General features: G+C 35.5%; 47 protein-coding genes and 1 tRNA gene (1 of these 48 running past the window's edge). 12 read left to right on the top strand and 36 right to left on the bottom strand.

The genetic code is table 11. The features are described 5' to 3' along the window. The 5 genes in view from rfbB to Q0972_RS05875 are tightly spaced (at most 27 nt apart) and all read right to left on the bottom strand, a layout consistent with a single transcriptional unit that may run on beyond the window. Positions 1–336, bottom strand: the start of a protein-coding gene (gene rfbB / locus Q0972_RS05895; RefSeq protein WP_299363727.1) for a dTDP-glucose 4,6-dehydratase. 687 nt of this gene lie to the left of the window's left edge; only the first 336 of its 1023 coding nucleotides appear in the window; the start codon lies at positions 334–336; its stop codon lies off the left edge, out of view. Next, positions 329–1381, bottom strand: a complete 1053-nt coding sequence (locus Q0972_RS05890) for a hypothetical protein (protein ID WP_299363725.1) — start codon at positions 1379–1381, stop codon at positions 329–331. Before Q0972_RS05890 ends, rfbB begins: the two co-directional genes overlap by 8 nt. Before the next feature lie 3 nt (positions 1382–1384). After that, positions 1385–3076 (bottom strand): hypothetical protein, encoded by a 1692-nt coding sequence (locus Q0972_RS05885; protein WP_299363722.1) that lies wholly within the window; start codon positions 3074–3076, stop codon positions 1385–1387. Between the two features lie 27 nt (positions 3077–3103). Then, complete coding sequence (locus Q0972_RS05880; RefSeq protein WP_299363720.1) at positions 3104–4606, bottom strand: GH3 auxin-responsive promoter family protein; 1503 nt, start codon at positions 4604–4606, stop codon at positions 3104–3106. Then, a complete protein-coding gene (locus Q0972_RS05875; protein WP_299363718.1) occupies positions 4606–5475 on the bottom strand; it encodes a M23 family metallopeptidase in 870 nt (289 codons plus the stop codon). Before Q0972_RS05875 ends, Q0972_RS05880 begins: the two co-directional genes overlap by 1 nt. Before the next feature lie 113 nt (positions 5476–5588). Here Q0972_RS05875 and Q0972_RS05870 point away from each other — a divergent pair, with 113 nt between their 5' ends. Then, the gene (locus Q0972_RS05870) at positions 5589–5771 is read left to right on the top strand and encodes a twin-arginine translocase TatA/TatE family subunit (RefSeq protein ID WP_299363716.1); all 183 of its coding nucleotides are present in this window, start codon (positions 5589–5591) and stop codon (positions 5769–5771) included. A 48-nt stretch (positions 5772–5819) separates the two neighbouring features. On the opposite strand, the gene Q0972_RS05865 is transcribed toward Q0972_RS05870, so the two are convergent. From Q0972_RS05865 to pgk, 3 genes are all read right to left on the bottom strand, one after another. Beyond that, complete coding sequence (locus Q0972_RS05865) at positions 5820–6800, bottom strand: DUF4837 family protein (RefSeq protein WP_299363713.1); 981 nt, start codon at positions 6798–6800, stop codon at positions 5820–5822. Between the two features lie 22 nt (positions 6801–6822). After that, positions 6823–8370, bottom strand: coding sequence for a LysM peptidoglycan-binding domain-containing protein (locus tag Q0972_RS05860; protein WP_299363710.1), 1548 nt, complete (start codon positions 8368–8370; stop codon positions 6823–6825). A gap of 66 nt (positions 8371–8436) precedes the next feature. Beyond that, on the bottom strand, positions 8437–9624 hold the full coding sequence (gene pgk, locus Q0972_RS05855) for a phosphoglycerate kinase (protein WP_299363707.1): 1188 nt from the start codon (positions 9622–9624) through the stop codon (positions 8437–8439). 142 nt (positions 9625–9766) lie between these two features. On the opposite strand from pgk, the gene Q0972_RS05850 reads away from it, so the two are divergent. Further along, positions 9767–10924, top strand: coding sequence for a DNA polymerase III subunit delta' (locus Q0972_RS05850; RefSeq protein WP_299363704.1), 1158 nt, complete (start codon positions 9767–9769; stop codon positions 10922–10924). A gap of 31 nt (positions 10925–10955) precedes the next feature. Here Q0972_RS05850 and Q0972_RS05845 read toward each other — a convergent pair whose 3' ends face one another. From Q0972_RS05845 to Q0972_RS05815, 7 genes are all read right to left on the bottom strand, one after another. Further along, complete coding sequence (locus Q0972_RS05845) at positions 10956–11531, bottom strand: OmpH family outer membrane protein (protein ID WP_299363701.1); 576 nt, start codon at positions 11529–11531, stop codon at positions 10956–10958. A gap of 211 nt (positions 11532–11742) precedes the next feature. After that, positions 11743–12603 carry a class I SAM-dependent methyltransferase gene (locus Q0972_RS05840; RefSeq protein ID WP_299363699.1) on the bottom strand — a complete coding sequence of 287 codons (861 nt, stop codon included), beginning with the start codon at positions 12601–12603 and terminating at the stop codon, positions 11743–11745. Positions 12604–12622: 19 nt separating this feature from the next. After that, the gene (locus Q0972_RS05835; RefSeq protein WP_299363697.1) at positions 12623–12802 is read right to left on the bottom strand and encodes a hypothetical protein; all 180 of its coding nucleotides are present in this window, start codon (positions 12800–12802) and stop codon (positions 12623–12625) included. A 48-nt stretch (positions 12803–12850) separates the two neighbouring features. Then, complete coding sequence (gene mnmG, locus Q0972_RS05830; RefSeq protein ID WP_299363694.1) at positions 12851–14722, bottom strand: tRNA uridine-5-carboxymethylaminomethyl(34) synthesis enzyme MnmG; 1872 nt, start codon at positions 14720–14722, stop codon at positions 12851–12853. Positions 14723–14805: 83 nt separating this feature from the next. Then, complete coding sequence (gene ybeY, locus Q0972_RS05825; protein WP_299363692.1) at positions 14806–15213, bottom strand: rRNA maturation RNase YbeY; 408 nt, start codon at positions 15211–15213, stop codon at positions 14806–14808. A gap of 93 nt (positions 15214–15306) precedes the next feature. Continuing rightward, complete coding sequence (locus Q0972_RS05820) at positions 15307–16608, bottom strand: hypothetical protein (RefSeq protein WP_299363690.1); 1302 nt, start codon at positions 16606–16608, stop codon at positions 15307–15309. 57 nt (positions 16609–16665) lie between these two features. Further along, on the bottom strand, positions 16666–20214 hold the full coding sequence (locus Q0972_RS05815) for a DUF4175 family protein (RefSeq protein ID WP_299363688.1): 3549 nt from the start codon (positions 20212–20214) through the stop codon (positions 16666–16668). Between the two features lie 110 nt (positions 20215–20324). Here Q0972_RS05815 and Q0972_RS05810 point away from each other — a divergent pair, with 110 nt between their 5' ends. Both Q0972_RS05810 and gltX read left to right on the top strand, forming a co-directional pair. Further along, positions 20325–21368: an alkane 1-monooxygenase gene (locus Q0972_RS05810; protein ID WP_299363684.1), complete on the top strand. Its 1044-nt coding sequence runs from the start codon at positions 20325–20327 to the stop codon at positions 21366–21368. Positions 21369–21525: 157 nt separating this feature from the next. Next, positions 21526–23094: a glutamate--tRNA ligase gene (gene gltX, locus Q0972_RS05805; RefSeq protein WP_299363683.1), complete on the top strand. Its 1569-nt coding sequence runs from the start codon at positions 21526–21528 to the stop codon at positions 23092–23094. Here the strand turns inward: gltX and Q0972_RS05800 are convergent. After that, positions 23091–23771, bottom strand: a complete 681-nt coding sequence (locus Q0972_RS05800; RefSeq protein WP_299363681.1) for a hypothetical protein — start codon at positions 23769–23771, stop codon at positions 23091–23093. The genes gltX and Q0972_RS05800 overlap by 4 nt on opposite strands. A 96-nt stretch (positions 23772–23867) precedes the next feature. Here Q0972_RS05800 and Q0972_RS05795 point away from each other — a divergent pair, with 96 nt between their 5' ends. Further along, a complete protein-coding gene (locus Q0972_RS05795; protein WP_299363680.1) occupies positions 23868–24797 on the top strand; it encodes an SPFH domain-containing protein in 930 nt (309 codons plus the stop codon). Positions 24798–24837: 40 nt separating this feature from the next. Here Q0972_RS05795 and Q0972_RS05790 read toward each other — a convergent pair whose 3' ends face one another. The 3 genes from Q0972_RS05790 to Q0972_RS05780 form a co-directional block, all read right to left on the bottom strand. Beyond that, entirely contained in the window at positions 24838–25314 is a 477-nt protein-coding gene (locus Q0972_RS05790; RefSeq protein WP_299363679.1) for a DUF1761 domain-containing protein, read from the bottom strand. Between the two features lie 102 nt (positions 25315–25416). Further along, positions 25417–25923: a hypothetical protein gene (locus Q0972_RS05785; RefSeq protein ID WP_299363678.1), complete on the bottom strand. Its 507-nt coding sequence runs from the start codon at positions 25921–25923 to the stop codon at positions 25417–25419. A 272-nt stretch (positions 25924–26195) separates the two neighbouring features. Next, on the bottom strand, positions 26196–28232 hold the full coding sequence (locus Q0972_RS05780) for a glutamine--tRNA ligase/YqeY domain fusion protein (RefSeq protein ID WP_299363677.1): 2037 nt from the start codon (positions 28230–28232) through the stop codon (positions 26196–26198). 148 nt (positions 28233–28380) lie between these two features. Between Q0972_RS05780 and folB the strand changes: the two genes are divergently transcribed. Both folB and Q0972_RS05770 read left to right on the top strand, forming a co-directional pair. After that, positions 28381–28743 (top strand): dihydroneopterin aldolase, encoded by a 363-nt coding sequence (gene folB, locus Q0972_RS05775; protein ID WP_299363675.1) that lies wholly within the window; start codon positions 28381–28383, stop codon positions 28741–28743. A 50-nt stretch (positions 28744–28793) separates the two neighbouring features. Continuing rightward, positions 28794–28864: transfer RNA gene (locus Q0972_RS05770), tRNA-Cys, on the top strand. 244 nt (positions 28865–29108) lie between these two features. Here Q0972_RS05770 and Q0972_RS05765 read toward each other — a convergent pair. The 9 genes from Q0972_RS05765 to Q0972_RS05725 all read right to left on the bottom strand — a co-directional run bounded on the left by Q0972_RS05765 (position 29109) and on the right by Q0972_RS05725 (position 42344). Beyond that, positions 29109–29801 carry a LysE family transporter gene (locus Q0972_RS05765; RefSeq protein WP_299363674.1) on the bottom strand — a complete coding sequence of 231 codons (693 nt, stop codon included), beginning with the start codon at positions 29799–29801 and terminating at the stop codon, positions 29109–29111. 42 nt (positions 29802–29843) lie between these two features. Continuing rightward, on the bottom strand, positions 29844–30515 hold the full coding sequence (locus Q0972_RS05760; RefSeq protein ID WP_299363673.1) for a head GIN domain-containing protein: 672 nt from the start codon (positions 30513–30515) through the stop codon (positions 29844–29846). A 20-nt stretch (positions 30516–30535) separates the two neighbouring features. Beyond that, positions 30536–30835 (bottom strand): heavy metal-binding domain-containing protein, encoded by a 300-nt coding sequence (locus Q0972_RS05755; protein WP_299363672.1) that lies wholly within the window; start codon positions 30833–30835, stop codon positions 30536–30538. 23 nt (positions 30836–30858) lie between these two features. Beyond that, the gene (locus Q0972_RS05750; protein ID WP_299363671.1) at positions 30859–33123 is read right to left on the bottom strand and encodes an RNB domain-containing ribonuclease; all 2265 of its coding nucleotides are present in this window, start codon (positions 33121–33123) and stop codon (positions 30859–30861) included. A gap of 337 nt (positions 33124–33460) precedes the next feature. Next, entirely contained in the window at positions 33461–34897 is a 1437-nt protein-coding gene (locus Q0972_RS05745) for a T9SS type A sorting domain-containing protein (RefSeq protein ID WP_299363670.1), read from the bottom strand. A 12-nt stretch (positions 34898–34909) separates the two neighbouring features. Further along, entirely contained in the window at positions 34910–37537 is a 2628-nt protein-coding gene (locus Q0972_RS05740) for a T9SS type A sorting domain-containing protein (RefSeq protein WP_299363668.1), read from the bottom strand. Positions 37538–37661: 124 nt separating this feature from the next. Beyond that, entirely contained in the window at positions 37662–39134 is a 1473-nt protein-coding gene (locus Q0972_RS05735; protein ID WP_299363667.1) for a T9SS type A sorting domain-containing protein, read from the bottom strand. Between the two features lie 169 nt (positions 39135–39303). Beyond that, the gene (locus Q0972_RS05730; protein WP_299363666.1) at positions 39304–40773 is read right to left on the bottom strand and encodes a T9SS type A sorting domain-containing protein; all 1470 of its coding nucleotides are present in this window, start codon (positions 40771–40773) and stop codon (positions 39304–39306) included. A 65-nt stretch (positions 40774–40838) separates the two neighbouring features. Beyond that, entirely contained in the window at positions 40839–42344 is a 1506-nt protein-coding gene (locus tag Q0972_RS05725; protein ID WP_299363663.1) for a T9SS type A sorting domain-containing protein, read from the bottom strand. Positions 42345–42880: 536 nt separating this feature from the next. Here Q0972_RS05725 and rpiB point away from each other — a divergent pair. Continuing rightward, positions 42881–43315 carry a ribose 5-phosphate isomerase B gene (gene rpiB, locus Q0972_RS05720; protein ID WP_299363662.1) on the top strand — a complete coding sequence of 145 codons (435 nt, stop codon included), beginning with the start codon at positions 42881–42883 and terminating at the stop codon, positions 43313–43315. Beyond that, complete coding sequence (locus tag Q0972_RS05715) at positions 43309–43752, top strand: GNAT family N-acetyltransferase (protein ID WP_299363660.1); 444 nt, start codon at positions 43309–43311, stop codon at positions 43750–43752. The genes rpiB and Q0972_RS05715 overlap by 7 nt, the downstream gene beginning before the upstream one ends. Here the strand turns inward: Q0972_RS05715 and Q0972_RS05710 are convergent. The 4 genes from Q0972_RS05710 to Q0972_RS05695 form a co-directional block, all read right to left on the bottom strand. Continuing rightward, positions 43749–44594, bottom strand: coding sequence for an OmpA family protein (locus tag Q0972_RS05710; protein ID WP_299363659.1), 846 nt, complete (start codon positions 44592–44594; stop codon positions 43749–43751). The two genes, Q0972_RS05715 and Q0972_RS05710, sit on opposite strands and share 4 nt — an antisense overlap. 65 nt (positions 44595–44659) lie before the next feature. Next, complete coding sequence (locus Q0972_RS05705) at positions 44660–46294, bottom strand: S41 family peptidase (protein WP_299363658.1); 1635 nt, start codon at positions 46292–46294, stop codon at positions 44660–44662. After that, positions 46275–46667, bottom strand: a complete 393-nt coding sequence (locus Q0972_RS05700) for a ribonuclease P protein component (protein ID WP_299363657.1) — start codon at positions 46665–46667, stop codon at positions 46275–46277. The genes Q0972_RS05705 and Q0972_RS05700 overlap by 20 nt, the downstream gene beginning before the upstream one ends. Positions 46668–46688: 21 nt before the next feature. Further along, on the bottom strand, positions 46689–47498 hold the full coding sequence (locus tag Q0972_RS05695) for a S24 family peptidase (protein WP_299363655.1): 810 nt from the start codon (positions 47496–47498) through the stop codon (positions 46689–46691). A 370-nt stretch (positions 47499–47868) separates the two neighbouring features. On the opposite strand from Q0972_RS05695, the gene Q0972_RS05690 reads away from it, so the two are divergent. After that, the gene (locus Q0972_RS05690; protein WP_299363653.1) at positions 47869–49713 is read left to right on the top strand and encodes a CBS domain-containing protein; all 1845 of its coding nucleotides are present in this window, start codon (positions 47869–47871) and stop codon (positions 49711–49713) included. 36 nt (positions 49714–49749) lie between these two features. Beyond that, the gene (locus Q0972_RS05685; RefSeq protein ID WP_299363652.1) at positions 49750–50907 is read left to right on the top strand and encodes a succinylglutamate desuccinylase/aspartoacylase family protein; all 1158 of its coding nucleotides are present in this window, start codon (positions 49750–49752) and stop codon (positions 50905–50907) included. A 32-nt stretch (positions 50908–50939) separates the two neighbouring features. On the opposite strand, the gene Q0972_RS05680 is transcribed toward Q0972_RS05685, so the two are convergent. From Q0972_RS05680 to Q0972_RS05670, 3 genes are read right to left on the bottom strand one after another with little or no spacing between them, the layout of a single operon-like run. Next, positions 50940–52742 (bottom strand): M1 family metallopeptidase, encoded by a 1803-nt coding sequence (locus tag Q0972_RS05680; protein WP_299363651.1) that lies wholly within the window; start codon positions 52740–52742, stop codon positions 50940–50942. 53 nt (positions 52743–52795) lie between these two features. Continuing rightward, a complete protein-coding gene (locus Q0972_RS05675; protein WP_299363649.1) occupies positions 52796–54406 on the bottom strand; it encodes a S8 family peptidase in 1611 nt (536 codons plus the stop codon). A gap of 18 nt (positions 54407–54424) precedes the next feature. Then, positions 54425–55285, bottom strand: a complete 861-nt coding sequence (locus Q0972_RS05670; RefSeq protein WP_299363648.1) for an MBL fold metallo-hydrolase — start codon at positions 55283–55285, stop codon at positions 54425–54427. A 113-nt stretch (positions 55286–55398) separates the two neighbouring features. On the opposite strand from Q0972_RS05670, the gene Q0972_RS05665 reads away from it, so the two are divergent. Continuing rightward, positions 55399–57228, top strand: a complete 1830-nt coding sequence (locus tag Q0972_RS05665) for a sodium:proton antiporter (protein WP_299363646.1) — start codon at positions 55399–55401, stop codon at positions 57226–57228. A gap of 37 nt (positions 57229–57265) precedes the next feature. On the opposite strand, the gene Q0972_RS05660 is transcribed toward Q0972_RS05665, so the two are convergent. Further along, on the bottom strand, positions 57266–57671 hold a 406-nt coding region (locus Q0972_RS05660), incomplete at its 5' end, for a DUF6705 family protein (protein ID WP_299363644.1).

Raw genomic sequence — 57671 nt, 5'->3', positions numbered from 1 at the left:
TAAGTTAAATGTTCCATAAACGTTAGTTTTTATAAACGTGTCTGGATGTTTTATTGAATTGTCTACATGAGATTCAGCAGCAAAATGAAAAACACCCGAAAATTTGTACTTTTCAAAGAGGTCATTTACCAATTGAACATCGCATATATCGCCTTTTACAAAATGATAAGCATCATTGGTCTTTAAGTGTTCTAAATTAGACAGGTCACCTGCATAGGTAAGGTTATCTAAATTTACAATTTTTATACCTGGATGATTTTCTAAAAAATAAAAAATAAAGTTTGAACCTATAAAACCTGCACCACCCGTTATTAGTATGGATTGGCTATTATTCATATTCTTTGATAAACTTAAATGCTTTAATAAATAAAAATACTGATACCATTATAATGAATATAATGGTAGGAAAAACAATAGAATACCTAATAAAAATATCTTTTTTTACCCTCCCAACTTCTTCAAAACCTGAAAGAATGTCGTAATATTGGCTTTCTAAAATAAGTTCTTCATCCAAAACTCTGAGAGAGTCTCTAATTCTTAATTCTTCTTTAAACAAATCATACTCCCTTGTTACAGATTTTTCTTTTACCAATGGTACCATGCTTTCCCCAGAAAAACTTAAATTACCTTCTCTTGAATCAGTCTTAAGGACATCTATATACATTTTCTGTAGGCTATCTATCCTCACCAGTTCTTCTTGGTAAGTTTTCTGCCTCATATTAATTGATTTGTCTCTAAAAACCTTTAATCTTTCCGAATATCGGTTTTTGAACGTTTTTTCAAATCCTTTTTCTAAGCTCGTAAAAATATCGCTCTTATAAGATTTAGCAGAAACAGAAAATATGCTACCAGAGAGAATGTCTCTGTTTCCAATATAAGATTCATAGGTTACATCGCCTGCAAGAGAACTATCTATCTTTTTTAAATAAGTGTCATATTCAACTAAAAGGTCATTAGGGGTTTCTGGGCCTATTTCTATTTCAAAAGAAATTAATTCCTTAGCGTCTAGACTATCGATTTCAAAAATTCTCGATAATTCTTGGGTGTTTTTTGAGCCTATTAAGGCATTAAAATAATCCACATTATTTGCCAGTTGATACTTAGAGTCAAAATAGGGTTTAACAAGCATGTCAGAAAAGTAAACTGGCTTGGAACTTTTCTCCACAATGTAACCTATAACCGCTGCAAGCATAAGAGCAGTTGCAACTATCTTAAAATTATTAACTAATGGTTTAAGTGCATATATTACAATTTCAAAAGCACCTACTAGAAGTTGCTTTGTAAAAGCAAATAGTTTTTCAAAAAGTCTACCTATAGCATTGAATAATTGCCCTAAATCTACCTCTTCATTTTCTTCTTTCCCAGATGGTTTGTCACTCATGTCTTAAGAATTAAATATTTGTTCTAGTATTTTTTTTGTAATTACGTACGTTGGTCTAACTCCAGAAGTCCCTAAGCCACCTGAAGCCAATGTACTTCCTGTTTCTAAAGGGTTGTCACTAGCGTAATAAGCATATCTCACTTTTACATCCTCGTTTATGCTTCCTCTTACTTTAGATGCAGCTTGTATTGCTTTTTGATAATGCGCGCCCTCCATTTCCAAACCAATGACATCCCATGTGGAGTTTTTAAAGAACTTTAAAATCTCCTTATTTTGTAGAGAAGTGCCTAAAACTGTTATCATTGTTCCTTCATATACATCTACGCCGCAATCTACTAAATCGTTTTTACTTAGCTCGTTTTTAAATGGATAATTATCTGCCGTGCCCTCAAAAATATGGGCAGAAGGAATCATAACATCCCCTTTACCGCCTTCAAGAATACCCGCTTTACCCATTATTGATATTGACCTTACATTTAAGTGAATCTTTTTGCCATTGGCTTTAATGGGTTTTAAAAATTCGTCTAAAGTCTCATAAGCTTGTTCACCAAAGGCATAGTCCATTACAAAGATAACGGCTTTTTGATCCTTATTTGAAGGGATGTATTCAAAATCTGTTTTAGAAAAATCTATCTTATCCGTATCAAAAATTTGTACATCGATGTTGGTTCCCGAAGTATCCTTTACATAGATCATTCCGCTTTGCAATGCAGATTTTTCGACTTTATTGCGAATAGCCTTATTCTCTGGATTACTTAATGTTTCGAAAACTTCGAAAATATCTTTTTTTGCATCATTACCTTTTAATGTTCCTTTTGTAAAAATGGAATTCATCACACTATGCATATTGGCGCTTATAATATGAATTGGTCGTTCTAATAATCCATGCTTATACATTACGGACTTAATATTATCTGCCCAAATCTCACCATGAATATGATGCCCAATCCTTTCTCTTAAAACAGGGCTAAATGTGATCGTTCTCTTAATATTATTAACAACCTCTTCAATGGCCAATTTACCCAACCAATACACAATATGTAAAAGGCGTTCGGGTTGGTTTGATGTTGCAAATTTTGGATAAGCCTCCGTGAGCTCGTTAAATGTTCTTCCTAAAATATTTGCTGTATGTGTAATTGCAATTTCGCGTTCTTTTTGTGTTAATTTTTTAGTTGAGTTAACAGCATTTTCTAACTTCTGCCAATCTCTTATCGTTGAACCTTCTTCATCGATAAGAACACGCTTACTGATCTTATGCGATTCTACAAATAAAAACGTCAGATGGGTTAAAATATCATAAATCTCAGAACGGCCTCTAGTGATTTCAATATTCATCTGCTCGTCATCAATACGATAGCAATTACGTCTACGCTTTGGTGGAATAATAGGCTTAAAATGTGAATTGGTGTAACCTTCATCACTAGTTAAGTTAATAAAAGTACACTCTTCTATGCCCTGAGGTAATCGATCAACGACATATAATAAACCTTCTAATTCCGCTTTTTCCTCGGCGATAGAGCCATATATTTCTGGACGTAGCAATAACAGTGCCTCTCGCAAAGTTTCTCCAGAAACTCCCATTGGTTTGTAAAACCCACGAATAAACAGGTGTCGCATAGTAATATACATGCGCTCTATAGCACTAGAGCTTTCTTGGGCTCTTGTTCTTTCGTGTTTTTTGTTAGTTTTACTCATACATTATTTTAACCTGCAAATATAGCCTTATTTAGTCAATTGAAGCTCGTACATTTTATCTGCTATTTTTCTGTCATTAGACAATCTTGGGATTTTATTTTGTCCTCCAAGTTTTCCAATAGACTTCATGTAAGCTTGAAAACCTTCTTTTTTAATTCTTGTAATTATTAAAGGTCTTAATACTTTTCCTTCAATTAAATCAAAGTAATAACTGTTTTGTTGTTGAAGGGATTGCTCTAAATCAAGAATAAACTTTGATTCGTCTTCTGGTCCATTTTCAAACTCTATAAGCCATTCATGGTAAGGCAAGCCTTCTTTCGGATTTATTTGAGGAGCAACTGTAAACTCATTAACCGATATGTCAGTGTTTTCAACAGCTTCTTTCAATGCTTGTTCAACTTCTTTTCCTATAACATGTTCTCCGAAAGCCGAAATAAAATGCTTTATACGTCCACTAACAATAAGCCTATATGGTTTAAGTGATGTAAACTCTACGGTATCTCCTATATTATAACCCCAAAGACCAGCTGTAGTAGAAATGATCATAACATAATTAACACCAAGCTTTACATCCTTTATGGAAATGCGCTCTGGATTGTTTTCAAAAAAATGCTCTGCTTCTACAAACTCGTAAAAAATACCTGAATTCAATTGAAGTAACATTCCTTTTTCGTTCTGTTTGTCTTGAAATGCGAAAAATCCTTCGCTTGCCGGATACAATTCTATACTATCCACTCGTCGTCCTATCAAATTTTCAAATTTAGCACGATACGGCTCATAATTAACACCACCAAAAATGAATAGATTAAAATTTTTAAAAATCTCGCCTACTTTCTTTTGTTTCTTTTCAATTAGCTTCTCAAAGTACATTTGTACCCAAGATGGAATGCCAGATATAATGGTCATGTTTTCGTCTACCGTTTCCTCAACAATAGCATTAACCTTTGTTTCCCAATCTTCTATGCAGTTAGTCTCTAAACTAGGCATTCTGTTTTTTTGAAGATATTTAGGTACATAGTGTGCTACGATACCCGATAATCGCCCTAGTTTTATACCGTTCTTTTCCTCTAGAATTGGACTTCCTTGAAGAAAGATCATTTTACCATCAACAAACTTTGAGTTCCCCGTTTCATAAATGTAAAGCAAAATAGCATTTCTTGCCGCTTCGACATGTGTTGGCATACTTTCTTTAGTAATAGGAATATACTTTGCACCAGAAGTAGTACCCGAAGTTTTGGCAAAATAAATGGGCTTGCCTTTCCAGAGTATATCTTCTTCGCCTGCAACAACACGTTCAACATAAGTTCTTAGCGCTTCGTAATCTCTAATTGGCACATACTTTTTAAAGTCTTCATAAGTCTTTATCTGGCTGAAATTATGATCCTTTCCAAAAACTGTGTTTTGAGCTCTTTTTATAAGATTTAGAAAGACACGTTCTTGCGTTTCAATAGGTTTGGATGCCCATTTTTTTACACGTCTAGCTATATATTTAGCGAAAGGTCTTGAAAGTGCTGCTTTAATCGATGGCATTACTGAAAATCGATAAAATTATTCGGATTTACGGGATAGCCTTTGCTCCACAATTCGAAGTGAAGATGTGGCCCTGTACTAAACTCGCCAGTGTTTCCAGACATGGCAATGACTTCTCCAGCCTTGACTAAATCGCCTTGAGACTTGGTAATAGCAGAGTTGTGCTTATATACCGAAATCAATTCTTGGCTATGTTCAATAATAACTACATAACCTGTTTCTATAGTCCATTCGGCAAAAATTACGGTTCCATCTGCAGTAGCTTTAACGGGAGTGTTAGTTGCTACAACCACATCAACAGCAAAGTGCTTGTCTTCAATATTGTAATCTTCGGAAATAGAACCATTGACAGGAGGAAAGAGGACGAAATTGTTTCGGTCTACTGATTCTTCAAACAAATTATACTTATCTTCTTTTTCTACTTTTTCCCTCAATAGCGAATCTTCTCTATTGGTAGAAACCTGTAGAATATTTGGGTCGTTTTTTGCAGCCTCAATAACTGAGTCCCTATTAAAATTAACAGTAGCAACATCGCCAGTTAATACCTTTCTGATTGAAGCGTAATAGCGTTTATTAAATTCTAACTCTTGCACCAGCGAATCTGTTTTATAGTTAAGTAGGGTTGCCTCTTTCTTAAGCTTGGCAGACGAATAGCCAGGAATGTACTCGCGTAAAGGTGTAAATGCAATAATTAATGTGGTTAAAAACACTAAAAAAATTGCAGACAGCGATGTTAATACAAAAACGTTAAGACGTGTCAGTTTAATCGCAAAACGCTCTTCAAACGTATCTTCATTTAATATCACAAGGCGATACTTGTGGAGTAACTTTTTGGTGAATTTCTTTTCCTTTTTTATCTCTTCTGCCATCAAAACAAAATTAGTTAAAATAGTGAAATACCACTATCAATACCTACTAAAGTTAGGTTTACAACGTTATAATTAAAGTATAATTACTAACTTTGTCATCTAAATTAAAAATTATGATTTCTAGTAGTATAGTTTTGGCATTGGGTCCATGGCAAATCGTCTTAATAGTTGTTGCTATTTTGCTACTATTTGGTGGTAAAAAAATTCCTGAATTAATGAGAGGTTTAGGAAGCGGTATCAAAGAATTTAAAGACGCCAGTAAAGAAGACCCTTCGGAAAGTAAGGATAAAGAATAAGAAATTATTAATAATAAAAAAGCCAACTATTTTAAGTTGGCTTTTTTATTATTTAATGGTTATAGATTTAATAATCGATTCGAGCTCAAAAACGTATTCACTTTTTCTAAGGGATGGCGCATACACATAGCCATCTGCTATTAGGTAACGCTTGTTTATTTTATCCTCTATGGCATACATAATAAAAGGACCTCCCATTTTAAACCCTACGGTTTCCCAAAGTCCCCTAACTTCGTAAGTGGGTTTATTATCAATAATTGTATTAAACATTGAGGGTGCATAAGCATCTTCAATCACCATATATATCCCGTCTTCACCTGGGATTTGTGTTTTAGTGATCCTATTACGTATTTTCATTATATCAACAATTGTACTATCTCCTTTTGAAATACTATCAAGTGGAACTTCATAGACCATAAGCTCTATGGTCTTGGAATTACTCAAGTTTTTTCTAATCCAGAAAAAATCATCAGTAGACCTACTGATTCTATATGCAGAAGGGATATTAACGGTAAAACCTAATTGGTTTTCCATTTGCTCGTCCTTGAGCAATGATAAGTTGATACGTCTTTGCTTTTCTTTTACTTCTTCTTTCTTGAAAGCATCAATAATCTTGTCCTTGTTTTCCTTTAATTGGGCAATAATATCTTGATTGGTCTTTCCGCCAACTACAGCTACCGTTTGAGGCTTTGCAAAAGCATTATTTTTAATTTGAGTCGTTGGTTCTAGATTTCCTTTCTCTATTTTCAGAATTATTCTACTTCGTGTTGCAAAACCATCAAAAACTTGGGGAGGAATTTGACGCAGCTTAAACATGGGTTCATCAACAGGAAGTCCATTTAGTGGTGCTGCAAAAATATTTCTAATGCTTTCACCTACACCGCCATCCCAAATTGAATTATCCACAACCACCGAAATACTATTTAAATTACCATTTGACGCTGGAAGATAAGTAGTTTTATCGCCATCTTTTTTATTATTACATGCCATTAATAGCACACAGAACAATATTGTATATAACGTTCTCATAAGTTTAAATTTTGTTGGTTTATTACTCAGACACGATAAGTGTCATTCCTATTTTGAGTTTGTTACCACTAATATCGTTCCAATCTTTAAGATTTTGAACAGAAACTCCAGAAAATTTTTGTGCAATACTCCATAGGGAATCGCCAGATTTTACTTTATAGGTCTTTTTTTCCTTTGTACTCACAGGTTTTTTAGCAGTTTTGGATGGTGATGGCATTACGGGGTTTCTAGGGTAAATGGTTAAGCGTTGCCCTATTCTTAAGTTATTACTTCTAAGACCATTCCAGCGTTTTATTTGGCTTACTCTAACGCCATATCGTCTCGCAATTTTACCCAAATAGTCACCACTTCTAACCCTGTATCTTACCTGTGTGTCTGTATTAAAAAGTTGGGGCAGTGGTTTTTCGCGCTTATCGAATTCAGCCTTCGCAAAGGCATAAATCTTATCTTCATTAGTTGTAAAAATGCCTACAGCTTCTCTTGGTAGTCGTAATGCGTAAGTTTTGCCTTCAATTTTTGGGATGATATCTAATTTATAAGACGGGTTTAGAAACTGCAGTTCTTCAATATTAATACCAGTGGTTTCGGCAACCTGATCTAAAGTAATCATCTGCTTTACATGTACCGTATCCGTTTGAATGTACTGAAAAGGTGGTCGTTCTGGTTTAAAGCCATGTTCTTTTGCATATTCAAAAATATACATCGTGGCTAAAAATGCCGGAACATACCCAGCCGTTTCTCTAGGTAAAAATGGACGTATGTTCCAGTAGTTCTGATAACCTCCTGAGCGTCTAATGGCTTTGTTGACATTTCCTGGTCCCGAGTTATAGGCGGCCAAAGCTAAATCCCAATCTCCGAATATCTTATATAATTTAGACAGGTATTGAGCTGCTGCAGTGGTAGATCTTATTGGGTCGCTTCGCTCATCTACATAACTACTTACATCTAAATTGTGCTCCTTCCCAGTGATAAACATAAATTGCCATAAACCTGTGGCTCCAACTCTAGATCTAGCTTTTGGTTTAAGTGCAGACTCCACAATTGATAAATACTTCATCTCTAAGGGAATATTGTAATTATCAAACTCTTGCTCAAACATAGGGAAGTAAAAATGGCTAAGTCCCATTAAACGCTCTAAGGATTTACGTCTGTGTTTTAAGTAACGTTTTATTACGCTTTCTAGAGACGGATTATATTCAACGTTAAATGGAGTTTTGGCATTTAAGCGTTGTAATCTTGCTTTCAGTGTATCTGTAGAAAGCTCAGGATAGTCAATAGGCTCATACGTTAACTCGGTAACCGACTTATAAATTGTATCAAACAATGAATTGCTATACAGTTCCTCTAGCCACTTTTGTTCCAGTTCGGCAGCTTCAGGTAAGTCCTGTAGATTTTTAATCCCAAGCGAATCTATTTCTGCTGGAATCGTTTTTCCGTTATGCATTGACTTACCATCAATTAGGGAATCGCCAAGCTTATTCGATGTAATGACTGAGTCTGTTTTGATTTGTGAAAAACCAATACTTGTAATCACTATGCAACAGATCGATATAATAAATTTAATACGCATCAATGATTCATTAGGTCCTATAATGCCTAACGTTTCTAAATCTAAAAATAGTATTTTTATTAGGTTTTACTCTAAAATAGCTGCAATACCAGGCAAGGTCTTTCCTTCTAAGCTTTCTAGCATGGCACCACCACCTGTACTTACGTAGCTAACTTTAGTTTCAAACCCAAATTGTTTTACCGCTGCTACAGAATCGCCACCGCCAACAAGAGAAAATGCTCCGTTTTTTGTCGAATTAGCTATAGAGTGACCAAGCGCAATTGTACCTTCTGCAAAACTTTCCATTTCAAAGACCCCTAGTGGTCCATTCCAAAGGATGGTTTTAGAGTTATTGACTACCGTATCAAAATGTTCTAATGATTTAGGTCCCGCATCTAATCCTTGCCAACCATCAGGAATATGATTTACATCCACAACTTGTGTATTGGCGTCATTGCTAAAAGCATCGGCAGCAACCACATCAACAGGTAAATGAATTTTTACGCCTTTGGCTTCGGCTTGTTTTAAAATGTCTAAAGCTAACTCCATTTTATCATCTTCACAGATCGAATCTCCTATACTGCCACCTTGTGCTTTAATAAAGGTAAAAGTCATTCCACCCCCAATAATTAAATGGTCAACCTTACCTAAGATATTTTCTATAACTGTAATTTTTGAGGATACCTTGGCACCTCCTAGTACCGCTAAAACTGGTTTTTCACTATTGTTCAATACCTTATCAATACTCTCGATCTCTTTAGCTAATAAATGACCAAAACACTTAGCTTCAGGGAAAAATTGTGCTACAATTGTTGTAGAAGCGTGTGCCCTGTGTGCTGTACCAAAGGCATCGTTGACATAAATATCGCCTAATCTTGATAATTGTTCAGCAAAATCCTTATCGCCTTTTTTCTCTTCCTCATGAAAACGCAAATTCTCTAACAATAAGATTTCGCCAGATTGCAATGCGTTGGCTTTTTCTTCAGCTTCTGTGCCAACACAATCATTTGCAAATTTTACTTCAACACCTAGTACATCTTCAATCTTTGAGATAATATGTCTTAATGAAAATTCGTCCTGAACGCCTTTTGGACGTCCCAGGTGCGACATTAAAACGCAGCTACCACCATCTTCTAATACCTTAATAATGGTTGGTTTTGCCGATACTATTCTTGTGGCATCAGTAACTTCGAAATTGTCATTTAATGGTACATTAAAATCTACTCGGATTAATGCTCTTTTATCTTTAAAATTAAAATCGTTTAGTGTTTTCATTTTTTGAAATTTGAGTCACAAATATAAGCCCATAATGGGCATCTAGCAAATAGAAACTTTATGTGAATATTAAATTCTTAACTTAGTTTTAATCTGTAGTAATAAAGTTTTGTAGCGGTAAAATATTGCATAGTTTTGTGTTATGCTATTCTCAGAGATTTTAGGTCAGAAACATATAAAAAATCACCTTACCAAAAGTGTTGATTCTGGAAGAATTGCACACGCGCAACTTTTTGTTGGCCCAGAAGGATCAGGAACTTTACCCATGGCCTTGGCTTATGCCCAATATATTCTTTGTGGTAATAGTAATGGTGAAAATACTGGTGGCAATGACACCTGCAACATAAAATTTAAGAATTTCTCTCATCCAGATTTACATTTTGCTTTTCCTGTAACTACCAGTGACAAAGTTAAAAGCAAACCTGTTTCCAATTTCTATTTAGAAGAATGGCGGCAACTTTTAGAACAGCAGCCTTATGGCAACCTGTTTGATTGGTACAAGCTTCTCGGAGTTGATAACAAACAAGGTCAAATCGGTGTGGATGAAGCATTGGAAATTGTAAAGTCTTTATCTCTTAAATCCTATGAAGGTGGTTATAAGGTAATGCTTATATGGATGGCTGAGAAATTGAATACAGCTGCTGCCAATAAGCTCTTAAAGCTCATTGAAGAACCTCCCGAAAAAACAATTTTTATTTTAATAGCCGAAGACGAAGAGCAAATAATTAGTACCATTCGCTCCCGTTGCCAGATTTTGCATTTTCCGCCTTTGGCCGAAGAGGCCATTTCTAAAGCCTTGGTTAAGAATTACCATATTGAAAAGGCGGTGGCTACAAAAATTGCCCACCAATCTAACGGAAACTATAATAAGGCTTGTGATCTTATATTTCAGGATAGTGAGGATATTCAATTTGAAAAATGGTTCATTCTTTGGGTAAGGTCTGCATTTAAAGCTAAAGGCAATAAAAGTGCTATACACGATTTAATCTCTTGGTCCGAAGAAATTGCTAAAACTGGTCGTGAAACCCAAAAGAAATTTTTAAGCTTTTGCCTCAACTATTTTAGGCAAGCTTTGCTTCTTAATTATAAAGCTAATGGTTTGGTTTACCTAGAGCCTAAATCAGAGGATTTTAAGCTCGAAAAATTTGCACCCTTTGTTCATGGTTCTAATATTTTAGATATTTCCAATGAGCTTCAAGATGCTATTTACCATATTGAACGCAATGGGAATTCTAAGATTATTCTTACAGATCTATCGATTAAGTTAACAAGGCTATTACACAAAAAAAGCCAAGCATAAGCTTGGCTTTATTCAATATTTTAATTAAAATTTATTCTGCTGAGGTTTCTTCTTTTTCAGAACTTTTATCTTCTTTTGAGCTTTCTTCATTTCCCTTTTTACCGTATGCTGCATTTATGGCTTTGGTTACGGCTTCGGTAATATCCTTTGTTTCTTCACCATACAACACACTCCCCGCCTGATTCTTACCAAGGATGAACGTATAACCATTCTTTTTTCCATAGTCAGCAACAAAGTCGTTAACTTTTGAAATCACGGAATCCATTTCTGTGTTAAACTCCTGCTGCATGATCTGCTGTTCATATTGAAACTGTTGCTGTAGAACTTGCTGTTTTTGACCCAGCTCTTGGTACTTTTCTTGCTGCTTTTTTTGCGATAAATTTTGAGCGGCCATCTGAAATGCCTGAGCTTCTATCTGAAACGCTTTACCAATACTATCTATCCTTTTCTTAAAATCATCATCCTTGATTTTAAACTGTTCTTCAATATCAATTTTCATTTGATAGTCGTTGATAACTTTACCATTATCAATAAACGCAATTTTTTGTTGCTCTTGGCAAGCTGTAAATACAATTAAAACAAGTAATGCAACTATTAATTTTTTCATGATTGTTTTCTAATTAAATTTTTGCAAATGTATAAAAGTTCGATTGTGATTTTCATAAAATCTTATCTATTTAAAAAATCTATGAAATAATTTTTGATTATAATAAAAATTTATAGAAAATGAGATGAAATAAAGCTGTTTAAGCGTCTTTCTTTTTTTCTGCTTGTAATTGATTGCACCATAGTAAAAAGAACTAATAGACGTTTTAATATTAGGAATTGTAGTGTTTTAGTATATAAATAAGAGACGAATACTCTTTAGATCGCTTAGCTTTAAGATTTGAGTGCATGCCAATCCAAAATGCTTTAATAGGGTTCATAAAACCAGATTTATATTTTTCTGAAAGCAAGCTCACATAGTAAGCATCAAAACTCAACGGTAATACTTTTTTCAGCTGTATACCTTCTTTAATTAACATTTTTGAAATGGATGTTTTAGAGAAGTGCCATAGATGTCTTGGTACATCATAGGCTGCCCAAAAGTTTTTGTAATGCTTGGCATCATGACTCTTAAAATTTGGAACTGCAATTACTAATGTACCATTGGGTTTTAACAAATGCTTTATTAACTTAATATGCATTTCTAAATTTGGCAAATGTTCAAGCACATGCCAAAGTGTAATGACGTCAAAACTATTTTCTTCAAATGTTTTTAAGCGCTCTATCTCAAAAACAGCATTATTTGTTTTTGAGTTTGCAATTTGTCGTGCATTTTCATTGGGTTCAATTCCGGTAATTTCCCAACTGTCTTTTAAAGCGGTCTCTAAAAAATCACCGGTTCCACAACCAATATCTAAAAGAGCTTTCTCTTCTGTTTTAAAAGAGTTAATTAACTTTAGCTTCCGCTTTAAAGATATTTTTCTAACGATATGATAAACCTTTTCTAACAGATTTCTTCTACTATCGGTATGTGAAATATAGTCGTCGCTTTTATAATATGCTGATAGATTTTCAGCATTTGGTTGTGGAAACGTTTCTAACATGTCCAATTCCTCATTATATAACAAGTGGAAGTTTTCACCAGAAACGGAATAGTCTTTAACGGTTAGATATATTGCTCTGTTATTTTTCAAAAACTAAGATTAATAAAAGTCATATTTCGGGGTGAAGATACTTGACCATTGATTCATCTAATGCAAATTTCAAACATTCTTTATGGCCAAAAAAACCTTGTTCTTCTTTAGAGATATGATTGGGCTTTATAGATAAAGCAACTGCTGTCTCAATTGTAACAGAATCTCCACAAAAACAACAAATCGCCTTTTCTTTCATTGTATAATTAATTCTTTCTTAAAGACGTTCCACGTGGAACATTTTGTTTTATCTTCCTAAATACACTAACAAAACCGAAATATCGTTAGGTGATACTCCGCTAATTCTAGATGCTTGTGAAATCGTTACAGGTTGAATTTCGGTTAACTTTTGCCTCGCTTCCATGCTCATAGATTTTAGCTTGGAGTAATCAAAATTAGAAGGGATCTTTACATTTTCGAGACGGTTTAGTTTATCGGCATTGTTCTTTTCCTTCTCAATATAGCCAGCATATTTAACCTGTATTTCGGTTTGCTCAATGACTTCTGTGTCCAAATCATTGTCTAGAATATAGCTATCTACAGAAGCCACTTTTCGCATATCTTCAATAGTGATGTTTGGCCTTGCGTAAAGCTTAAACATTTTATCTTGCTGCTTTACTATTGCTGAATTCTTAGATTCCAATATCGGATTAATCTCTTCTGGCTTTACACTAGTGTCTTTAAAAAATTGAACAAAGGCATTAGATTTTGATTGCTTTTCTTCCATACGCCTTAGGCGTTTTTCAGAAGCTAATCCCAATTTGTGCCCTTTTGGCGTCAACCTAAAATCAGCATTATCTTGACGCAATAATGTTCTATACTCAGCTCTTGACGTAAACATGCGATAAGGCTCTTCGGTGCCCTTAGTGATAAGATCATCAATTAAAACACCTATATAGGCTTCGTCTCTTTTTAATGTAAACGGATCTTGTTCCTGCACTTTTAAGCTAGCATTAATCCCTGCCATTAAACCTTGCGATGCCGCTTCTTCATAACCAGTGGTACCATTGATCTGACCAGCAAAGAAGAGACCATCGACCAACTTTGTTTCGAGTGTATGCTTTAATTGTGTAGGTGGAAAATAGTCGTATTCTATAGCATAACCTGGGCGGAAGAATTTAACATTTTCAAACCCTTTAACCGAGCGGAGTGCCTTGTACTGAACATCTTCTGGCAAGGATGTAGAAAATCCATTGACATATACCTCAACCGTATTCCACCCTTCAGGCTCAACAAACAATTGATGCCTGTCCTTATCTGCGAAACGATTAATTTTATCTTCTATAGATGGGCAATACCTTGGACCAACACTTTTAATTCTTCCATTAAACATAGGTGAACGGTCAAAACCTTCACGAAGTAAATCATGAACCTCAGGGCTGGTATATGTCATATGGCAAGACCGTTGTTCTTTTAAAGGTTGCGTAATATCTAAATAGGAGAATTTCTCAGGATTTTCATCTCCTGGCTGTTCTATCATAACCGAATAATCCAAAGATCTGCCATCGACTCTAGGTGGTGTTCCTGTTTTCATACGCCCTGAATCAAAACCAATGGCAATGAGTTCTTCAGTAATTCCGGTAGCGGCACGTTCTCCAGCTCTACCTCCACCAAAATTTTTATCACCTATATGGATTAGACCATTCAAAAAAGTACCATTGGTTAATACCACAGTTTTTGCCCTTACTTCTATTCCAAGGGATGTTTTAACACCTACGATTTTATCGTTTTCAATCAATAGGCCCGAAACCATTTCCTGGTAAAAATCCAGATTGGGTGTATTCTCTAAAAGTAATCTCCAATCCTCGGCAAAACGCATTCTGTCGGATTGTACCCTGGGACTCCACATGGCTGGCCCTTTAGACTTATTCAACATCTTAAATTGAATAGACGATGTGTCTGACACAATACCACTATATCCTCCCAACGCATCAATCTCTCTTACAATTTGTCCTTTTGCAATTCCACCCATGGCAGGATTGCAAGACATCTGGGCTATGTTCTGAAGGTTCATTGTAATTAACAATGTCTTGCTTCCCATGTTGGCAGCAGCAGCAGCAGCCTCACTTCCTGCATGGCCAGCACCAACGACAATAACATCATAAACATCGTTAAACATAAGTCAACTATTTTGTTCCACGTGGAACATTCATACAATCTAAATTTTCGGTTTGCAAATATACGCTGAATTAGCGTTATTAGCTAACGCTGATGCAAGTAGAAATCTTCCTTATTTCGCATTAGCATAGCGTCATCATCAGACTTATCCTTGTAACCACAAAAGTGTAAAATACCATGAACAATAACTCTGGCCAATTCATCTTCAAATTCTACTTGGTACTCAGAGGCATTTTCCCTCACACGATCTACAGAAATGAATATATCACCATGTAGCTCTTTTCCTACCGAATAATCAAAGCTAATGATATCCGTATATGTATCATGGTTAAGAAATTCAACGTTAATTCTATGAAGATATTCATCAGAACAGAAGATATAATTGATGTCTCCTTCCACACTGTTTTCTTCAACAATTACATCTGAAATCCATGAAGAGATGTTTTCAGGTTTATCTAATTCAAAATTGGTTTCGTAATTAAAACTAATCATCCAATTTCTTTTCAATTATTTTAAAAGAATTCGTTTTCTTATTGTATGCAATGTATCTGAATACTTTGTCTGTAAACACTGTGGAACTATGCTTTAGCTTTTATTCTCATCTAACTCATCGACATACTTCTTTTTGTCTATGTCCTTATGGACCGTTTCTAGACCTTCTGTGCTTATTAGGTTTCCACTATTGTCTAATCCGATTTCAAAATGCGTTTGTTCTTCTTTGTACCAATATATATCTTCAATAGGGTTTGGACCAAAACCTGAAGCTCTCATATGCATTTGCTGTTGTTGATGCCACATCATTTGCTGCATCATCCAATGATGATGCCACCACCAATTATAACGGTATTTGTATGTGTTTTTATTAACATAATCGAAGCGCAACTTGATATTACCATTATTAGCCTTATTAGTAGTTAACGTCGGTGCGTTACTATTCTTAGAGGAATTTTTTAGAAAGCCTTCAGACTTGTTTTTGTTAGAAACTAAGCTCTTAAATGAATCTTCTAACATGTCTACTGTTTTATTAGACGCATTACTTAAATCAAACACATCCAATTTCGCTTCGTCCTTATTAAGTCTTAGTTGGTAAAGTTTATCTTCTGAAAAATAAGACGTGCTCTTTTTTATTTTGCCACTTACTGACTCACTTTTTAACTCTTTTGCCACAACTGTTAGATCATTTCCATTTTCCATTGGAATTTGAATCATATTGGTAAGCCCTTCTTTGGTATCTTCTTGGGTAATTGTCAACGTATTTTCTTCAAAATAGGCCCTAAAATCATTTATAGAACCATTGGCTACGAATTCGTTGTTATTAATAGCATCAATGCTATTGTTAGAAAGTGTTTTAAAAAACTCGAGAGCAGATTCGTCTGGCTTAACGTTAATTGTCTTTGTAGATATCGCACTAGTGGCGTCAACCAATTTTATGGATTCCTTATCAGCATAAAGCAAAACATTTCTATTCTTTTGTCTTATAATAGCCTTAAAATCGTCTGTTGAAAAACTATCGGATTTTTTGGTTTCACCAGTTTTTAAGTCTAAGTCTAATACTCGAATTTTTTCTGATTTCCCCTCTTTGGATTTCGCAATTAATGAAAGTACATTATCATTATTATGAAACGATAGTACATTAGGTAACTTTGAAAAAGATATAGTTTTTAACTTAATGACTTCACCACTCGAATAATGATATGGTATGATATCATAAGTCTTGGCGTTTAAATTCTTAGCAATAATTAAGTGAAAACTATCTTCACCATCGATATTGCCAGAAAATGTACTTTCGACTTTGTGATTTTTATCTAGTGTGATATCCTCTATAGGATTTTTGGGTAGTACAGGAGCCAAAAAAAGTAAGCCAATAATGAGGCATAACGATTTCATTATGAATAATGTTTAATGTTTATTGGTTAAATATAATGGAATATTTAGGATTAGATATTACTGAGTCTTTTTAAAATACTCTTGAATCTTCTTCTTAAAATGAGCCTGTAAAGGCAAGGCCTGTCGATTTAAAATCTCTGTAGTATTGAAATATTGTCTAGCCGTTGGGATTTGACTTGGGTTGGTACTGTCAAAATTCTTTTTATTAGTTTCAGATTCACGCTTAGTATCCTGACCTTGCATAAAGGTAGCATTCTCTAACTTTAACAACTGATGCTGTAAATCCATCATTTTTTGTAGGGTCTGGTTAGTAAATCCATAGTTTAATAAATCTAACTCTATGTCTTCCATTTGCTTAATCAACTGTCCGGCAGACTCAATCTTACCCTCTTTAGCTAATCGATCTTCTAGGGCTTGGCGTAATTGTTGTTGGCGTTGGTAAATCTTATATAGCTCGGCATTTTGTTCTTCATTTCCTCCCTCACCATAACCATCATTTTGCTCTTCATTACCTTCAGTGCCATTTCTGCCATCTTTACCTTTGTTACCAGATTTACCGTCTTTGCCTTCACCTTTTTTATTCCCTTCTCCATCTTGTCCGTTCTGTCCACTTTGGCCTTGTTGATTCCCATTTTCCCCTTGCTGTCCTTCTTGACCTTGTTGTCCCTCTTCGCCTTTCTGTTCTCCTTCGCCTTCCTTACCTTCTTGCCCTTCTTCTCCAGGTTTTTCACCCTTACTTTCCTTGCCCTCTTCGCCTTCTTTGCCTTCCTGATTCTTCTTAACACCTTCTTCCATTTGTTTGTTAAGTTCTTCTTGACTCATTATAATATCTGGCAATTGCTCACCCTGTCCCGATCCAGGTGACGGATTCATGGACATTTCCATATTATCCAAAACATCACTTAAAAAACTTGCCAGTTCATTACTTGCGGTAATGGCATATTGTTGAGAAGCCACGCCCTGATATAATCTATTTTCTGTAAGCTGTCCTAAAGCTTTATCGATATTGAAATAAACTTCTGTTATTTGAGAATTGACGCGTTCAGAGATTTTTGGTTGACGTAAAGACAAAGCAAAAAGGCTATCATCAATATGTTCAAAATGCTCCCTTAGATTACTTTGATCTATAATGTATTTGCCGTATTTGTTGTTATTGATATCTATACTCTCAAAAGTATTCATAAGCTTTTCTTGATCAAATGAGTACAATAATAGATTCTCCAAAATCTGTCGCAGCATATCAACGTCCTCCTGCATCTGGCTACCGCCAGCACCTCCACTACTAAGCATGGACATTATCTTCTTGCTCATTTCTTTCATCTTCTTAGCAGCCTTATTCTGTTTTTCTTGTGCCTTTTGCTGTTGTTCTTTAGCCTCTTGAGGTTTATTCTCTTCTTCGTCTTGTTCTTTTTTTTCTAAAGCTTCAGTGGCTTCCTTTTGATCATACTTTATCCCGTCTTTGAGAAACTCATCAACTGGAACATTCATGGGCTTTTGAAGACGTCGATCCTCCTTCTTTAAATCTTCAATGTCCTTTTGTATGTCTTCGAATTCTTTATTTAGTTTTTCTTGTTTCTCTTTGGTGTTCTCTTTGTCTTTCTTAGATAGTTCTTCTTGTTTTTTGGATAAGTCTTCTAATTGATTGGCGATTTTCTCGGCTTTTTTCATCACATAGAAGCGCTTTGTCAACTCTAGGAGTTGTTTCATACTGCGCTTCTTGTTTTTATTTTGCTTCGCTAATTCTTCTAACTTTTGAGTAAACTCCTCTTTATTGATCTTATCTTTTAACTCTTCGAGTTCTTCCAATAATTTTTCATCTTGTTTTAGCTGCTCTTCATTTTCTTTAAGCCGTTCTTTGAGGTCTTCTTTAAACTGATCCTCTTTCTTTTCATCTTGAAATTCTTCCAAATTATCCTGAAGCTTTTTGTTGAAGTTCTTCATCAATTGCTCTTGCTGTTTTTGCCGTTTAAGAAAATCTTCAAATTTCTTTTTGTCATTAAAATTAAGCTCGGGCTTTTCCTTTTGTGTTTTAGAGAATTCTTCAAGCTTTTTATCCTGTTCTTGTAATTTTTCAAACGTCTTCCCGATATCCTTAATCGTCTGGTTTTGCTCTTGAAGTTGCTTTTGTTCTTCCTCCTCCTTTGTTAACTTCCTGTAGCTAAACACACTGCTCTTAGTGCGCTTGTAATTATGCAAAACATCATTATCAAAAACCTCAAAGTACAATTGATAACTCACACCTTCTTCAAGATTAAACTGATCTGGAAAAGCGCTTACAAACTCAGCAAAATTAGATTTTGAAATCGCAATAGGTACAGCAACGCTATTTGATTCGTCTTCTGTCGGATAGTAAACCAAGTTCAATTTTGTTAATCCAAAATCATCACTGGCTTGCCCATAAAAATAAAGACTTTGTTGGTCGAGCGTATCTTTTTGAACCTTGATATCTAACTCTGGACTCAAATCCCTCACCACACTTATACTGTACACAAGGTTTTCATAGTCCTTGAGGTCATCATTACTCGTAGAAATACTATAATTATAATTTCTAAACAATCGTTTTGTGGCTTCGAACTCGCCTTCCTTATTTTGAGCAAAGTTCAAGGTATCATTGGCATAAATATTGACTTCGTTTGTTGCTTTGGTCAACGCTTTCCAAGTTACTTTGGTTCCTTCAGGAATTACTGCAGAGCCTGTACTTTTTAATATTTCGTCTTGCTTTTTAGTATAAGACGGATAATCTAAAATCATCTCAAAATTCACCAAGTTTGGTGTATTTAACACCTGCAGTTGATATGCTTTTGAGTTAACATCATTAGCCAAAAGCACAAAGTCTATGCTCTCTTTTGGTAGACTGAAAGTATACTGAAATTGCCCAGGTGATATCTGCTGTAGATAATAGGATTGTCCATTAAATTGAATCTGAGCACTCTCCGGAATCACATCACCTACTGTAGATATTTTCAATTTAAAGTCCTTACCTTCAATAGCCTGAAGCGACTCGTTAAGCACATAAAACTGAAACGGTGCTGGAGGTTCGTATGCCGTTTGGTAGTTAACGACACGCTCGTAGCTATCACTAAACCAATTAATTTTTCCAGTAACTAGCGACAAGAGTATAATAGCCACAGGAATTGCTGCATACTTTAAATACTTGGTGTTAGACTTAAAACTAATGGCAGATTTAAAGGGTATTGGCTTTAGTTCTTGTGACTTCTGCTCAATACTGGCTAGCAATAAATCGGATTGTCTAGGATTTTGGTCTAGTTGTAATATGTTGAGCAACTTATCATTAACCTCTGGGAAATGGTTTCCTATTAATCGAGATGCCGTTTCGTAATTAATGCCTTGGCGTAAATTGAACAAGTGTGCTAATGGAATGGCTATAAACTTTATGAATAAGCCTGTTTCAACAGCAATAAACATCCAAAATAAAATAGTTCTCGCTGTTGGGTTGAGCCACAACATATATTCAATAAACAATGTTACAATAAAGTATAGTAATCCAGTGGCAAAAAATAATATAGCACCTTTAAGTAATTCATTAGTGTAATACTTCTTAATGAACTGGTGCAGCTTATCTTTTATGGCTTCAAAATTGCTCATGGTTTTATTCTAACCAACTAATCTACAATTTTATTTTAATTGGTATTTCCTTAATTTTGGTAAGATTCTGTTAATTTAGAGACTTTAACTGTTAAATAAGCCCTTAAAACATGAAAGATCTTAAATATCTAGCGGCTTTTTCTATTCCCCTTGTAGCTATATTAGGCCTTATATTAAGGAATTATTGGGTTTGGGCAACACCGATATTTGCTTTTGTCTGTATCCCTATTTTGGAGCTTATTTTCCCTGTGGATACTAAAAATCTCAATACTGCTGAAGTAGACAGTAAATTAAAACGTAAGCTCTTTGATTGGCTATTATATCTAAATTTACCCATTGTTTTTGGATTGGTTTTTTACGCTTTATTTATTGTTTCAAATGAAACCTTGGCAACCTACGAATTTGTAGGACTCATCTTCTCTATCGGTATTGTTTTGGGTGTCAACGGGATTAATGTTGGGCATGAATTGGGGCACAGACAAACCACAAACGAACGCTTTATTGGCAAGGCCTTGTTTCTGCCATCGTTCTACATGCATTTTTATATTGAACATAATTTTGGGCATCATTTGCATGCCGCTACACCTGAAGATCCTGCCACGGCCAGATATAATCAATCGGTTTACTCGTTTTGGTTCACCTCTACCATTCGACAATATTTTAGTGCTTGGCGCATTCAAAAAAAACTACTGAAAAATAACAATCAATCATTTTTCTCTATAAAAAATGATATGCTATGGTACACTTTTTTTCAGTTGACTTATCTGGTACTGGTAGGATTATTGTTTGGTACTGCGGCATTGGTCTTTGCTTTTTTTGCTGGTGTGGTTGGGTTTATACTTCTTGAAACCGTCAATTATATTGAGCATTATGGGCTATTGCGTTTAAAAACCAAGTCTGGCCGTTATGAGCGTGTTAAAGAAATGCATTCCTGGAATTCTAATCATGTCATAGGGCGTATTGTTTTGTATGAACTCACGAGACACAGTGACCATCATTACAAATCGTCTAAAAAATACCAAATCTTGGATTGTCACGATGAAAGCCCACAAATGCCTTTCGGCTACCCAACCTCCATGGTTTTGGCCATGGTACCACCACTTTGGTTTAAGATTATGAACAAACGGGTGCCCAGAGAGATGGTTGTTTCTTAGAAACAAAAGACAAGACCGCTTCACTTTTAGACGCAAGACTTTCTTATAAGTATCTTGATTCTTGGCTCTTGAGTCTTGTATCTTGTAAGTTATCAAACTATCTTTGCTTTCTAAAATTTAGGCTTCGACTACGCTCAGCCTGACAATCTAACAAAACATGAGTCAAAACGTACGTGTGCGCTTTGCGCCCAGTCCAACAGGACCTTTACATATTGGTGGTGTAAGAACCGCTTTATTCAATTATCTATTCGCTAAAAAGCATGGTGGTGATTTTGTGTTAAGGATTGAAGACACCGATCAAAATCGTTATGTAGAAGGTGCAGAAGATTATATTGTTGAAGCCCTTAATTGGTGTGGCATTCCTTTTGATGAAGGACCTAATTCAACCACACTCAGTATAGGCTCAAAAGATGAAAAGTTTGGACCATACCGACAAAGTGAGCGTAAACATTTATATAAGCAATATGCCGACCAACTGATAGCCGAAGACAAAGCCTATTATGCCTTTGATACATCTGAGCAACTCGATGCGCATAGAAAAGATCATGAGGCTAAAGGCAAAACCTTTATCTATAACTGGCATAATCGTGAAAAAGGACGTTTAGTGAATTCTTTAGTACTTTCTAAAGAAGATACTAAAGCTAAAATTGATGCTGGTGAAGACTTTGTGATACGCTTTAAATCACCACAAGATGAAACTTTACATCTAAAAGATATTATACGTGGTGATATTTCTATTGATACCAATGTACTCGATGATAAAATCTTATTTAAAAGCGATGGGATGCCCACTTACCATTTAGCTAATATTGTAGATGATCATTTAATGCAGATTTCGCATGTAATCCGTGGTGAAGAATGGCTGCCATCTTTGGCTTTGCATCAGTTGTTGTATGATGCATTTGGCTGGGAAGCACCTCAATTTGCTCATTTGCCATTAATACTTAAACCTACAGGAAAAGGGAAATTAAGTAAGCGTGATGGTGATAAATTAGGGTTTCCAGTATTTCCATTAGCTTGGACAGACCCGAAGACCAATGAAACCTCAAGAGGCTATAAGGAAGATGGGTATTTCCCTGAAGCTGTGGTAAACTTTTTAGCCTTTTTAGGTTGGAATCCTGGTACTGAGCAGGAAATTTTCAGCTTAGAGCAATTGGTCAATGAATTCGATTTAGAACGCGTTAACAAAGCCGGAGCGCGTTTCGATCCTGATAAAACCAAATGGTTTAATCATCACTACATGCAGCAACAGTTAGACTTGGATTTGGCCGAACAATTCAAACTAATTATAGATAATAAATTAGATGAGATTTCTCGTTCCACTCAAAATGACATTGATGTTAATTACATTGCTTTAGTTATTCGCTTAATTAAAGAACGTGCCACTTTTATCCATGAGTTTTGGGGCTTAAGCCATTTCTTTTTCGTGGCGCCAGAAACTTACGATGAAAAAGCATCTAAAAAAGCTATTAAAGAAGGTACGGTTGAGCTGATGCAAAAAGTGATAGAAATTGTCTCTGTGACCAGAGAATTTACGGTTCAAAATCTTCAATCAAAACTAAAAGGATGGATTACTGAAAACAATATCGGTTTTGGAAAAGTGATGATGCCTTTACGTTTAGCCTTAGTAGGCGCGCTACAAGGTCCTGATGTCTTTGAAATTATGTTTATGATAGGTAAAAACGAAACCGTAAAACGTATCGATGCTTTGGTGAAAAGTATCTAGAACGTAATTAAAGCCGCAAAGGTTAGCATACTCTGATTGCCTTTTAAGTTTTCGCTAGTAAGGTTTTTGTCGTTGAACTTGTTCAATATATTGGTAAAACCATAGATATATTGTACGCGCAACTTAATAAATTGAAAGCCTAAAGTCGCTCCTATGGCACCATTGACATTAAATTGGGAAATATCTTCCAATTCAATTGCTTCAAATCTGCTGTTGCTAACGCTAACGAATAGATTCTCTTGGTTGTCGTCTTGCAACTCCATCTTACCGTTGTATTGTAACATAGGACCTAAGTCAATAGTCAATAAGTTTTTAATCACTTTGGCATGCAGCAGCATAGAGAGTTGTGCGGCAAAGATTTTGTATTCGAGCTGTTGATCTGTAAATGCAACACCATCATTAGAGCTTAACCCTTCAATTTCAATAGTATTCTCAGACAATTGCATCCCAAAACTAATGTTGTACCATTTGTGAGGTATATCGGCTGTCGTAGATGCACTAATTAACCAACCACTGCCTGAGGTGGTATTTAAATTATCCGTTAAAATGTCGTATTGGGTTAATCCACCGCCAAGCGCAAATCCATTCTTTATGGTATAACGCTTATGCTGTGCGTAGCTAAATGTAACGAAGGTTATGCAAAAAGCTATTAATATTAGGTAATTGGTTTTTTTCATGAGATTTAAGAGCTAATTGCAACAAACCTAAGTAAAATAATTTAATATTACTTAAATTTAATGTCACGTATTCACTAACCTTTTAAAAAACTTGTTATGGGTCAATTTGTTTTAATTCCGATTATATTTTTTAGTCTAATTATTTTGATTTCCGCGTTCTTTATTGTGAAACAGCAAACTGCTGCTGTGATAGAGCGCTTTGGTAAATTCCAAAGTATTCGACACTCTGGCTTACAGATAAAAATCCCATTGGTAGATCGTATAGCTGGAAAATTAAGCCTTAAAATTCAACAGCTAGATGTATTAATAGAGACTAAGACTTTAGATGATGTATTTGTAAAACTAAAAGTTTCCGTACAGTATAAAGTGATAAGAGATAAGGTGTATGACGCTTTCTATAAGTTAGAATATCCACACGATCAGATTACATCATTCGTCTTTGATGTAGTACGTGCCGAAGTCCCAAAAATGAAACTTGATGATGTCTTTGTAAAAAAAGATGATATCGCCATTGCTGTAAAGCGTGAATTACAAGAATACATGCTAGAATATGGTTACGACATTATTAAAACCCTAGTTACAGATATTGATCCCGATGCACAGGTGAAGGCTGCAATGAACCGAATTAATGCGTCTGAACGTGAAAAAATTGCTGCACAATTTGAAGGTGATGCAGCTCGTATCCTTATCGTTGAAAAAGCGAAAGCCGAAGCTGAAAGCAAGCGTTTGCAAGGGCAAGGTATTGCCGACCAACGTCGTGAAATTGCGCGTGGATTAGAAGAGTCGGTTGAAGTATTGAATAAAGTCGGCATCAACTCCCAGGAAGCTTCAGCCCTTATCGTTGTGACGCAACACTACGATACCTTACAATCTATAGGGCAAGAGACAAATAGTAACTTAATATTATTGCCTAACTCTCCACAAGCCGGAAGCAATATGCTTAATGATATGGTGGCGAGTTTCACGGCCAGCAATCAAATTGGTGAAGCCATGAAAAAAGCTAAAAAAGACAGCGAAAGTTTATAATAGATCTTAAAAAGCCTTGGAAAATCAAGGCTTTTTTAATTTATTTCCATCCGCAAAGAATAGCTCCCATAATTGTTAAGGTTACCACCCAATATCCAACATTAATAAGAATATATTTCCAGCTCTTTCGCTCAAAGAGTGCATTTATTCCCAGTACTGGTAATACAAAAAATATAGCACCTATAGCGCCATGAAGTGCACCGTGTCGAAAATTACGATGGGCATTTCCAAATTCGGCCATAAATGCTTTGTAGGTTTCGGCTTCCATATCTGGATATACCATTTGTGACGCTGCAATCTGATGAATAACCATCCCATTCACAGACATAGCTAATAGTACAGATAATACTAGGGTTATGCCAAATATAACGGCTATATTTCCACTTTTCATTTTCTCTTCTGTCATCCCAGAAGCTTTCATCCAAGCGGTTCCTAATACTTTTGGATTATACCAAATAGCTCCGATAACTAAGGGCACAATTGCAGCCACCACAATGGCTAAAAAATTCATTTCCATAATGTAATGTGATTTATAGTTAGTATCACTAAAAGTACAAAAAAACCTCTAAGTCCATAACTTAGAGGTTTAAGTATTAAGCTATTAATATATAATCTGTTCTTAGATTTTCTTCTTTTTTAAACTCGAGTTCGGTTCTTTTTTTTCTTTCTCTTCAGATAGTTGACTAAATGGAAATGACAGGCCAGTACTCGCAAAAGTGGTTCCGAAATTCACATTGGCATTGTAGACCTGACTCACCGCATCTTTAACCTGATGACCTGATAATTCTTTTAAAGGATGAATGAAAACTGACCATAAAATACCATCGGTAACGGCATATTTTACATCCAAAGCCGTATGGAAATTGGCAATCATCGCCGCTTTAATTAAATCATCTGTTAAGGTATTAGAGTCAGTAATTGGGGACATAATGCGCATTCTGTTATGAATGCTATCTGCAATTGAGATCATTTGCACATCTTTGATATAAAATTGCCATGTACCAGATCTACCTTGTATGGAATCGCTAATGGACGTATAAATATCATCAAGCTTTTCGTTGGTCATGCTTTGAGAATACATGGCTAATGAACAAAGTGTAATTAAAATGGCAACAAATGACTTCATGTGTGTTTTGTCGTAAGACTTATCAAAACACAACAAATAAATCACTATAGCTTTGAAATTCATAGTTTTCTAGATGAATGAAATTCTTTTTTGACTGTGTCATTCCGACAGAGCAAAGCGACGAGGAATCTCATAGTGTTGATTTTATAATGGGATTTCTCACTATGTTCGAAATGACAAATACTCTTAAAAGTTTATAGAAACCGAAAGCAACTACAATGAAATTGCAGGATTTTAGCCTTTAGTTAGATAATAAAGATTAGACGAAATGATTAAATAGATTGCGCTTCGGCAACTAACAATTCGTTCTTATCTTCTAAAGCTTTTGCTATAAACGCATCAATAGCTTCATTGCGTTGCAACCCATTTTTAAGCAGTTCTTTTAATGAAATCATTACCGCTATTCGTGTTCCTGCTTTTTTGACAGCAGTTCCAAACAAAGGTTCTAATTCTTCATAAGACACCTCTTGAGCCAGTTGTTGTATCTCAGCTTTTGCTTTGGCTTGTTTTTCCTCTGGCAAATTGGTGTACTTTTTACCTAATTGTTGAATAATACTAATGGCTTTTCTTTGCTGTTGTGGTTTATTATGAGACTTCTCGACTACGCTCGAAGTGACATTCTGTTTTGGCTTACTTCGACTTTGCTCAGCACGGGTCTGTTTCGCCCAACTATCGCGCAATCCAACGGTTTTATTAAACACCAATTTTGCAGACGTCGAATCTTCGTCAACCACAAAATAGCCTAAGCGTTGAAATTGAAACCGCTCACCCACTTTAACTTCAGCTAGACTTGGTTCTAAGTAACCTGTTTTTACTGTTAGGGAATTTGGATTTAGGAACTCTATAAAATCTTTATCCTTATCACTATCTGGCGCTTCATGCATAAACAAGCGATCGTATTCTCTTACTTCGGTAGCAATCGCATGTTTTATAGAAACCCAATGTAGTGTGCCCTTTACTTTCTTAGACGTATCTGTATCGTATGTACAGTGAATTTCCGTAACCCCATCGTTTTCATTCTTAACCACTCTATTGGCTTTAATAATGTAAGCATTCTTTAATCGCACTTCACCACCTAGTTTAAGTCTAAAAAACTTGTTGTCCGCTTCTTCCTTAAAGTCTTCTTTTTCGATATAAATCTCTCTAGAAAATGGTACTTTTCTAAAGCCAGCTGAGGCATCTTCTTGATTGTTTTCGGCTTCAAGCCATTCTTCTTGGTCTTCAGGATAATTGGTAATAACCACTTTTACAGGATCCAAAACGGCCATAACACGATTGGCGGTTTTATTTAAATCTTCGCGAATGCAAAACTCCAACAAGGACACATCTATCACATTTTCGCGCTTTGCCACACCTACTTTTTCAATAAACTGACGAATAGAGTTCGGTGTGTAACCGCGACGTCGCAATCCTGAAATGGTTGGCATACGTGGATCATCCCAGCCACTGACAACTCCGTCTTCAACCAATCTCAATAATTTGCGCTTACTCATTATGGTATAACTTAAATTAAGGCGTGCAAATTCGCGCTGTTTTGGTGGTAATGGAAGTCGGTCTTTATTGTATTCATACACATGGTCCCTAAACCAATTATAGAGTTTTCTGTGTGGCTTAAATTCCAATGAGCATAGTGAATGCGAAATCTGTTCAATATAGTCGCTTTCGCCGTGTGTCCAATCGTACATTGGATAAATGCACCATTGGTCTCCTGTTCTATGATGATGTGCATAAAGGATTCTATACATAATAGGGTCGCGCATCAACATATTTGGATCTTCCATATCTATCTTGGCGCGTAAGACATGGGTTCCGGCAGGAAACTCACCAGCTTTCATACGTTGGAACAAATCCAGATTCTCTTCAATACTTCTATTTCTAAATGGGCTATTGGTTCCTGGTTGTGTTGGTGTCCCTTTTTGCTCTGCCATGGCTTCAGACGATTGACTATCCACATAAGCCTTTCCATCTTTGATCAATCTCACAGCCCAATTGTACAATTCATCAAAATAATCTGAAGAATACAACTCATTGGCCCATTTATAACCTAGCCACGAAATGTCTCGTTTTATAGCATCGACGTACTCTTGTTCTTCCTTGGCTGGATTGGTATCATCAAATCTTAAGTTTACCGGAGCGTTGTATTTTTCACCTAATCCAAAGCTTATCCCAATGGCTTTAGTGTGCCCAATGTGCAAGTAACCATTAGGCTCTGGAGGGAAACGAAAACGTAGCTTTTCCTTTGGTAGTCCATTGGCCAAATCTTCTTCTATAATTTGCTCTATAAAATTGAGAGGGGTGTACTCTGACATTTCAAAAAAATTAAGGTGTAAAATTACATAAATTGTAACATTAATGTGCTATTTGTCATGTATTTGATTTCTTCGCGAATTAACTTCTCGATACAAATTTCTTGCAGAAATTCACTCGAAGTGACACCTGTAGTATTATTTTTGCCCTATGGGAATTATTAAAGTTGAAAATATTAGGGTTTATGCCCATCATGGTTGTTTAAAAGAAGAAACCATTATTGGCAGTGATTATCGTGTAGATGTTACTGTTGAGGCTGATTTATCAAGATCTTCAAAAAGTGATGCGTTAAACGATACTGTCGATTATGTGTTCTTAAATCATGTTGTGAAAGAAGAAATGGCTATACCTTCGAAACTATTGGAAACCGTAGCGCAACGTATTATCGATAGAATTTTTAGTGAAGATCAATTGGTTAATGAGGTTTTTGTTTCTGTGAGTAAAATTAATCCTCCTATTGGTGGTAATGTGGAAATGGTAACCATTGTGCTTTCAGAAAAACGAAAAAACTAAGCCTATATAGGGTAAAACGTATATAATTTATATATTTGCCCTCTCGATAAGGTGTCGTGGCCGAGTGGCTAGGCAGTGGTCTGCAACACCATCTACAGCGGTTCGAATCCGCTCGACACCTCGAAATCATAAAGTCTTTGAGAAATATTCAAAGGCTTTTTTTATTTTAAAATTTTAAGAAAATTTAGATTAAATCAAAGCGGTTCGAATACGCTCGACACCTCTAAAGTGAATACTACCTCTGTCTTTTCAAAGGTTTTTTGATTCTAATTAATTTTAGAAAAGTTTTAGATTAATACATTGCGATTCTAATCCATTCGAAACCTCTAGGAAAGCCTTTAACTTAGGCTTAAAGGCATTTACTTTTAATGCGTATCTTTTATTGGATTCACCTTGTCAATCTGTTCTTTGCCTTTTTCGTACAATTCCGGGAACAATCCTTGAGACAATAGAAGGATTCCGAAGCCTAAAATTACTAAAGCGACAATCTTCTTGGTTTTAAAAATACGTCTGGGCGTTAGTTTATTTTTTAAACGTTTAGCTGCTGCTATCTTAAACAAATCGCACACAAAGTAAGCGGCTAACATTGAGATTATAAAAACCGTTACGCCATTCTTAGATGTAGTAATTGACGTGCCTATGACAATAAAACCCAGCCAACCCAATAGCACGCCAATATTTATAAAATTAAGTAAAAAGCCTTTTGCAAACAGTCTTCCGTAGTCCTTTTTTGGTAGTTCAATTCTGTGATGTTCCCTTACAATAGATCGAAACGATTTAGAGATTTTAATAAATGAAATCAGACCATAGATCACAAGTAAAACACCGCCAAATACTAATAGTTTTGGATCATCCTTTATTTTATCCAACAACGTGTCAGTACTCATAAAAATGAGAAGAATAAAGACGATATCAGCAAGAATAACGCCTAAGTCGAAAACCAAAGCACTAGTAAAGCCTTTGGTAGCACTGGTTTCCAATAACACAAAGAAGACTGGACCAATCGTAAAGGCTAAAATAATTCCGAATGGAATAGCTGTTAAGACATCATCTAACATGTAAACTTGCGGTTTACACAAAAGTAACAAACAGAAAGGAATTTACATACGTTTAATTCTACCTCCTAATACGCGATTTTCATCAACAACCTTCGGATCACCATATATAAAAACATCACCTCCTGCCTTAATGCTCACCTCTACATATTCTGAGGCATTAATGTAAGCTTCACCGCCAGCATTAATGCTCACTTCTGTTTCTTCTGTTTTAAGCGTTTCGCCATTTATAATACCACCTGTATAGATAGAAACATCTTGATTCTTTGAACTTCCGGAAACATTGATAATACCGCCTGTTACAGCTCTAAAGCTAGCATAATTTGTATTTAATTCGGCGGTAATTTCGCCTCCTTCTTGGGTCTTTAGATCAATCTCGAATTGTTCTATTGGGTCTTCAACCTTTACTTTGGCGCCTTCGTTGGCATCAATCACCTCTACTGAAGTATAATGAAGTACCACATCCGTATCATTACCATCATAGCTTTCTTCGAGTTTCATTCTAATTTTAAGTTTTCCGTTTTTGTTAATCACCTGTACGTCTTTTCTGTTTTTACCCGAGATCATTACCTTGTTTTCATCTGACTTTTTCATTTTAAGGTTGATTAAATCGTAAACCTTGACGGTTTTAAATTCACCTATGGTTTTTTCTATGGTTTGCTGTGCGCTAATGTTAAAGCTTAGTGCTAGAACGAGTAATAAAAGAATGTTTTTCATGATATTGATTAATGTGTTTACTATGTAGCTACTGTTACTGCGGTTCCTGTTACGGAAACCATAGCGTAATTAGTAGTGGTTAATTCTATTTCAACTTTTATGCCAACAACAGCATTTGCATTTAGTTTTTTGGCATTTTCGGTTAGTGTCTGAAATGCTTTTTCCTTAACGGTGTCTATGCTCTCCTGTAAAGCTTTATAATATTTTGATAGGCTAAATCCCATAACAAGCTTCTCTTCGTTTATGGCCACACCTGTAACAATACCTAGGTAATTAATGATTTTAAAGCCTTCAATTGAATTCGTCGTAGTAAGTATCATGAAACAGTATTTTCTAAACAAATTTAACCTTCAAGTACTGGTTTACCAACCAAGTAGAAATCTAAATGTTTTTTCACTAAGTCGGTAGCTTTCACTTTAACAATAACCTCATCGCCAAGTTGATACATGCTATTTGTATTACGACCAATCATGGCATAGTGCGTTTGGTCAAAATCGTAAGTATCATCTTTCATATCCCTAAGGCTTACCATTCCTTCACATTTATTTGAAATAATTTCAACATAAATACCCCAATCCGTTACTCCAGAAATGACTCCTAAGAACTCTTCGTCTTTATGATCTTGCATAAAACGTATTTGCATGTATTTTATTGAGTCACGCTCCGCCTTTGTGGCCAAGTATTCCATATTACTTGAATGTTTACATTTTTCTTCGTAAATGGCTTCATTTGCAGATTTACCTCCGTCTAAATAGTGCTGTAGCAAGCGATGTGCCATAACGTCTGGATAACGACGAATAGGCGATGTAAAATGGCTATAATAATCGAAAGCCAAACCATAATGTCCAATATTATGTGTTGTGTACTCGGCTTTGGCCATAGTACGAATGGTCAATGTATCTACAAGGTTTTGTTCTTTTTTGCCGACTACATCTGTCAATAATTTGTTTAAGGATGATGATATACTATTGCGATCCTTAAAAGTGAGTTTATGTCCAAAACGACCAACAACAGTCTGCAGTTGTACCAGTTTAGACTCATCGGGTTCGTCGTGCACACGATATACAAAAGTCTTTTTTGGATTTTGCTTGCCGATAAACTCCGATACTTTTCTATTGGCCAACAACATAAACTCCTCAATAAGCTTATTGGCATCCTTACTGGTTTTAAAGAATACGCCTGTTGGGTTGGCATCTCCATCTAAATTGAATTTTACCTCAACTTTATCAAATGAGATGGCTCCTGAGCGCATACGCTTAGTTCTCATCTTCTTGGCTAGTCGGTCTAAAACTAATACGGCTTCAGCAATTTCTGGTTTGGTGTTGTACGGTTGACCTGTTAAGGATACTTTTTGTGGAATTGTAGTATTTAATTGAGACGAGATTCCTTCCCGATAGTTATCGGGATGCGCAGGAATGACAAATCCAGGGTTTTGTTCTATAATGGCTTGGGCTTCTTCGTAAGCAAAACGTGCATCAGAATAGGTAACGGTTCTTCCAAACCATTGGTTTTTTATCTCACATTTGTCATTCATTTGAAACACCGCCGAGAAAGTATATTTCTCTTCGTGGGGTCTAAGTGAACAAGCCCCGTTTGATAGAATTTCTGGAAGCATTGGAACCACACGATCGACCAAATAAATCGACGTGGCACGTTCGTAAGCTTCATCATCCAAAACGGTTCCAGGTTCTAGATAATGTGATACGTCTGCTATGTGGATACCGATTTCGTACAAATCATTATCGCGTACTTTAAAGGATAAAGCATCATCAAAATCCTTAGCATCTTTTGGGTCTATGGTAAAGGTTAAATCCTTTCGCATATCACGACGCTTGGCAATTTCTTTTTCGGTTATGGATAGATCCAATTGGTTAGCGAATTGCTCTACTTCATATGGAAATTCGTGAGGCAAACCGTATTCAGCTAAAATAGAATGGATCTCCGTACTGTGCTCACCTGGTTTCCCAAGAACTTCAAGTACTTTGCCATAAGGTGAATCTGCATTTTCTGGCCAGTCGGTAAGGGTCACCAAAACCTTGTCTCCATCTTCCGCCTTTTTGGTTTTATTGATTGGTACAAAAATATCCTTGTACATCTTACTACTATCTGGCAAAACAAACGCATAGTTTTTATTTTCCTTAATTTGAATAGTGCCGACATATTCACTTTTGGCGCGTTTTATAATATTGGTGATTTCGCCTTCTATTTTGCCACGTTTTCTGCGCTTGTAGGCATAGAATTCTACTTCATCACCATCTAAAGCTTTGTTGATATTATTTGAAGCAATAAATACATCTTCTTCAAAATCATCACTTATTACATAACCACTGCCTCTAGATGATAAATCTAAAATACCGGTGTGGTATTCTGTAGTGACTAAAGCTTTAAACTTGCCACGATCAACTTGTTCTATTTCTTGCTTTGCCGCTAATTTTGCTAAAGTTTTTATGATTTGATTGCGGCTACTGGCATCATTAACACCTAGAATAGCAGCAATTTGTTTATAGTTAAAGGATTTGTTACGTTCTTTTTTTAGTATACCTAGTATTGTTTGTGTTAGGTTAGAAATCTTATTATTTTTAGATTTCTTTTTTCTTTTTCTTGTCATTTAATTTTATTCATTTTTTTTGTCATTCTGGACAGAGTGAAGAATCTTTAAAGCGTATAGATTCCTGCCTACGCAGGAATGACAATATTAAAAAACTTTTATCTTGGAGTGAAGAGATTCCTGCTTGTACGAGAATAAAAGTTTTGCACAAAACTACACTATTAAAATTTAATAATGTTTAGTTACCGTTAAATAATAAAAAAAGCACTGTGAAAATTACAGTGCTTTTATTCTTAGTTTACCTCTCGAAATAAAATTCTTTGTATCTCGGTTACATTTTTACTTCGCTTAACAACTAAGGTAAGCAACCAAGAATTTTACTCAAAGCGACGTTTATTTATCCTATAATCAACTTTTTGGTCCCTTTACTTTTTGCAGTTACTATTTCAACCATATAAAGCCCGGAAGTTAATTTTGAGATATCAACATTGATGACTTTTGAGGTTAATACCAACTGACCAAAGTTGTTGTAAATATTGACATTTTGAAGTTCTGATCGATTGTCTAATTGAATCGTGAATTGGTCTTTAGTTGGGTTAGGGTAAATACTAAAATTTGAAATGGTTTGATCTTCTGTCGAGAGTACCGCATTTAAATCGTACACAGCCGCGTAACCCGAGCCTGATCCATTTATTGTACTTGCTGTATATGCACCCGTTGCTACCACACTACCATCAGAAGATAAGGCTACCGAGTAACCTAATTGATCAGAACTATTGCCGCTAATATCCTGTCCTATCTGTGTCCAAACATCCGATATATTTTTAAAAACACGTACATGACCGGCAAAATTATTATTTCTATCTGTACTAATAGCAACGATACTTCCGTCGGAGGATATAGCTATTCTACCTAAAAAATCATCTTCCTCTTCTCCATTAATACCATCCCCTATCTGTGTCCAAACACCTGATATATTTTCATATACACTTACTTTTCCAGAATTGTTCTCACTATCGTCATCTCCTGTAGCTGCTATTGCAACAGTATTACCATCTGAAGATAAAGATATCATAGTCCCAAAACCATCACCAATATTTTCACCATTTAAATCTTGGCCTATCTGAACCCAATTATTAGACTGATTCTCAAAGATTTTTACCTGACCCGAAGCAAAAACATTATCGTTATTCCTTGGGGCTCCGATAGCCAGCTTACTTCCATCTGAAGATAACGATACTGATCTGCCTAATTCTTCAAATGGTGTGTCTCCATTAATATCCTGCCCTACCTGTGTCCAGTCATTATTTATATTTTCAAAAACACGTACTTCTCCACTAAATCCGCCATGCCAAGATGCGCCTACGGCAACAATATTACCATCGGAAGACAAAGAAATCGATCGGCCGAAAAGGTCATCATCAAACATACCAAGAATATCATTTCCTATCTGTGTCCAAATACCATTTATATTTTCAAAAATCCTAACAAGTCCTTTTCGATCGACCAAATCTCCTGCACCTACAGCTACAATGCTTCCATCTGAAGATAACGATACAGAATAACTCAGAACTTCAAATTGATTGCCAACAATATCATTTCCTATTTGTGCCCAAGTACCATTTATATTTTCATATACTCTTACTATACCTGAATTAGAAAAAGTATCATTAGCACCATCTGCACCAACAGCTAAAATATTTCCATCAGATGACAGTGATATAGACCTTCCTAGTTGCTCAAATTGTAATCCTCCATTAATATTTTCACCGATTTGTACTTGGGTGAAACCTAAAAGTGGAACTAATAAAAAAATTAAACATAGTTTTTTCATGATGGATTGGTTTTAGTTGATGATTAGTTTTCTGGTGTTTTTACCTTTTAAAGTTTCCACTTCAACCATATAAAGACCAGAAGTTAGTGTAGACACATCAATAATATTTTCTTTGGAAATCAAAACCAACTGACCAAGGTTGTTGTAAATGTTAACATTTTGAAGTTCTGATGAATTTTCTAATTGAATGGTGAACTGGTCTTTGGTTGGGTTGGGGTAAATACTAAAATCTGAAATGACCTGGTCTTTTGTTGATAGCAATGCACTTAAATCAAAAACTCGCACATGACCAGATCCATAGCCGTTGCCATCATTATTTGGTGCTCCGATGGCTAAAATACTGCCATCCGCAGATAAACTTACACTCGTACCACTACGATCATCTTCAGCCTCACCATTTATATCCTGTCCTGTTTGGGTCCATACACCTGAGACATTCTCATAGATACGCACATGACCAGATCTATAGCCGTTACCAAAATTAAGATCAGCACCAATGGCCACAATACTCCCATTACCAGATAAACTTACGCTTATACCACTACCATCTCCCTGAGCTTCTCCATCAATATCTTCACCGATTTGAACCCAAGTACCTGATTGATTTTCATAAACACGTACATGACCATTTGGATCATTAAGAGATGAACCAATTGCTACGACATTACCATCACTAGACAAACTTACACTTTCACCACTTCTATCATACTCAGCTTCTCCATCAATATCCTGACCTATTTGCGTCCAAACACCAGATACATTCTCATAAACACGAACATGACCAGAGCTTTCTCCATTTGCGTCATTTCCTTCTGCACCAATAGCTACGACATTTCCATCACTGGACAAACTTACACTTGTACCCATCCAATCTAACGAAGCCTCTCCGTCTATATCCTCACCGATTTGGGTCCAGACGCCTGAGATATTCTCGTAGACACGTACATGACCTGAATTACCACCATTGCCATCATTATTTGGTGCACCAATAGCTACAATACTACCATCATCGGATAGGCTCATACTATCACCACTACCATCATTTTCGGCTTCGCCATTAATAACTTGACCTATTTGCGTCCATACGCCTGAGACATTTTCATAAATACGGACATATCCTGAATCAGTTCCATAATTTGATCCTATGGCTACAACAGTCCCATTACCTGACAAACTTACGCTTGTCCCAAACCGGTCAAAGGCTTCGCCATCGATATCCTGACCTATTTGCGTCCAGACGCCTGAGACATTCTCATAAACTCGAACATGACCCGAATTACCACCATTGTGATCATTACCTGGTGCGCCAATAGCCACAATGCTGCCATCGTTGGATAGGCTCACACTAGCACCACTTAAGTCTTGAGCTGGGTCTCCTACTATATCTTCATTGATTTGCGTCCAGACCCCAGAGACATTCTTGTAAGAACGTACGTGACCGGAACTACCTCCATAACCTGGTCCACTAATTGCCACGATATTACCATCGTCAGATATACTAGTACTTGTTCCGAAATAATTAGCAGTTCCTGCTCCATTAATATCCTGACCGATTTGGGTCCAAGTGCCCGAGATGTTTTCATAAACTCTCACATTACCAGATCCATTGCCGTTGTCACCATTAAGAGATGAACCAATAGCTACAATACTACCATCATTGGATAAGCTTACACTATTTCCACTTAAAAATTCTGTAACTTCTCCATCGATATCCTGACCTACTTGCGTCCAGACGCCTGAGACATTTTCATAAACGCGTACATGACCTGTATGAATAGCACCAAATTCAGGGCCGTTATTCCAAGGTGCGCCGATAGCCACAATATTGCCATCACTGGACAAACTTATACTTTCACCACTAAGATTAAGTTCTGCCTCACCGTCTATGTCTTGTCCTATTTGGGTCCAGACACCATTATCATTACCATAAATACGTACATGGCCTGATAGACTGCCATTTCCATCATTATTAGGAGAGCCGATTGCTATGATACTTCCATCACTGGATAAGCTTACACTTATATTTATAGAAAACACTTCATTAATTATAGCCTCTCCATCTATGTCCTGTCCTATTTGGGTCCAGACACCTGAGATATTCTCATAGACCCTTACATGACCTGAACCAGCACCATTGTCATCATTACCTGGTGCACCTATAGCTACGATACTACCATCACTGGACAAACTCACACTTGTACCACTGCGATCATCTGCAGCTTCGCCATCAATATCCTGACCGATCTGTGTCCAGACACCTGAGATATTCTCATAGACTCGTACTTGGCCAGATTCAAATCCGTTGTCATTATTTCGTGGAGCTCCAATAGCTATGATACTGCCATCGTTGGACAAGCTCACACTTGAGCCACTACGATCTCCTGTAGCTTCGCCATCGATATCCTGACCTATTTGGGTCCAAATACCAGAGATATTCGCATAAATACGCACATGACCTGAAGAAGCACCGTTTTCACCTCTATCGGGTGACCCTATGGCTACAATATTGCCATCACCAGATGAACTTATACTGTTACCGCTTCGGTAACCTCCGTATTCGCCATCGATATCCTGACCGATTTGTACTTGGGTAAAACCGAAAAGTGGAACTAATAAAAGAATGAAGTATAGTTTTTTCATATTGATATTGTTTAGTTTTATGCAAACTATACTACATACAGGTTTTTTCCTACATTAGAAGATTAAATTTTAATTAATTCTTTAAATGTTTAGTATTAATATTTTTTATGGATAACGTCTTTTTCTATTCTAAGATCAACTTCTTAACGCCTTTACCTTTAGCAGTCTCCACTTCAACTATATATAGCCCAGAAGTTAATTTTGAGACATCAACAATAGTGTTTTTTGAAGTCATTACTAACTGACCAAGGTTGTTGTAAATGTTGATATTTTGTAAATCTGATGGATTGTCTAATTGAATGGTAAATTGGTCTTTAGTTGGGTTAGGGTAAATACTAAAATTTGAAATGGTTTGGTCATCTACTGATAACAAAGCTGATAAATCAAAAACTCTTGCATGTCCAGAATTTAATCCATTACCTGCATTTAATTGTGCTCCTATAACTAAAACTGTACCATCACTCGATAAACTTATAGAATTTCCTGATATATCTCCTGAGGTTTCTCCATTTATATCAGAACCTATTTGAACCCAATTGCCTCCTTGGTTTTCATAAATGCGTACATTCCCAGAATTAAATCCATTACCATCATTAAATGGTGCTCCTATAGCCACAACCGAACCATCACTCGATAAACTTACTGATGCCCCTAGTGCATCCCCTGATGCCTCTCCATCTATATCAAAACCTATTTGAACCCAATTGCCTCCTTGGTTTTCATAAATGCGCACATGTCCAGAGTCTACTGCGTTACTATTATTATATGGCGCTCCTACAGCTACAATTGTACCATCACTAGATAAACTTACTGATTCCCCTAGTCTATCTTCTAATCCATCTCCATTTATATCTTGACCTATTTGAACCCAATTACCACCTTGGTTCTCATAAATGCGCGCATGTCCAGAGTTTATCCCGTTGGCATCATTAAGTGATGCCCCCACAGCTACAACCGAACCATCACCCGATAAACTTACTGACTCCCCAAAACTATCTCCTGATAAGTCCCCTGTTATATCAGAACCTATTTGAACCCAATTACCACCCTGATTCTCATAAATGCGTATGTGTCCCGTACCTACTTGAGTACCAATATTAAATGGTGCGCCTATAGCTACAACCGAACCATCACTCGATAAACTTACCGATTGCCCTAATCTATCTCCTGATACTTCCCCATCTATATCAGAACCTATTTGAACCCAATTACCACCTTGATTCTCATAAATACGTACATGTCCGGAGTTTATTACGCCGTTAGCATCATTTGATGGTGCGCCTATAGCTACAACCGAACCATCACTCGATAAACTTACCGATTGTCCCAGTGAATCCCCTAAGGCCTCTCCATCTATATCAGAACCTATTTGAACCCAATTGTCTCCTTGGTTTTCATAAATGCGTACATGTCCGGAGTTTGCTCCGTTACCACCATTAAGTGGCGCTCCTACAGCTACAACTAAACCATCACTTGATATACTTACAGAGATTCCTGATAAATTATTTGATGCTTCTCCATCTATATCTGAGCCTATTTGTACTTGGCCAAAATTTATTAAAGGGAGAAAAAAGAATAGGAGTAAAAATCGTTTCATTATAGTTGAATATTAAAGATTTGTCTTACAAGATAAAAAGTAAAACATCATTAACAATATTTTTAGGTTAAATAATGAAAAAAGCACAGTATTTCTAAAGTGCTTAAATTTTGTTGGACTTACTTCTCGATACATCCCCATGTTTACTGTCGGGACACTCGAAGTGACGTTATTCTATAACTAGTTTCTTAGTTGCTTTACCTTTTGCAGTTTCTACCTCAACTATGTAAAGTCCAGATTTTAATTGCAACGTATCTATAGTTGTTTCTTTTGAAATTAAAACCAATTGACCTAAATTATTGTAAATACTAATGTTTTGTAATTCCAAAGGATTTTGTAATTGAATGGTGAATTGGTCTTTGGTTGGGTTAGGGTAGAGCTTAAAACTAGAAGTATTTATTTCTTTGACTGATAATAATGCAGATATGTCGTATACTCTAACGTGGCCCGAAGCAAATCCATTACCACTATTCACAGGGGCTCCAATGGCTAAATACTGTGAATTAGAAGATAAACTTAAGGCAAATCCAAATTCATCATTAGCGCCTTCACCATTGATTGGAATCCCTATTTGCTCCCAGCTATTATTCACATATTCAAAAATACGTACTTGACCGCTCAAATTACCATTCGTGGAATTTCCCGGGGCACTGATCACTACAAGATTACCATCTGATGATAAATCTACCGATACACCTGTTTCTTCGTTTTCAGTAATACCATCAATATCGCCTCCTATTTGTAGCCAACTGTCATTTTGAAATTCATATATTCTTACATGGCCAGAATTAACCCCATTATCACTATTAAAATTTCCGCCTATAGCTACTTTATTACCTTCAGAAGAAAGACTTACGGACCGACCAAACCAGTCACCAGCATTTTCACCATCTATATCTTGGCCTATTTGTAACCAACTCCCATTTTGGTTTTGAAAAATTCTTACATGCCCAGAATCAATTCCATTGCCGTCATTTGTAACAGCACCAACTGCTAAAAATTCACCATTATCCGATAAAGCTGTTGATCTGCCAAATTCATCACCCATTGCTTCACCATCAATATCATCTCCTACTTGTATCCAAGTGTCATTTTGAAATTCATATATTCTTACATGACCTGCAAAGCTTCCGTTATCACTATTCCCTGGAGCACCAACCACTAATGTATTACCATCTGACGATAAACTTACTGTCCAACCAAAAAAATCTCCAGAATTTTCACCTTGAATAGTATTCCCTATTTGAACCCATGTATCATTTTCGAAGTCTAAAACTGTCACATAACCCGTACTACCTGTATTACTTTCTGGTGCACCGATAGCAACTCTGTTTCCTGTAGCGGCCAGACTTACAGACCAACCGAAAAAATCATTATCACTAAAACCGTCTATATCTTGACCTATTTGTAACCAATTACCATTTTGATTTTCATATATGCGAACATGACCTGCAACACTTCCGTTATCACTATTCACTGGTGCGCCAACAGCTAAGATCGAACCATCTTCAGAAAGACTAACGGCATAGCCAGATTGATCAATAGTAGATTCACCATCAATATCATCTCCTACTTGAGTTTGTGCATTAACATTAAAGAATAAAAAACATGTGACTAGTAAAACGTAAATTTGTTTCATTTTAAAAATGTATTAGGATTAGCTTTTGTTTTCTAATCGCTAAGCTTTTAAAATGTCATCAAGATTTAATCAATAATTAGCTTCTTAATACCTTTACCTTTTGTAGTGCCTACTTCGACCATATAAAGCCCAGAAGTTAATTTTGAGATATCAACAATAATGTCTTTTGAAGTCATTACCAACTGACCAAGATTATTGTAAATTTTAACTCCTTGTAAATCAGATGGATTTGTTAATTGAACAGTAAATTGATTTTTAGCTGGGTTGGGGTAGAGACGAAAACTTTCTTTCTCCCTATCTTCTATACTAAGATTAGGACAGTCTAAGCTAAAAACAACTCCTGGGTCTACAAAAGTCCAATTTGCTGTGCTATAAGCAACATCATCTACTTGAATGCAATCTAAATCTGGATTATTAAGGGCTAGGAAAAAATCACCGGTAATGTTAACATTATTTCCATTTTGAACATTAAGACTGGTGAGTTGATTCTCTAATACATTTAAAACCAATAAATCTGGATTGTTACTTACATCTAAGCTCGTGAGCTGATTAGCAGGGACATTTAGGTTCTGTAGATTTATATTATTAGTTACATCTAAACTGGTAAGTTGATTTCTTATAAAATTTATCAATGTAAGTTCTGTATTTGTACTTAAATCTACAGTAGTTAGAAAATTATCGTTAGCAGAAATAGTAAGTAAAGCTGTATTATTACTTAGGTCTATGGTTTGAAATTGATTTTCCGCGATTTGTAATGAACGTAAAGCAATATTTGTACTTAAATCTATGGTAGCCAAATTATTTTGAATTAGGCCTAATGACAATAATTGATCTAAACCTGTTAAATTAATGCTTGTCAATTCATTATCTGTTGCCCCTAAGATTTCTAAAGCCGTATTATTACTTACATCTAAATCAGTTAACAGACAGCCAAAGACAAATAAATTCACCAAAGCCGTATTACTGCTTAGATCTAAACTTACTAAATCATTGTTGGATAAATTAAGCTCAGTTAAAGCTATATTATTACTTAAATCTACTGATGTCAATTCATTTGTACTTAAACTTAAAAACGTTAAGTCCTGATTATTTGTTAAATCTATACTGATTAAATCATTAAGAGTAAGGTCTAAATAAGTTAATAAGGGATTATTGCTAAGGTCTAAATTTGTTAACTCGTTTTCATTTAAATCTAGATAGGTTAATAATGCATTATTACTTAAGTTTATATTGTCTATTTGATTTGTTCGAGATGATAAATAGGTTAATGCAGGATTTCCTGTTAAATCCAAGTCGGCAAAACTATAGCTGTTATTATCTAAAATTAATTCTGTTAGTGCTGTAAAATCTTCAATTCCTGTTAAATTTTGAATGCTTTGATTACTAACATCTAAATTAGTTACGGTATTAATATCTGAAGTTAAAACAACACCATTAATTGTACCATCACTATCGATACCTAAGTCTATAAGTGCTTGTTCAAAATTAGAATCAGGTATGGCAGTCTGTTGTGCATAAAGGCATGATAAACTAAAAACAATGAGAGTGAGTGACAGTAATTTTATTTTCATGATAAGCTAGTATTGATGTTACAATAACCAATCGATAAAAATCTGAAATGTCATCACTATTTAGTTATCCACAACTCTATATATTATTATCATTTTTCTTTTTAAATTTTAAAAAATAAATAGTGGTTATTATAGGCTGTTAATAATTGATATAACTTTTTAAGAAATTGTTTTGAAAATTTGAATTTTACATTTTATTACGGTTTAGTTAACATTAAATTTACATGTAAACCTTTGATATATAAGAAAAGTAAATTTATTGTAAACAACTGTTGATAAGTGATGTTAATAGAATTGACTTATAATTTTATAACCAACCTCTGTTAATTTCGCCTACAATGATTATGAATAACTTCCTCGAAAAAAGTAGCTAATAAATTTTGAAATCTTGTTTTAGTTCTGGTTTGTAAAATAAATTGAATAAACCTATCTAAAATTTTAAATACTTGTAAACACTTATTAACATGTCATTCATATGACTATTAACCAGATTTAATTATTTGTAATTTTGCATTATAAAATAAATACATCTCAATATGACAATTTCTATTGGTAACGATCATGCTGGTCCAGAATATAAACAAGCTATTGTAAAACATTTAGAAGCCAAAGGTTATACGATAACCAATTACGGTACCGATACTTTAGATAGTGTGGATTATCCAGATTTTGTACATCCTGTTGCAAGCGATGTTAATGATGCTAAAGTAGATTGTGGTATTCTTATTTGTGGTAGTGCTAATGGTGTTGCTATGACGGCCAATAAATATCAAAATGTTAGAGCTGGTGTATGTTGGACGAGTGAAATCACCGAATTAACCCGTCAGCATAATAATGCTAACATTATTTGTATTCCGGCACGTTTTACATCTGTACCACAAGCCATAAAAATGGTAGATGTTTTTTTAAATACAGAGTTTGAGGGTGGTCGTCACCAACGACGTGTCGATAAAATTCCACTGTCTTGTTAGAAATAACCGTAAAAGATTACGAACAATTAACCAAAAAAGAGCTCTACGATTTACTTCAATTACGAAGTGAAGTTTTTGTTGTTGAGCAAGACTGTGTCTATCAGGATATTGATGGTAAAGACCAAAAAGCTTTACATGTACTTGGTTATAGAGGTAGTAAATTAGCGGCTTATACAAGAATATTTGAGCCTGGAGGTTATTTTGACGAAGCTAGTATTGGTAGAGTAGTGGTAAGATCTCATGAACGTAAGTTTAAAAATGGTTATACCATTATGAATGCTTCAATAAAGGCTGTAAAAGACCATTATAATCAAACAAAAATTAGGATTTCAGCACAGACCTATTTAAAAAGCTTTTATAATAATCTAGGTTTTATTGAGGTAGGAGAGGAGTACCTCGAGGATGGTATTCCACATGTTAATATGATTAAATCTTAATTGGAGGCCTTAGGCTTTATAATTCGAGTCACCAATATTTCTACACGTCTATCTAATTCTGGCTCACCACCTAATGGAAATTTTCGCTTTTGGCCAACAAATTTCATACGGTAACGTTTTACGCCTTTGTCAGCTAAATAATCATAAACTGTCTTAGCTCTTGCTAAGGATAAATTACGTTTTTTGGTTTTCCGATCAATAGCATCTCTAGTCCCATAAGTACAACATACATGTCCCTCAATGGTAAAGTATATATCGGTTCGCTCTACAAGTATTTTTGCAATATTATCTAAAACAGCTTTTGATTCTTTGGTTAGATAGCTGTAACCTGTACGAAATAGAATATTTTCTAATTGAATTTTATCGCCTTCCTTAAGTTCTCCTTTTAGTAATTCTTCTGCACTTTCTTTTGCTGGTGGCTCTATTTTTTCGCGAGGTGGATCGTAAGGCTGCACTATAATTTCTACTTTACGATTGAGACCTCGTATTCTATAGAGGTCATTATCGTTGACTACATTAAGAAGAATTTCGCCTTTTCCATCAACATTGGTAATAACAGACTCGTCAAATTCATTATTAGAAAAGATTTCTTTAATAGCATCTGCACGTTGTTGTGATAGCACTAAATTATACGAATCACTACCTCTATCATCACAGAATCCATAGATGGATATTTTTTGAATATCCATGTTTTCAATTTCAGATAAAAACAAAAGAAGTCGACTTTCTTCCGTCTCTGGAATTTCAAACTCATCGGTTAAAAAATATACCTGGTGCTTAATCTCCTTTTGGGCGAAAGCAAGCTGAAAACCTAGATATATTATAATGAGTAGGGACTTCATTTTTGTTGAATTTTCTTATTACTTCAATAAGATTCTAGTATTATAAATATAGATAAATTTATTTTTTATCTCAAAATACTGGCGTACTGCTTAGGATTATTAAGCACGCTAAGTGCTTTTTTTATCTCAGGATTATTTGCCGTATAATAGGTATATAATCCTTCGCTATAAAAATAGCGTCTAATGATCTCGTCTGTTAATAACGACTTTAATTGCAGTTTATTACCATCAATAGCGTTGGTTTTATAGGCTTGCAATGTGGCAGACAGGTTGTTATACTCAGAATTTATAATACTTTCTAAACCTTCTTCTGTTGCAACAGATAAGGCGTCATTTAATGCTTCCTCAGTTTTAGTTTCAAAATTAAATCCTGTTGTTTTTAAGTAGTTTTTGAAAGATTTATAATCACTTTCCGATAGCTCAAAACCTTTTAAATCCTCTACATTGTTATTATAATAATAGTTTGTTGCAAAGTTGAAAACTAAATTTTCATTTAAAATAGCTTTGGTAATAGGTGTTTGTTTAGAGGATTCAACCTCTATATCTGGCTGTACACCTCCTCCATCAAAAACAGGTCGTCCATTTCTTGTTTTAAAGGCATTGTAGTTTTCCTTTTTAACACGAGTGGCTTTTCCGTTTTCGTCTCTATTCCAATAGTCCAAGGCTTGTATACAACGACCAGAAGGTGTGTAATATCGAGATATGGTGATCTTCATTTGTGTACCATAAGTTAAGGGTTTTGGTCGCTGAACTAATCCTTTACCAAAACTACGAGCTCCTACCACTACTGCTCTATCCATATCCTGAAGTGCACCTGAAACAATTTCACTTGCTGAAGCACTTCGGCCATCTATCAATACTACCAAAGGTATTTCTGTATCTACGGCATCGCGTTTAGTGTAATAGGTCTTGTTATATTTTTTAACCTTGGATTTTGTGGTTACCACCAATTGATCTTTTGGCACAAAAATATTGGTGACATTTACAGCTTCGTTTAATAAGCCGCCTGGATTTCCTCTTAAATCGAGAATAAGCTGAGTTGCTCCTTGATTTTTTAGTGCTCTTAAGGCACCGAGAGTTTCTGTAGAGGCCTTTTCGTTAAATTTTCTTAGAACGATATAACCTGTTTTATCGTCTACCATGGAATAATGAGGCACTGCTTTGATATCTAAGGATTCTCTTGTAATTTTTACAGTGTTGGTTTTACCCTGACGCTTATAAGTAATATTAACTTCGGTACCTGCAGCACCTTGAAGAAGATTTGCAGCGTCATCTTTAAAGTCAGAAACTACAACGTTATCCACTTTTATAATTTCATCGCCGGCTTTTAAACCAGCTTTATCAGCAGCATAGTTTTTGTAGGGTTCAATAATGACCAATTTATCTTCTAAGGTGAGTACTTTGGCACCTATGCCTGTGTAATCTCCAGCATTATTTATTCTAGATGCCTCAACATCTTGCTCATTGTAAAATTGCGTGTAAGGATCCAAATCGTTCAACATGCTTTTAATGGCGGTATCCATTAAATCACCTGGGTTGGTATCATCGACATAGTTCATGTTAAGTTCTTTGAACAACGTAGTGAATATCTCTATTTGTTTAGCAATTTCAAAGAAATCAGTTTTAAAAGCAGTTGTACTAAAGAAGATAGCAAGTGCTAAAACAAGTATTACTATTTTTTTATGGAGCAGTTTTTTCATTTTTAGAAGTTTTATCCAAGAATTTTTTGAACAACAATTTCATTTTGCCATTAAGTTCATCAAAAGTTGTTCCATCTTTGCTAAGGTATAAAATCATAAACGCATAAGGTGTTGAACTATTGTTAAAGTATACAGGCTTATTAAGCCTATATGCTTCTCTTAATAATCGTTTTAAGCTATTTCTAGCTACGGCTGTTTTATGAAGACGTTTGCTCACCGAAACTCCTGTTTTTAAGAGGGAACCATCACTAAATTCAGTTTCAAGATAAATAAGCCTTAATGGATAAACAGTAACGGCTTTGCCCTCATTAAAGAGCTGCTCTATATGCTTTTTACTTTTTAGTTTGTCTTTTTTCCCGTATTTAAAAGTCATTTGCTTAACGATGGGACAGGGTTAACTTAATATTTTGCGCTGAAGCGTCGCTTCTAAATCCACAATTTTACTTTCAAGTTCGTGTAAACGATCATAAATACCTATAGGTTCTGGTATTTGCATAGAGGCATACATCTTTACATCCCATAATTCTTCAATATCTTCAGCGTTTATGGTATAAGTAGGATAGTTACCGTCTTTGTTATCACTTTTTAGGATAAGTTTCTGGCGTTCTTCGATCTTGTTGATAACGCGTTTTAAAACTACGCCTTCAGTTTTACTCACAATAACATAAATACGACCGTCCCTTATATCTCTTAGATCTTCTACGAACTTTCCAAATACAAGGTCACCATCAAAAAACGTTCTAAACATAGAATTGCCTTTCACCTCAAAACAACGATATGTACCATTAGTAAGATAAGGCATATGAAACGAAGGAAGTGATTCTATATATTCAGGATCTCCATAACCATTTAAGTAGCCGGCTCTTGCCTGCACAGGTACGTAAACCACATTTTCATCTCCAGTTTCATTTACAGCGATGACCTTAGGCATTCCAGAATATGTTGGATTGTTAGGAACGTTAGCCCTTATCATTACTGAGCTTTTGCCAAATAAAAAAGCTGGGTTTATATCAAAAGTATCTATAATAGCAGTTAGAACATCATAACCAGGTTTTGTTTTTTTTCGAGTACCATCTTTTTGAGGACGACCATTAACAATGCTATCTATTGTAGTAGCGGTAACACCAATACGTTTAGAAAACGAAAAATTATTGAGGTGAAAATGATTAATGATTGCCGATATTTTTTCGTCGATACCCTCCATAAGTTGAAAATTTTGAATTAAAACGTTTTAAACTAAGCATAAAACAGGGTTAAATCTATGATGTAAAATTAAACATTTGTGGTATTTTTATTGAAAGATTCTTGGTATTTTATTCCACTTTTATCGGGAAATATTGTAACAATAGCTCACTCCAACATTTTACTAAACATTATAAAATTAGGGATTCTAATAATTCAATTTCTACCAATAAAAGAATAGTTTTACGTGTTATGGGGTTTATTTTAATAGTATTTAAAGGGGCGTATACAATTATTGGCTTTAGGCTTTGATTGTTTAGGTGATAAAAGTCATGTTTTAAGCTTTTAATTTAGAGTACCTTACATAGAATAATCAATACTTAGCTTTAATTATGGGACATTTAGATGTAAAACAACTTAAAAGCCCCAAAGATAAAGCATTATATATACATTACCTTATAAGAGATCTTGAGGCCTTAGATATGATGCTTAAAAACGATTTAATCGAAAAAGAACCTATAAGGATTGGTGCTGAACAGGAGTTTTGTGTCGCAACAGATTATTTTTTTCCCAACAATAATAACATCGAAGTTTTAGAAGCCATCAATGATGATCATTTTACTACTGAAATAGGACGATATAATCTAGAGATTAATTCGGATCCTTTGTTACTTAAAGGCAATTGCTTTTCATTATTACAACAACAGCTTAGGGAGCTACTTAAAAAAGCAGAGCATGGTGCTCAAACCAAGAACTCAAAAATTATATTAACGGGAATTCTACCTACTTTGAGATTAAAACACATTGCCGAAAACTATATGACAGACATGCCCAGATACCACGTGCTTAACAATGCCCTAAAAGCATCGCGGCGGCAGTGTTTTAACATCCATATCAAAGGGGTAGATGAATTAAGTCTAATTCATGATAATGTGATGTTGGAAGCGTGTAATACCAGCTTTCAGACACATTTGCAGATCCATCCAGATGAGTTTGTAGATAAGTATAATTGGGCACAAGCCATAGCCGGACCTGTTTTAAGTGTATGTACCAATTCGCCTGTATTATTTGGAAGAGAGCTGTGGGCAGAAACCAGAATTGCACTATTTACCCAAAGCATAGACACAAGAGCAAATTCATTCATTCATAAAGAAAAACAATCGCGCGTAAGCTTTGGTGCCAATTGGGAAAAAGGAACTGTTACCGATATTTTTAGAGATCATATTTCTAGATTTAGAAGTTTGTTAACGTCAGATGAGCATGACGATAGTATAGATAGGCTTCAACATGGTGAAATCCCAAAGCTTAATGCATTACAACTACATAATGGCACGGTTTATAAGTGGAATCGAGTATGCTATGGTGTAGGTGACGGAAAACCACATTTAAGGATTGAATGTCGCTATATTCCATCTGGGCCAACCTTAACAGATGAAATTGCCAACATGGTATTTTGGGTAGGTTTAATGTTGGGCCAACCAGAACATTATAAGGACATCCAAGAGAAAATGGATTTTAAGGACATAAAAAATAACTTCTTTAAGGCGGCCAGAAATGGTATGGAAACTCAATTTAGATGGAATAATAGATTAATTTCGGCAAAAGATATAATTTTGAACGAATTTCTTCCAATTGCAAAAAAAGGTTTAGAAGAAGCACATATAGATGCTGCTGATATTACAAAGTATCTTTCAATCATTGAGCGACGAGTAAAATCAAAAAACGGATCTCAATGGATGGTAGCCAATTATAGAAGACTTCAAAAAAATAAAACTAATTTTGAAGCGCTTCAAAATATAACCGCTTATATGTACAAACATCAATTTGGTAATAAAACCATAGATCAATGGGAGCAATTCAATCCTGAAGAAAATTTAAATTTGAATGTAAAACGTATAGTAAAACATAATATGAATACCAAAATACTGTTGGTAGATCAAAATGATAGTCTAGAATTGGTGAGCCATATTATGAAATGGAAAAACATTCACCATTTACCAGTCATAAACAAGAAAAAAGAACTTACTGGTTTGTTAACTTGGACAGATCTAATTAAGCTAGGAAACAGTGAGCTACATCTGCGGGTTAAAGATGTAATGACAAGAGATTTAATCACAATCTCACAAGAAGCGCTTTTAGAAGAAGCCAAGGATTTAATGGTATCCAATAACATAAATTGCCTCCCTGTCGTTAGAAATAGAGAATTACTAGGTATTTTAACTTCAAGAGATCTATAAATTATGCGAACAAGCCCAAGTAATCACATAAAACCTATGAGCAAACCGAACAGAGTTTTTCATCATATTAGAGGAAAAGAACCTGGAGCAACAATTGTTTTTTTTGCTGGTATACATGGTAATGAATTTGCAGGGGTTAATGCGCTAAATTCAATTCTATCAACACTAAATGAAGATCATATTTCTGGAGAAATCATAGGTGTTTATGGTAATATAAAGGCACTTAAGAAGAACAAACGTTTTATTGATTTGGATTTAAATCGTGTCTGGACTTCAAAGTATTTAGATCAATTAAAGAATGATGAAAACCCAAAAAATGAACTATCAGAACAAAAAGATTTATTCAAGTTCTTAGAAGGATTATTGGCATCAACTGACCAACCCATTTACTTTATAGATTTACACACCACATCTAGCAAAACATTGCCTTTTATTACGATTAATGACGCTATGATAAATCGAAAGTTCTCGGCATGTTTTGGTATCCCGGTTGTTTTAGGGATTGAGGAATATTTAGAAGGTCCACTTTTAAGCTATCTTAATACGCTAGGTTATGTGTCATTAGGTTTTGAATCTGGTCAGCATGTAGATCCTCAAGCTATTAATAACTGTGAAGCTTTTATTTATCTGGCTTTGTATTACTCCGGAAATTTAAAGCATCCAGACCCTAAAAGCTTTCAATTATATAAAAATCGTTTAAAAAAAGCCTCTAAGCAGATTAACTCAGTTTTTGAAGTTATACACAAGCATCATATAGAGCCAAATGAGGACTTTAAAATGAAAGCTGGGTTTGTAAGTTTTCAATCTGTAGAGAAAGATACGTTACTAGCGACTTCAAACGGCAATCCAGTTTATTCTAATTTTTCTGCAAAGTTGTTTATGCCATTGTATCAAAAATCGGGAAAAGATGGTTTTTTCATTATTAGACGCATTCCAAAATTCTTTTTGAAGCTTTCCGAATTACTCAGAAAAGTAAAAGCAGATCATTTATTAACATTGCTTCCAGGAATTACATGGTACAATAAATCAGATGGTGTTTTAAAGGCTAATCTTACTATAGCGCGCTTTTTAACAAAGTCGATTTTCCATTTGTTTGGATACAGAAATAAACAAATAGACCAAACACACCTATTACTTTATAATAGAGAACGTGTTGCCAGAAAGACCATGTATAAAAATGAAAAGTGGTATTAAAAAGCCAGCTTTTACTATCTTAAAAGGTTTAACTATTGCGTCAATGTATTATTGTCGCGATCAACGTCTGCCATCATTTGAGATGGATCGATCTCAACAGATTTAACCGTTTTATTAGCGCTAAATGTGTAAGTAGGCATTGCCCATGCCCAATCATTAATTATTGTTGCGGACGTGGGTTTCTCTCCCCGCATCATCTGCAACGGGATATAAAAGTCTTCCGTTGAACCATCAGTATATGTTACCTTTAGATCTATGGGCATAGGCATTAAATCGATACGCTCCAGCGTAATTACATTCCCTTCTATGGACTTAACACCATAATTTATAGTGTTAGTTGTTTGTGCAAAATCAATCAAATACCAATCGAGTTCAAAATCAGTAATACGCTCAGCAGTTCTTATAAAGTCCATTGGTTTAGGGTGCTTAAAAGAAAAGTCTTCAAAATATTTTTTTATGGTTTTCTTTAAATTGTCTTCACCAATGACGTATCCTAATTGAGCCATAAAGACCTCCCCTTTACTATAAGCTGCTGCCCCATAAGCTCCATTGTATTCATAACGATCGGCATGAGTGGTTAAGGCTTGCTCATAACCAGAATTTGCTAATCCAATATAGCTCATATAAGATCTCGAATGCGGATTTTTAAGTTTTTTCTCCTTTAATTTATTTTCGCCCAAATTGGATATGTAAACGGTAAAGCCCTCGTCCATCCATTCGTGCTTGGCCTCATTTGTAGCTAAAACAAATTGAAACCAAGAATGGGCCATTTCGTGTGCAGTAACGCCCAATAAACTTCCATAATTGCGTTGCCCTGTGACTAAGGTACACATAGCGTATTCCATACCACCATCTCCACCTTGAATGACCGAGTATTGTTCGTATGGGTATTGGCCAATGTTTTCACTAAAGTAAGCCATTAACTTCGCTGTATCGGGCTGTAACTTTTTCCAATTTTCCAGATATTCTGGATCAAGTGTTTTTTTGTAATAGAAATGCAGCTTAGGGCCATTAGGCATTTCATAAGTATCATGAATAAAGTCAGGATCTGCTGCCCAAGAAAAGTCATGCACCCTAGGCGCTTTATAGTGTAATGTTTTCTTACCTGCTTTTACTTTAGGTTCTCCTTGTAGATAACCCGAACCACCGACAACATAATCCTTATCGATAGTTAATTTTACATCAAAATCGCCCCAAACACCATAAAATTCCTTTCCAATATATGGATCTGCGTGCCAACCTTCATCGTCATACTCTGCTAGTTTTGGATACCATTGCGTCATAGACAGCGCCACACCTTCTTTATTATTTCTGCCCGAACGACGAATCTGAACAGGTACCTGAGCATCAAAGTCCATATCAAAGGTTACTTGTTCGCCTGGTTGAATAGGTCGATTTAATTGAACTTCAAGAACAGTTCCTACGGTTTCATGCAAAACAACCTTGCCATTTTGCTTTAGTGAATTCACTTTTATATAACCGATTTCATTTGGTTTAAGTTTACTGATTCGGTCTTCTACTCTTGGATCTGGATCTTGAATGGTCCGAGAGCGTACGTCCATTTCACTACCTGGCTGAAAGGCATTAAAATATAAATGGTAGTATACACGGTTCAATACATCTGGTGAATTATTGGTATATACAAGCTTTTGTTTCCCTTTATATCGATATGTATTTACATCCATATCAATTTCCATAGAATAACTCACATGTTGTTGCCAATAACCATATACCGAATTAGGAATAGGCATATTGTTTGTTTGGCTAGATGTTTCTGTAGCACCACATGAATAGATAAGAGCCATACCTAAAAGGCTCAAAATTTTTTTTCTCATAGTATTTATTTTTCTGATCCCAATTGTTTCAAAATAAGCATGAAACGAAACGCTTATCGAATTTTCGAAGCCATGATCAATGCATTGTAAGCGTTGGCAATTCTACCGGATTTAGACAAGTCAGCAAAAGGTTTAACGTTTGAAGCATCTCCGGCAACCACCACTTTTGTAGTTAAAGGTAAACCAGAATCTAAAATCACTTGCTTAACTTGAGCCGCTGTTAGTTTAGGATACTGAGAACGTATTAAAGCAGCGATTCCTGCAACACCAGGAGCAGCCATAGAAGTACCGTCGTTAAAATCGTATTCATTTTCTGGCATGGTTGAATAAATTGCAGAGCCTGGGGCAAAAATATCTACATTCTTTTTTCCGTAGTTAGAGAAACCAGAGACCATTTTAGAACCATATTTTTGAGCTAAAGAACCTACTCTAATGTATGTATCAGAAACTTCAACAAAATCAACATTATCGTCAGGGAAATTAGGTTCTACATCAACATCATTACTATCATTTCCAGCAGCATGAACAAAGACGACATCATTATCTGAAGCATACTTTATGGCATCCCTTACCCAAGCACTATGTGGAGAAAAAGATTTTCCAAAACTTCCATTAATTACCTTTGCACCGTTGTCTACGGCATAGCGTATAGCCAAAGCTACGTCCTTATCGTATTCATCTCCATTAGGAACAACGCGCAAAGCCATAATTTCTACATTATTGGCTACGCCGTTAACACCTTTACCGTTGTTTCGTTCTGCGGCAATAATACCTGCTACATGTGTGCCATGCGCTTCAGATTTTTTTACATGCTTAACATTCCCATTCCCATAATCTGTATCTGATAGATCATTAATATTATCAGACATTTTTCTTCCAGAGAAATCTATATTGAGATTGTAATTAAGGCGGTCATTAATGTCCTCTTGAAGCGTTTTAATTTCCTTTACAGCCTCGGCCATAGACAAACCATTGGAACTACTATTAATGCTATTTGCTATTTGAACAGCTTGTTGCACATTTTGTTCTTGAGATTCTATTTTATTGACCTCTTCAATAGTGTACTCTTCTTTACCAAGTTGTTTTTTTAAGGTTTCGTGTGCATTATTTATGGCCTGGGCGATTTGATCGTATTGCGTTTTTGTTTGTGTCCATTTTTGAACCTGTTCATCGTGTAGCTTTTGAGCTTCCGCATATCTTGGGTTAGACGTTTCTTTATTTGCTAGCAATCGAACATATTCCAGTTGCTCGTTATAAGAATCACCAAGAAAATTCCAACCATGAATATCATCTACATAACCATTTTTGTCATCATCCTTACCGTTGTTTGGCACTTCTTTTTTGTTAGTCCAAATAACATCATCTAAATCCTCGTGGTCAATATCAATACCAGAATCTATAACGGCTACTATAACCTTTTTCCCTTTTTTTCCCTTTATAATCTCTTGGTAAGCTCTATCTACGGCCATACCAGGAATAGTATCTCTTTCTAGATCCAAATGGCCCCAATTTTTCTTTTCAGCTTCAGTTAAATCTGTCACTTTCAAAGGTGACGTATCTATATTTTCAATGGGTGTAGATATAATATCTGCTGTACCTCCGCAACCAAAAAGCAGTACTGCCGAAACATATAAATACGCTAAGGCTTTAGGGTTAATTTTCATATAGTTCATGTTTAATTTTTAATTGAATATGTCTTTACAAGTATAAATTTCATTGAGCCGAACCCCTTTTTCGGTATGTTTTACCGAAATAATCTCATGATGTGCGTCGTGCTCTAAAAAAAGATAAAAACCTTGGTCGGCAGCCATATTTAAAAACACCTCTTTTTCGTCTAATGTTAATAATGGCCTGGTGTCATAACCCATAACAAAAGGTAATGGTAAATGACCCATTGTTGGCAACAAATCTGCCATGAAGCAAATTGTTTTTCCTTTATAATTAATCATCGGAATCATTTGCTTATCTGTGTGCCCATCGGCAAAAAAGATATCAAATCCGAGTTGAGAATCTTTTAAAATTCTGTCGTCGGGAAGTGAAGTAAACTTTAGTTGCCCACTGTCTTCCATAGGCAATATGTTTTCTTTTAAAAATGACGCTTTTTCTCGTCTATTAGGTTGTGTCGCCCATTGCCAATGCCCAGTGTTGCTCCAAAAGTGTGCATTCTTAAAAGCAGGCTCGTAGCCTGTTTTGTCCTTATTCCATTGTATGCTGCCACCACAATGATCAAAGTGTAGATGCGTCATAAACACATCAGTAATATCATCTCTGTGGAAACCATATTTAGCCAATGATTTGTCAATTGTATCATCTCCCCAAAGGAAATAGTATCCATAAAACTTATCGCTTTGCTTGTTGCCCATTCCAGTATCAACAAGTATTAATCGATTTCCATCTTCAATGAGCAAGCAGCGTGCCGCGATATCAATCATATTATTATTGTCAGCAGGATTTGTGCGTTGCCACAAAGATTTGGGCACCACACCGAACATGGCGCCACCATCTAGTTTAAAGTTTCCAGCATTTATAGGGTATAGTTGCATAATCGCGCAATTTACCAAATTAGCTTGTAATACATCATAATCTTGTGATTTTATTAGGATTTTTAGGGTTGTAAAAAAAGAGCTATTTTCGAAATGATTTTAAAAACTGAATCATGGTTGAATTAGCTGGTATTATAATTCTTGGAATTTTAGCACAATGGGTGGCTTGGAAATTTAAAATTCCAGCAATTTTACCTTTAATCTTAATAGGTTTACTTGTAGGTCCTATAGCAGCAGAGTTTTTAAATGAAGATGGGTCCAAATGGATAGAGCCTATTTGGAACGGTAAGAAAGGATTATTCCCAGGTGAAGGTCTATTCTACTTTGTGTCTCTTGCCATTAGTATTATACTTTTTGAAGGTGGGCTTACATTGAAACGCAGTGAAATTAGGAATGTCGGTCCAGTAATTACTAAATTGATTACTGTTGGTGCTGCGGTCACTTTTTTCGGAGCTGCCGTTTTAGCCCGTTATCTATTTAAGCTGAGTTGGGACTTATGTTTTTTGTTTTCAGGATTAATAATCGTTACAGGGCCTACGGTTATTACTCCGATATTAAGAAATATACCCTTAAAGCGTGATGTATCTGCAGTATTAAAGTGGGAAGGTATTCTCATTGACCCCATAGGCGCTTTAGTGGCGGTTTTAGTGTTTGAGTTTATTTCTGTTGGAGGTGAAGCTGGTTTCACAAAAACGGCACTCATCGAATTTGGAAAAATCGTATTATTCGGAACCACCTTCGGTTTCACTTTCGCCCACGCCTTGGTATTTGCTATAAATAAAAAGTTTATTCCGCATTATTTATTAAATGTGGTGTCGTTGTCTGTTGTTCTTTTAGTGTTTGTTGAATCGGAAATTTTTGCTCATGAATCTGGCCTCCTAGCCGTTGTGGTTATGGGAATGGTTATAGGAAATAGTAAGCTCGACAATATTAAGGAACTCCTCTATTTTAAGGAATCATTGAGTGTATTGCTCATTTCCATTCTTTTTATATTACTGGCAGCAAACATTAATTATCAGGATTTAATGTTACTGTATCGTTGGGAAACATTAGCGTTGTTTTTAGCGGTTGTAATAATCATAAGGCCACTGGCAGTTTTTTTGAGTGCACAAGGCTCAAAGCTCAAAGTGAACGAAAAAATGTTTATCAGTTGGGTTGGTCCACGAGGTATCGTGGCGGCAGGTATAGCTTCACTCTTTGGAAGTAAGCTCATGGCCGAGGATGTAGCTGGTGCCGAATACATAACACCTTTAGTATTTATGATTGTACTGGGAACGGTACTGTTAAATGCAACCACAGCACGTTTATTTGCTAAAATCTCAGGTGTATTCTTAACAAAGTCTGAGGGCATTTTAATTATTGGAGCTTCTAGAGTATCGCGTTTAGTTGCGCAATACTTAATAGACAACGGAAGACATGTTGTTTTGGTTGATAGCAACCAGAATAATGTTAATGAAGCTGAGAAAATGGGTATAGAAGCTCATACAGAAAACATCTATTCGGACACCATGAAGGACAATATTGAGTTTAGCGATATTGGGTATTTGTTGGCCTTAACAGGTAATGCAGATATCAATCGCTATGCCGTTGAAAAATTTGGTGCCCAATTTGGTGAAAACGGGTCTTTTAGGCTAGCGTCTAAAGCCGAATTGGAAAATGGCTCTATTTCCCCAGAAGATGGGGTTTTCACATTATCGGACGATTTTAATAACCTTATGCAGGTTTCGGAGAGTTATCCGGATATAAGAGAAGTACCCGTAAAGAATTTAGAATCATATAACCAAAATCTAGAAAGTATAAAGTCGAATAAAGATCAAATTCCATTATTTCTTAAAACAAGCAAAGATGTGATACACATTATTCCATCTTTAGATGATGATGTAGAAAAAGAAATTGATACCAAAAGTAAATTAGTGTATCTAGGAAAGAAAATAGAAATATAAAAATGATTTTTTCTCGATTGATAGATATTTTAAATCATTACTGTTTTATCAAGACGATATCATGCATTTGCCAAGGAATGGATGGGTCAGGCAGATCTCCTTCAAGGGGATCTGCTCCAGTAACATAAGTCATTACTATGTTTATTTTTATAGCTGCTTGGCCATTAACTGTTCTTTTATGTACAATTAAATTTCCCCAATGTTTATCTGAATTAGGGTCGTCTATGGATAAATTAATATACTTTTCACTATCAATGCAATCATCAACAGGTAAATATTGACAATCATCAAATATTAGATTACCGTCAATACTTGCAGAAATACCCAGATTAGGGTTATTTGCATCGGTAAGTGTGTTTACTATTTCCACACCATTTTCTATATACTGGTAACCGCCAACCATAGTGTCCTCATAATAGTCGCCATTAAAGTATTGTACACTT

Source organism: Winogradskyella sp. (assembly GCF_028282165.1).
Taxonomy (GTDB): Bacteria; Bacteroidota; Bacteroidia; order Flavobacteriales; family Flavobacteriaceae; genus Winogradskyella.
Note: the sequence above shows the minus strand (reverse complement) of the source record. Positions and strands in the feature narration are given on the sequence as shown.

Coding starts and splice junctions, on each gene's coding strand:
- Q0972_RS05745 (WP_299363670.1), bottom strand. CDS start 34,897: ATGAAAAAACTATGTTTAATTTTTTTATTAGTTCCACTTTTAGGTTTC.
- Q0972_RS05815 (WP_299363688.1), bottom strand. CDS start 20,214: ATGAGCAATTTTGAAGCCATAAAAGATAAGCTGCACCAGTTCATTAAG.
- Q0972_RS05820 (WP_299363690.1), bottom strand. CDS start 16,608: ATGAAATCGTTATGCCTCATTATTGGCTTACTTTTTTTGGCTCCTGTA.
- Q0972_RS05675 (WP_299363649.1), bottom strand. CDS start 54,406: ATGAAAATTAACCCTAAAGCCTTAGCGTATTTATATGTTTCGGCAGTA.
- rpiB (WP_299363662.1), top strand. CDS start 42,881: ATGACAATTTCTATTGGTAACGATCATGCTGGTCCAGAATATAAACAA.
- Q0972_RS05890 (WP_299363725.1), bottom strand. CDS start 1,381: ATGAGTGACAAACCATCTGGGAAAGAAGAAAATGAAGAGGTAGATTTA.
- Q0972_RS05790 (WP_299363679.1), bottom strand. CDS start 25,314: ATGGAAATGAATTTTTTAGCCATTGTGGTGGCTGCAATTGTGCCCTTA.
- Q0972_RS05850 (WP_299363704.1), top strand. CDS start 9,767: ATGCTATTCTCAGAGATTTTAGGTCAGAAACATATAAAAAATCACCTT.
- Q0972_RS05880 (WP_299363720.1), bottom strand. CDS start 4,606: ATGCCATCGATTAAAGCAGCACTTTCAAGACCTTTCGCTAAATATATA.
- Q0972_RS05685 (WP_299363652.1), top strand. CDS start 49,750: ATGAGCAAACCGAACAGAGTTTTTCATCATATTAGAGGAAAAGAACCT.
- Q0972_RS05690 (WP_299363653.1), top strand. CDS start 47,869: ATGGGACATTTAGATGTAAAACAACTTAAAAGCCCCAAAGATAAAGCA.
- Q0972_RS05785 (WP_299363678.1), bottom strand. CDS start 25,923: ATGAAGTCATTTGTTGCCATTTTAATTACACTTTGTTCATTAGCCATG.
- Q0972_RS05835 (WP_299363697.1), bottom strand. CDS start 12,802: ATGAAAGAAAAGGCGATTTGTTGTTTTTGTGGAGATTCTGTTACAATT.
- Q0972_RS05780 (WP_299363677.1), bottom strand. CDS start 28,232: ATGTCAGAGTACACCCCTCTCAATTTTATAGAGCAAATTATAGAAGAA.
- Q0972_RS05710 (WP_299363659.1), bottom strand. CDS start 44,594: ATGAAGTCCCTACTCATTATAATATATCTAGGTTTTCAGCTTGCTTTC.
- Q0972_RS05665 (WP_299363646.1), top strand. CDS start 55,399: ATGGTTGAATTAGCTGGTATTATAATTCTTGGAATTTTAGCACAATGG.
- Q0972_RS05695 (WP_299363655.1), bottom strand. CDS start 47,498: ATGGAGGGTATCGACGAAAAAATATCGGCAATCATTAATCATTTTCAC.
- Q0972_RS05750 (WP_299363671.1), bottom strand. CDS start 33,123: ATGACAAGAAAAAGAAAAAAGAAATCTAAAAATAATAAGATTTCTAAC.
- Q0972_RS05845 (WP_299363701.1), bottom strand. CDS start 11,531: ATGAAAAAATTAATAGTTGCATTACTTGTTTTAATTGTATTTACAGCT.
- Q0972_RS05760 (WP_299363673.1), bottom strand. CDS start 30,515: ATGAAAAACATTCTTTTATTACTCGTTCTAGCACTAAGCTTTAACATT.
- Q0972_RS05765 (WP_299363674.1), bottom strand. CDS start 29,801: ATGTTAGATGATGTCTTAACAGCTATTCCATTCGGAATTATTTTAGCC.
- Q0972_RS05800 (WP_299363681.1), bottom strand. CDS start 23,771: ATGAAAAAAACCAATTACCTAATATTAATAGCTTTTTGCATAACCTTC.
- Q0972_RS05865 (WP_299363713.1), bottom strand. CDS start 6,800: ATGAGAACGTTATATACAATATTGTTCTGTGTGCTATTAATGGCATGT.
- Q0972_RS05730 (WP_299363666.1), bottom strand. CDS start 40,773: ATGAAACAAATTTACGTTTTACTAGTCACATGTTTTTTATTCTTTAAT.
- ybeY (WP_299363692.1), bottom strand. CDS start 15,213: ATGATTAGTTTTAATTACGAAACCAATTTTGAATTAGATAAACCTGAA.
- Q0972_RS05735 (WP_299363667.1), bottom strand. CDS start 39,134: ATGAAACGATTTTTACTCCTATTCTTTTTTCTCCCTTTAATAAATTTT.
- gltX (WP_299363683.1), top strand. CDS start 21,526: ATGAGTCAAAACGTACGTGTGCGCTTTGCGCCCAGTCCAACAGGACCT.
- Q0972_RS05810 (WP_299363684.1), top strand. CDS start 20,325: ATGAAAGATCTTAAATATCTAGCGGCTTTTTCTATTCCCCTTGTAGCT.
- Q0972_RS05860 (WP_299363710.1), bottom strand. CDS start 8,370: ATGCGTATTAAATTTATTATATCGATCTGTTGCATAGTGATTACAAGT.
- Q0972_RS05705 (WP_299363658.1), bottom strand. CDS start 46,294: ATGAAAAAACTGCTCCATAAAAAAATAGTAATACTTGTTTTAGCACTT.
- Q0972_RS05795 (WP_299363680.1), top strand. CDS start 23,868: ATGGGTCAATTTGTTTTAATTCCGATTATATTTTTTAGTCTAATTATT.
- Q0972_RS05725 (WP_299363663.1), bottom strand. CDS start 42,344: ATGAAAATAAAATTACTGTCACTCACTCTCATTGTTTTTAGTTTATCA.
- Q0972_RS05875 (WP_299363718.1), bottom strand. CDS start 5,475: ATGGCAGAAGAGATAAAAAAGGAAAAGAAATTCACCAAAAAGTTACTC.
- mnmG (WP_299363694.1), bottom strand. CDS start 14,722: ATGTTTAACGATGTTTATGATGTTATTGTCGTTGGTGCTGGCCATGCA.
- folB (WP_299363675.1), top strand. CDS start 28,381: ATGGGAATTATTAAAGTTGAAAATATTAGGGTTTATGCCCATCATGGT.
- Q0972_RS05740 (WP_299363668.1), bottom strand. CDS start 37,537: ATGAAAAAACTATACTTCATTCTTTTATTAGTTCCACTTTTCGGTTTT.
- pgk (WP_299363707.1), bottom strand. CDS start 9,624: ATGAAAACACTAAACGATTTTAATTTTAAAGATAAAAGAGCATTAATC.
- Q0972_RS05700 (WP_299363657.1), bottom strand. CDS start 46,667: ATGACTTTTAAATACGGGAAAAAAGACAAACTAAAAAGTAAAAAGCAT.
- Q0972_RS05870 (WP_299363716.1), top strand. CDS start 5,589: ATGATTTCTAGTAGTATAGTTTTGGCATTGGGTCCATGGCAAATCGTC.
- Q0972_RS05885 (WP_299363722.1), bottom strand. CDS start 3,076: ATGAGTAAAACTAACAAAAAACACGAAAGAACAAGAGCCCAAGAAAGC.
- Q0972_RS05755 (WP_299363672.1), bottom strand. CDS start 30,835: ATGATACTTACTACGACGAATTCAATTGAAGGCTTTAAAATCATTAAT.
- Q0972_RS05670 (WP_299363648.1), bottom strand. CDS start 55,285: ATGCAACTATACCCTATAAATGCTGGAAACTTTAAACTAGATGGTGGC.
- Q0972_RS05680 (WP_299363651.1), bottom strand. CDS start 52,742: ATGAGAAAAAAAATTTTGAGCCTTTTAGGTATGGCTCTTATCTATTCA.